Genomic DNA, 56,943 nt, shown 5'->3' with positions numbered 1-56,943 from the left:
GCCACGCGTTTCGAAGGCTCTTCGCAGTACGTCGCCACCGACGATCTCAAGCTCGCGGTCAATGCCGCGATCACCCTCAAGCGCCCGCTGCTCATCAAGGGCGAGCCCGGCACCGGCAAGACCATGCTGGCCGAGGAAGTGGCCGCCGCGCTGGACATGCCGCTGATGCAATGGCACATCAAGTCCACCACGAAGGCGCAGCAAGGTCTCTACGAATACGACGCGGTGTCGCGCCTGCGCGACTCGCAGCTCGGCGACGAACGCGTGAAGGATATCCGCAACTACATCGTCAAGGGCGTGCTGTGGCAGGCGTTCGAGTCGGAGCAGCAAAGCGTGCTGCTGATCGACGAAATAGATAAAGCCGACATCGAATTCCCCAACGACCTGCTGCGCGAACTCGACCGCATGGAGTTCTACGTCTACGAGACGCGCGAACTCATCAAGGCGAAGCAGCGCCCGCTCGTCATCATCACGTCGAACAACGAGAAGGAACTGCCGGACGCCTTCCTGCGCCGCTGCTTCTTCCACTACATCAGCTTCCCCGATCCGGCCACGATGCAGCGCATCGTCGAGGTGCACTATCCGGGCATCCGCCGCGAACTGCTGAGCGCCGCGATGGAAAGTTTCTTCGAACTGCGTAACGTCGCGGGCCTGAAGAAGAAACCTTCGACATCCGAACTGCTCGACTGGCTCAAGCTGCTGCTCGCCGAAGACATCCCGCCCGAAGCGCTGCGCGCCGTGGACGGTTCGAAGTCGATGCCGCCGCTCGCCGGCGCGCTGCTCAAGAACGAACAGGACATGACGCTGTTCGAGCGGCTCATCTACATGAACCGCCACAACCGCTAAGCCGCGCCGGGCACGTGAAAAAGCACGGAGAACCCGCATGCTGATCGACTTCTTCTATACGCTGCGCGACGCGAAGCTGCCGGTCTCCGTGAAGGAGTACCTCACGCTCGTCGAAGCGCTCAAGGAGCGCGTGATCGCGCCGTCGCTCGACGACTTCTACTATCTCGCGCGCATGACGCTCGTGAAGGACGAGCAGTATTTCGACCGTTTCGATCAGGCCTTCGGCGCGTATTTTCGCGGCATCGAAAAGAAGTCCGAACAGGCCTTCGAGATTCCCGAAGACTGGCTCAAGAAAAAACTCGAACGCGATTTCACGCCCGAACAGCGCGCGCAGATCGAAGCGATGGGCGGGCTCGACAAGCTCATGGAGCGCCTGAAGGAACTGTTCGAGGAACAGAAGGAGCGCCACGAAGGCGGCAGCAAGTGGATCGGCACGGGCGGCACGTCGCCGTTCGGCAACGGCGGCTATAACCCGGAAGGTATCCGCATCGGCGGCGAAGGTGGGCAGCGCAGCGCCGTGAAAGTGTGGGACGCGCGCGCCTACCGCGATTACGACGATCAGGTCGAGATCGGCACGCGCAATATCAAGGTGGCCTTGCGCCGCCTGCGCCGTTTCGCGCGCGAAGGCGCGGTCGAGGAACTCGATCTCGACGGCACGATCCGCAGCACGGCCGCCAACGCGGGCTGGCTCGATCTCAAGATGGTGCCGGAGCGCCACAACAATGTGAAAGTGCTGATGCTGCTCGACGTGGGCGGCTCGATGGACGATCACATCAAGCGCACCGAAGAACTCTTTTCCGCCGCCAAGGCCGAGTTCAAGCATCTGGAGTTCTACTACTTCCACAACTGCGTCTACGACTATCTGTGGAAGAACAACCGCCGCCGCCACGCGGAGCGCACGCCCACGTGGGATCTGCTGCACAAGTTCACGCCCGACTACAAGCTGATCTTCGTCGGCGACGCCACCATGAGTCCGTATGAAGTGCTGCAGCCGGGCGGCTCGGTCGAATACAACAACCCGGAAGCGGGCGCCGTGTGGCTGCGGCGGCTGGCCGACCAGTTCCCGCACTTCGCCTGGCTCAACCCGGAACCCGAGCGGCTATGGGAATACCGCCAGTCGGTTTCGGTGATCCGCGAAATTCTGGGGCATCGCATGTATCCGCTCACCGTCGCCGGGCTGGAAACGGCCATGCGCGCGCTGAGCAAATAGCGCCAGCCAACCTGACACTTTCACGCCACACGCAGCGCAACCGCCGGACCAGACGGTTGCGCGCGCAACTTCACACTAAAAAAACGAGGAGTACTCCAGCATGACCGCGCCTTCATCCCCCGACCTGCCGGCGAACTTCCGGCCGGGACCGCTGCGGCCGCTGGCCGACACGTCGGTCGCCACGATCGTGGCCGGTTTCGTCGCGATGATGACGGGCTACACCAGTTCGCTGGTCCTGATGTTCCAGGCGGGCCAGGCCGCGCATCTCACCGACGCGCAGATTTCGTCGTGGATCTGGGCGCTGTCCATCGGCATGGCGGTGACCACCATCGGCCTGTCGCTGTGGTATCGCGCGCCTACCGTGGTGGCGTGGTCCACACCGGGCGCCGCCTTGCTGATCAGTTCGCTGCCGCATGTGCCGTATGCCGAGGCCATCGGCGCCTTTATCGTCTGCGCCGTGCTGCTCACCGCCGTGGGTCTGACCGGCTGGTTCGACACGCTGATGAAGCGCATCCCCGCCGGTATCGCCGCGGCGCTGCTGGCCGGCATCCTGTTCGAGATCGGCATCGAGATTTTTCACGCCGCGCAGGTGCAGACGCCGCTCGTGCTCACCATGTTCTTCGCCTATCTGCTGATGAAGCGTTTCGTGCCGCGCTATGCGATCGTCGGCACGCTGGTGGTGGGGATCGCGGCGGCCGCGGCGCTGGGATTGCTCGATTTCAGCCACTTCCGCGTGGCCGTGGCGAAACCCGTGTTCACGATGCCCGCGTTTTCGGTGCAGGCGATCGTGAGCATCGGCATTCCGCTGTTCGTGGTGGCGATGGCCTCGCAGAACGTGCCGGGCATCGCCGTGATTCGCGCCGATGGCTATGACACGCCCTCCTCGCCGCTGATCGCCACGACCGGCCTCGCCTCGCTGCTGCTCGCGCCGTTCGGCTCGCACGGCATCAACCTCGCGGCCATCACGGCGGCGATCTGCACCGGCCCGCACGCGCACGAGGACCGCACCAAACGCTATATGGCGGCGGTCTGGTGCGGCATCTTCTATCTGATCGCGGGCACCTTCGGCGCGACTATCGCGGCGCTGTTCGCGGCGTTTCCGCAGGCGCTGGTGGTGTCGATTGCCGCGCTGGCGCTGTTCGGCTCGATCATGAGCGGCCTCACCAACGCGATGCAGAACCCGCGCGAGCGCGAAGCGGCCCTCGTGACCTTTATGGTGACGGCTTCGGGCCTCACGCTGCTGTCGATCGGCGCGGCGTTCTGGGGGCTGGTGGCGGGCGTGCTCACGCAGTTCGTGCTGAACGCGCGCAAGGCCTGAAGGCGCGGCGGATAACGAATCGAAAGCCCCGGCACCGAATTTGCGCCGATTTTTAAACGATTTTTGTTCGCCGCGCGCGCGTCATCGCACCGCCTCCCGATCCGCCATAAAATGACGCAGTGAGTCGCGCCAATCCCGATCGGCGCGACATCGCCCTTTCGCGTACAGGCGTAAAGCGTTCAGCGTTTCGCCCTGCGCGCCCGGCGCTCCCGGCTAACCACCGTTAGCACGATGCCCAGGCTCACAGGCCGTTCAACTTTCACCGACGCCGGCGCGCATGCGCCCACAAGGCCAGACATGACTACCGCACTCGATCAGCTCAAGCAGTACACCACCGTCGTCGCCGATACGGGCGACTTCCAGCAGTTCGTCCAGTACAAGCCGCAGGACGCGACCACCAACCCGTCGCTGATCCTCAAGGCCGTGCAGAAGGCGGAATACCGTCCGCTGCTCGAAAAAACCGTGCGCGATCACGCGAGCGAGTCGGTCGAAGCGATCATCGACCATCTGCTGATCGCTTTCGGCACCGAAATCCTCAAGATCATTCCGGGCCGCGTCTCGACCGAAGTCGACGCGCGTCTGTCGTTCGACACGCAAAAGTCGATCGACAAGGCTCATCACCTCATCGACCTCTACAAGAAGGCCGGCATCGAGAAAGAGCGCGTGCTGATCAAGCTCGCCTCGACGTGGGAAGGCATCCGCGCCGCCGAAGTGCTGCAGAAGGAAGGCATCCGCTGCAACATGACGCTGCTGTTCTCGCTCGCACAGGCCGCAGCGTGCGCCGAAGCCGGCGCGCAACTGATTTCGCCGTTCGTCGGCCGCATCTACGACTGGTTCAAGAAGGCCAAGGGCGCGGACTGGGACGACGCGAAGGACGGCGGCGCCAACGATCCGGGCGTGCAGTCGGTGCGCAAGATCTACGCGTACTACAAGAAGTTCGGCTACAAGACCGAAGTGATGGGCGCCAGCTTCCGCAACACCAGCCAGATCGTCGAACTCGCCGGTTGCGACCTGCTGACGATCAGCCCGGATCTGCTGCAGAAGCTGCATGACAGCAACGAGAAGATCGACCGCAAGCTTTCGCCCGAAGCGTTCGCGAACGAGAACATCGCGCGCGTGGCCGTGGACGAAGCCTCGTTCCGCTTCCTGCTCAACGAAGACGCGATGGCCACCGAAAAGCTCGCCGAAGGCATTCGCGCGTTCGCCGCCGATGCGGTCAAGCTCGACAAGATGGTCGAAGAACTGCGCGCGAAGTAAGCAGGCGCGTATTCGGCATGCAAGCGCGGTTTTAAGCAGCCGCTCACCGCGCGCCGAAGTCTCCGCAAGGGCCGCACATCACGCATGTGCGGCCTTTTTTTGCGTTTTTGCGCCCGCGAAAACCCTGCAACCTCCATTCCACTCTGCGCTCTCGCAAACCCTGGCGAGATGGCTGCCCGAAGCGGGCACGCGCGCGCCTAGAATCAGGGCAGCGGCCAGCTTGATAGCGCCGCGCGAGGCAACACAATCCCCGTTCCCCCTGTCATGCGCCGCCCCCCACAGCGCCGCACGACGCGCACTGCAACCAGGACGCTGCGCAAGGGACCGGCCAACCGTCCAGTCCGCAAGGAAGATGACGATGCAAATCCAGCCCTACCTCTTTTACAACGGCACCTGCGAGGAAGCGATCGCGTTCTATCGCGAGGCGCTCGGCGCCACGGAGCTGTTCAAGATGCGTTTCAAGGACGGCCCGCCCGATCCGCAGCGCCCGCTGCCGCCCGAACTGGCCGACAAGATCATGCACGCGACGATCCAGGTCGGCGACGCGCAGTTGATGATGTCCGATGGCGGTTGCATGACGAATCACGACACCTTCACCGGCTTCAGCGTCTCGCTCACCGCGCCCGACGCCGCCACGGCGCAGCGCTATTTCGACGCGCTGTCGAAAGGCGCGCAGATCGGCATGCCGTTCCAGAAAACGTTCTGGTCGCCCGGCTTCGGCATGCTGACCGATCGATTCGGCGTGCCCTGGATGGTCACTGCGCCGCCGCTGGAAAACCCGGCGCCCTGAGATTCAGGTTAGCGCATTGATCATGACGCGCGCTTCACACCATGCGGTGCAGATGCGCGCGCTCGATGTTCCATCTCGGTTCGATTTCGAGGAGCAAGGCACGCAGTTGCCCCACCTGCTCCTCGAAACGCTGTTCGAGCCAGTAAGGCCCCTGCATTTCCGGTGCGAGCGGCTCGGTGGCCTGGTTCGCGGCTTCGTCCGCTTCCATCGGCCGGTCTAGCGGGCTCGAGCGCAACGCCCGCGCCGCCGCCTCAGGATGCCGCGCGCCGCCAAAGCGAAGCGCGCGCGCCGTCGTCAGCAAGGCCTCGCGCACACACGCGCTGCGCTGTGCGAAAGCCACGCGCACGAGACGCTGCTCGTAGTGGCCAAGCCCCGTCGACATCATCTCCAGCGAACTCAGCAACGAGCGATGCAGGCGCTGCACCTGTTCGAGCCGCGCCACCGGCACGTCGATTTCCTTCGCCACCGAAGGCATCAGCGCGCGCAACTGCACGAGCCGCGTGTTGAGGCGGCGGAATTGCGCGACCTGTTCGTCGGTATCGACATGCACGCCGCTCACCACCTGCGCGTAGACGCGCGCGCATTCGCGCAGATTGTCGGCGAGCCGGTAGCGCCACGAGTAAGTGGCGTGCAGCGGCAGCGCGAACGAAAACGCCAGCGCGATCACGATGCCGATCATCACGTTGAGCGTGCGCCACAGGCCGGTATCGATATGGTTGTCGCCGTGGCCCGCGACGATGCACATCGTAATCGCGGTCAGCAGCGCCACATAACCGGGCTTGCCGATCGCGTAATAGCTGCACACGGCCGCGACGATCGACATCAGCGAATACGTGAGCCACGTCGATCCCGTGACCGCCTGCACGACGATCAGCGTCAGGCCGATCAATGCGCCGAGCAGCGTGCCGAGCGCCCGCTCGGTGGCCTTCTTGCGGATATTGCCGTGATGCTGCAGCCCGCCGATCACCACCAGCAGCGTCACCGACGACCAGATGCCGTGCGGAATGTCGATGCCGGTGGTCGCGAGGATCGACACGAGCATCGCGAAACCCACGCGTACCGCGTGAATCACGCCTGCGTTGCGGTAGCGATAGAACGGCGAGCTGATCGCGCGCCACACCCGCGCCGCGCGCGAGCGGCGGCGCACGGGATGGCGTGCGGGTGGTGTTTTGGTATCGATTTCGGGTTCGCTATCAGGTTCGATCAGGGCCATGGCGCGACTAGCGTTGCGGTGACGCCGACCATCGTGCACCAGAAGAACAAAAGCCCGCAACCATGACGTTGCGGGCTTTCGTGTTGCGCCATGTGGCGAGCAGGATCAGCTTTCGACCACGTCCAGATAGTCTTCGGGACGCGTCCGGTCGACGCCCTTTTGCATGCCGGACAGATGCACCAGCGCCGAGACCACCACCGACACCACCAGGTTGACGATCAGCGACCACACCGCCGCATAACCCGGCACATCCATGCCGAACAGATGCACGACGAAGATCGAGCCCTTCAGGTGCAGCGAAATCGCCATCCACGTGCCCGTGGCGATGCCCACCGCCCAGCCGATCAGCAGACCGCGCCAGTCGAGCATGCGCGTATAGAGACCGAGCACGATCGCAGGCAGCGTCTGGATGATCCAGATCCCGCCCAGCAGTTGCAGCTGGATCGCGTACGTCAGCGGCAGACCAAGAATGAACGCCACCGCGCCCACTTTCACGATCAGCGAAACCAGCTTGGCGATATTGGTTTCCTGCTCGTGATTCATGTTGCGGTTGATGAACTCCTTGTGGATGTTGCGCGTGTAGAGGTTGGCGGCCGCGATCGACATGATCGCCGCCGGCACCAGCGCGCCGATGCCGATGGCCGCAAACGCCACGCCCACGAACCACGACGGGAAGAAGTGCAGGAACAGCGCCGGCACCGCGAAGTTCGGACCGAAGGCCTTGAAGTACGGCGCGAATTCCGGCATGTCCTTCACGCCCGACGCCAGCGCCATATAGCCGAGCAGCGCGAGCAAACCGAGCACCAGCGAGTACGCAGGCAGCATCGCCATATTGCGGCGAATCGTATTGCCCGACGACGACGACAGCACCGCCGTGATCGAGTGCGGATAGAGGAACAGCGCGAGCGCCGAACCCACCGCCAGCGTGGCGTAGGCGCTATAGCCGTTCAGGCTCGACGCATCCGGCGCCTTGAGCAGCAGCTTGGCCGGCGGCACGGAAGCGAAGATATGGCCGAAACCGCCCATCTGCGCCGGAATCACGATGATCGCCACCGCAATCGTGATGTAGATCAGCACGTCCTTCACCACCGCGATCATGGCCGGAGCGCGCAGACCCGAGGTGTACGTATAGGCCGCGAGAATCGCAAACGCGATGATGAGCGGCAGATCGCCGACAAAACCGGTCGTATCGAAGCCCAGCGCGCCGATCACCACTTCGATCCCCACCAGTTGCAACGCGATATACGGCATGGTCGCGACGATGCCGGTCACGGCAATCGCCAGCGCCAGCATGCGGCTGCCGTAGCGCGCGCTCACGAAGTCGGCGGACGTGACGTACTGGTGACGCTTGGCGATGGCCCAGAGCTTGGGGAACACCACGAAGGCGAACGGATAGATCAGGATCGTGTAGGGCAGCGCGAAGAAACCCGTTGCGCCCGCGCCGAACACCAGCGCCGGCACCGCCACGAAGGTGTACGCGGTGTACAGGTCGCCGCCCAGCAGGAACCAGGTGACGATGGTGCCGAAGCGACGCCCGCCGAGGCCCCACTCTTCCAGATGCGCGAGATCGCCCTTGCGCCAGTGCGCGGCCAGAAAGCCGACAATCGTCACGCCGACGAAGAACAGGATAAAGACGAAGGTTGCGGTCACATTCATTGCGCGCCTCCCGCCCGGCCGCTCTTCGAGCGATCCTTGGTCCTGAAATAGACGACGGCGGTGATGACGGCACTGATCAGCACCCAGAGGAGCTGGTACCAGTAGAAAAACGGAAAGTCCCACAGAGTGGGTTCGACCTTGTTGTACGACGGCACCCAGATCATGGCGATCCAGGGCAAGAGCAACAGCCAGAGCCAGTGCTTGCTGGCCTTTGCGGCGTCGGCGTCGTGAGCCATGACGTCTCCTCCTCGCGACTTATGTTGTTATGCGGCCTCATTCTGGCCGTTGCAGGCCCGCGAGCTCGTGCCTCGCAAGGTCCCCGAAAGCGCTGAAAAGCGTACCGATGCCATCGCGACGGGTCAACCCGGGGCGGACCCCAACCTTTAACAACATTTCGGATTCGAAACTGTCAGCTATCCGAAAGCACCGCTTTTCGATCGACGAAAAAAAACGGCCCCGCGTGATGCGGGGCCGTTCGTGTCGCTTCGGCAAAAAGCGTCAGATCGCGAATCCAGATCTCAAACTTAGATCGCGAACGTCGTGCCTTCCTTGCCGATTTCCTTGCATGCAGCGCGCAGTGCCTTGACCCACTGGTTCGCGGGCAGACCGAGCTTGCTTTCGAGCAGACGCGCGCGCTTGTCGAGCGCCGTCCAGCTCACGTCGAGCGCCGGACCCGAGAAGGCCAGCGCGACGCGGTTGCCGTCGTGCACTTCCGGCAGCGCGATCACGCGGCCGTCGAAGGCTTCCTTCAGGCGCTTCATGTTGCGCACGTAGCTCGGGTGATCGCCGAACAGGTTGATCGTCGCGACGCCCGCGTCCGTGAGACACGCGCGCACGGCGCGGTAGAACGCAACGCTGTCGAGCACCGGACCGCGAGCGGTCGCATCATAGATGTCGATCTGCAGAGCGCCGATCGTGCCGTGGTTCGAACGGTCCTGCACGAAATCCCATGCGTCCAGTTCGCGCACGGTCAGACGTGCGTCGTCGTGCGGCAGTGCGAACATCGTGCGTGCCGCGACCACGACCGCCGGGTTCAGTTCGACGGCCTCGACCTTCGCCGGACGCAGGTAGCGATGCGCGAACTTGGTCAGCGCAGCCGCGCCCAGACCCAGTTGCACGATGCGCGCGGGCGTGGCGAGGAACAGCAGCCAGGACATCATCTGCTGTGCGTATTCGAGTTCGATGTGTTGCGGCTTCGACAGACGCATCGCGCCTTGCACCCACTCGGTACCGAAGTGCAGGTAACGCACGCCGCTCTCTTCCGAGAACGTGACCGGCGCGAAACGCGGCTTGCGCGGCGCTTCGATGACCGGTGCGTTGTCGAGATCGTCTTCGGCGGCACGGCGCGGACGCTTCGTCATTTTCTGGACCTTCGGTGCGGCTTCGGCCTGCGCAGCCTTGGCTGCCTTGGCGTTCACACGCTTCGCGCGTGCGGGCGTGACGGCTGCGGCCTGTTCGACGGCTGCGGGCTTTTCGGCCTGGCTGGCGGCTGCCTTCGGTGCGGGCTTTGCTGCCTTCGCTGCCGGCTTTGCTGCGGCCTTCGTTGCCGGCTTTGCTGCGGGCTTTGCTGCTGCCTTCGGCGCGGGCTTGGCTGCGGGCTTTGCCGCTGCCTTCGTAGCAGCCTTTGCTGCCGGCTTTGCTTCAACCTTCGCTTCGATCTTTGCTTCGACCTTTTCTTCCGGCTTCGCTTCGGCCTTCACTGCCGGCTTTGCGGCTGCCTTGACTGCGCGCTTTGCGGCCGGCTTGGCTGCAGGCTTCGTTGCGGCCTTCGCTGCGCGCTTTGCCGCCGGCTTTGCTGCGGCCTTCGTTTCCGGCGTTGCCGCTGCGATCGCTTGCGGTGCTGCGGTCACGTCTGCAACCGGCGCCGGCGTTTCAGCTTGCGTCACGATCTGTTCGGGCGCGGCGGCCTCGTCGGTGGTCGTGGCGGGCGTCTTGCTGAATGCGCGCGCCTCGGCCGAAGCGCGCTTGATGAGAGTCGTCATGTAAAGATGTCTTGCTTGTGAGGAGCAGGTGCAGATGCGCGTATTGCGCTGCGATTTACCGTGTTTCGCGGTGTGGTTTCAGCCGCGAGATCACATGCGTTTTCGAACACATCTCGAACGCATCTGCGCGGGCGAACGAGAGCATAGCATTCGTCGCGCATCAGGCCAGTTTTATACGGCAAAAACGCGCTTTTCAAGGCGTGTTGTGCGCGCTTGCATGCCTTCTTCACATCACACCAGTTGCGCGGCGAGTTTGCAGGGCGCTTCCGCACTTACGCGTTTACACGTTACCGTGCTTCGATGCGCCCACGACATCGGCGAGCGCGCGCCACGCCACGAGCTTCGTTGCGAAATTCATCGACGCATAGGCAGGACTACTGGACGGCAGATTCAGCACGCGAAAACGTTTGGCATGCGCGCCCAGAATGCGTTCGCCAATGCGCGCGGCCGTGCCGCCATTGAACGCGATCGCTTCGAGCGACGGCAAGCGCCCGATCAAGGTGATGAGATCGTTGCCCGCGTGATCGCGAATATCGGCATCGAGACTGCCTTCGCGACGCGCCTGCGCCACCACGTCCCACAGACCGACGCGATGTTCGAGCAGCGTTTGCAGGCGTGTTTGATAGTCGAGCGCAGGCAGATCGACGCCGATCACCTCGCCCACCAGATGCCAGAATTTATTCTGCTTGTGCGCGTAATACTGTTGATGCGCGAGCGACGCCTCGCCCGGCAAACTGCCGAGTATCAGCACGCGCGTCCGTGCATCGACAACCGGCGGAAAACAACGCTTGAAACTCATGCTCGCCCTCGCCGCTCAACGTGCGCCAGTATGCGACGACGGATGCGCCCGCGAAGCCGTATGCCCAAGTGGGCCACGTTCGCGCACCGAATGTGCAGGCGTGGACGGCTGTGCGCCGAGTCGCGCGAGATGCGCCCACAACGCGGGCAACATGCACTCGGTCACGAGCAGCGGCTCGCCGTGGCGCTCGAACACGGAACGGCGCGCGACAAATACATGCGGTACAAAAGCGGCCTCGGTCTCGCGCGCCGCCAGCGCATGCAGCGGATGCCGCGCGCTCACGCGCCGGCTCACCAGCGCCGAGCGCGCCACGCCGCTATCGGTGTAAAGCAGTTCAGCCAGGGGACGCGTACGCAAACGGCGCATCGCCTGCCAGACGCCGTGACTCGCCACGAGCGGCGTCGCGCTGTGTGCCGCGACGTAAGGCACGCCATCGACGGCCAGCACGATCTCGCGCACCCACGCCCGCTCGCGCGGCGCGAGGCCGAGCGCGGCGCATTCGTCGGACCAGGGCATGGCGACGGCTTCGCGCGTCACGCGTACTTCGACAGCACCCAGCGCACGCAGATGAGCGGTCAGCGAACCGCCGCGCGTGAGCCAGTCTTTCTGATCGGCGCTAAAGGCCGCGAGGGGCGCGGCGCGCCAGTGCGCGTCGGCGGCATCGAATCGGATGGGCATGGCGGGGATTATAGGCGGTGCGCATTGCGATTCGCTTCGATCCGGGTGGCGCTGCGAAGCCGGTCCGCATCACCCCGGCGATAAAATGACGCGTCGCGGGTTCAAGCCCTCGTACACCACCGGATCTTTAGCGAACGCCCATGCGCGCACTCTTCATCTGTAGCAGGAATCGCCTGAGAAGTCCCACCGCAGAACAGGTGTTTGCCAGTTGGCCAGGCATCGAAACCGCCTCCGCCGGCACGGCCCCGGATGCCGAGGAACAGGTTTCCAGCGAGCACATCCGTTGGGCCGAAGTCATTCTTGTGATGGAGCGCTCGCACAAGTCGAGGCTTTCCAGGCAATTCGGCGATGCGCTGAAAGGGAAAAAGATCGTGTGCCTCGATATTCCTGACAAGTACACCTTCATGCAGCCCGAACTCATTACCTTGCTTGAGCAGCGCGCCGGGAGCGTTCTCAGGCCTTGATTGCGGGCCTGGCCAGGGCACGCCGCGCAATCGACCATGTTTAATGCAGGGAAGCCGTGGTAGACGCTTCGATCGCTTGCTGGACAGACGTCAAGGCGAGACGCGCGGGATTGATATCGCCATCGAACGCGTCAATCAACAGCTTCGAGAATTCGTGAGGATCTCTGGCCGGAACGCGAAGCGGTACACCCGCATGCCCGGAAACGATCAGCAGCAGACAGTCGTCGTTGCCGCCGAAGTGAATCTGAAACAGCCAGCGACGGTGTCCCTCCTGCAGATGAAGGTCGAGCCACGCGGGGTTGGTTTGCTCCCAACGGCTGATCATGTTCGAGCGATGGAAAAAAGCCACGAGACGCCCCCAGAGCGTCTCATGTGCCTTGAGGACATGATCCACCTCGAAGGCAAATTTAGTCCATTGAAGCAAGGCTTCTGGAGCGGGGGGAACATCTGGCACGCCCGAGCGCGAGAACACCGCGCTCTCGCCCTCTTCGATCGTGGTACCGGACAAAGGCGCATGCACCACGCCGCCGCCCCGAACCCCGTACCCCAGGAGCCCAGCGTCGCTCGCCTCGTGAATCCGGGTCCGGCGCGCCCCGGTGTCCACCACAGCGTCCAATACCTTGCCCACCGAAGCGGGATCGTCGAGCAGTTCCCGGTCCGTTGAACGAACGGGATGCCGCTTTTGCAATGGCTCGAACGCTTCACGTCGCTGGATGTCCGCGCCCGTTTGCTGCCCGACCGCCTGCAACTCCGCCATGAGCGCGTCTGTCTGCGCTTCGTCGCGCAGCACCTCTGCAAGACGCGCCACAGCGAGCCGACGCTTGTCCTCGTCAGCAGTAGCGAAATCGACGCCCAGCCACGCGAATAGCGCGCGCATCTCATCCGCAGAAAACTGCGATGTAGAAAAGTCCTGCGGGCCGCCTTCGTTCTCGCTTGCGTTGCCAGCCATTTAGCTCTCCCAGGCCGCCCGCCTTGCATCGTGAGCAGCGCAGAATCGACGCCCTGCCTCGTCGTCCAGATAAAAATACTCGCCCGGAACAACGCGCCTGAAGGGCGATACGTATCGCTTCGGGGTGTCGACACGACTCATACCGCATCGCCTGCTGTAAAACTCGATCAGCTTGCGTCCCCCTTTGGGGTCTGCGTGCAGGAAAACCGAAGCGTCAGCGGCAAGATCGAGTCGCATCTGGATTGCGGTGTCGATGAGCGCCCGCGCTACGCCCGCAACCGGTTCAAGGCGCATCGTGACATAGAACTCGGTCGGCGCATCGGCCAGGTACCAGACAAACCCCCATTTCGAACGATCGCCCAAAACTGGCGAAGCATACGCAGGAACCGCAGTCAGCAGACCGACAGGGACGCCGCCGTCAGCACCAGCCAGTTCGAGGCACCACGCGTGAGCCCGTTCACGCACGTCTGCCAGCGGCCGTAAAAAGTTGTGACACTTGGCGAGCAGGAAAATGCGTTCCCAGTCCCAGTGTACATCCGCGCGAATGGCGCCGACATCGACGTCAGCAGGACGCAGGCAATCGAGGGGAACAGAAGCCGGCCATTCGTCGTACTGCGCCCTGATCAAGGGCTGGACGTGACGATTCCAGTATTGGACATCGGCCGTGATCATCGGACGGATACCGATCTGGTATGACCCGGTGCCACCGTCGAGCAAGGCTCGGAACGGCAAGCTTTTGATAGGGTGTTTGAGTTCGCTGAGGCGCATTGCGCGGTCCATGGATTCAGCACGCGGCTCATGCGCGACACAACCGTCGCAACACCCCGCGTGTACTTCCATCCTCAGCTTTCAGATCCCTCGTGAAGAACCAGAGAGATCCGAAAAATGCTGCGCGCGCGAGCGCGTCGCGCAGCATTCCTGCGTCACATCAACCCGCTTTCGCCAGCAACAACGCATTCGTACGCTTCACAAAGCTCGCCGGATCTTCCAGCGCGCCGCCTTCCGCGAGCAGCGCCTGATCGAACAGCAGATGGCACCAGTCGCCGAAGTTCGCGTTATCTGCGCTCAGCGCCTTCACCAGCGGATGCTCCGGGTTCACTTCGAGAATCGGCTGCATGTCGGGCGCCTGCTGCCCCGCCGCCTTCAACATGCGCTGCAGATAACCACTCATGTCGTTCTCGTCGGCCACGAGGCACGACGGCGAATCGGTCAGGCGGAACGTCAGACGCACATCCTTGGCCTTGCCCTGCAGCGCTTCCTTCATCTGCTCGACGAGCGGCTTGAGCGCTTCGCTCACCTGCTCCTGCTGCTGCTTTTCTTCGTCGTTGAGCGCGCCCAGATCGAGATCGCCACGCGCCACGCTCGCGAGCGGCTTGCCGTCGAATTCGTTGAGGAACGACAGCATCCATTCGTCGACGCGATCGGTCAGCAGCAGCACTTCCACGCCCTTCTTGCGGAACACTTCGAGGTGCGGGCTGTGGGTGGCGGCCTGCCACGTATCGGCGGTCACGTAGTAGATCTTCGACTGCTCGGGCTTCATGCGCGCGACGTAGTCGGCCAGCGACACGTTCTGCTCCGCCGTATCGTTCTGCGTCGAGGCAAAGCGCAGCAGCTTCGCGATGCGATCCTTGTTGGCGTGATCTTCGCCCATGCCTTCCTTGAGCACCTGGCCGAACTCGCCCCAGAAGGTCGCGAACTTCGCCTTGTCTTCGGCCGAAGCTTCAGCATCGGTTTGCGCCGACGCCATCTCTTCCAGCATCGACAGCGAGCGCTTGGTCACGCCATCGCGGATCGCCTTCACGTCGCGGCTTTCCTGCAGGATTTCGCGCGAGACGTTGAGCGGCAGATCGGCCGAATCGACCACGCCCTTCACGAAGCGCAGGTAGTTCGGCAGCAGTTGCTCGGCTTCGTCCATGATGAAGACGCGCTTCACGTAGAGCTTCAGGCCGCTCTTGTGATCGCGGTTCCACATGTCGAACGGCGCGTGCGCCGGCACGTAGAGCAGTTGCGTGTATTCGCTGCGGCCTTCGACGCGGTTATGCGTCCACGCCAGCGGGTTCTGGTGATCGTGCGCGAGATGCTGATAGAACTGCTGATACTGCTCGTCGCTGATCTCGCTCTTCGAACGCGTCCACAGTGCGCTCGCCTGGTTGATGGTCTCGAATTCGTCCTTCGTGACCATCTCGCTCTTTTCGGCGTCCCACTCTTCGGCCTTCATTTCGATCGGCAGACCGACGTGATCCGAATACTTCTGGATGATCGACTTGAGCTTGAACGACGAGAGCAGTTCGTCTTCGCCTTCGCGCAGATGCAGCGTGATCGTGGTGCCGCGTTGCGCGCGCTCGATCGCCTCGACCGCGAATTCGCCCTCGCCCGCGCTTTCCCAGCGCACGCCTTCATTGGCCGGCACACCGGCGCGGCGCGTTTCGACGGTGATCTTGTCCGCGACGATAAAGCCCGAGTAGAAGCCCACGCCGAACTGGCCGATCAGCGCCGCATCCTTCTGCTGGTCGCCCGAGAGCTTGCCGAAGAATTCCTTGGTGCCCGAGCGCGCGATCGTGCCGAGGTTCGCCACGGCTTCGTCGTGGCTCATGCCGATGCCGTTGTCCTCGATCGTGACGGTACGCGCCGCCTTGTCGAAGCCCACGCGAATGCGCAGGTTCGGATCGTTTTCGTAAAGCGCGCTGTTTTCGAGCGCTTCGAAGCGCAGCTTGTCGGCCGCGTCGGAGGCGTTCGAAACGAGTTCGCGCAGGAAAATTTCCTTGTTGCTGTACAGCGAATGGATCATCAGGTGCAGAAGCTGTTTCACTTCCGCCTGGAAGCTCATGGTTTCTTGTGCCATGGTCGGTTGTCCTCTTTCGTTGTCGTTGCAGTGCTGATTAGTCAGATCGGGCGAATGGTGTGCCGCGCGCGGGCTGCTTGTCACTGCTTGTGACTGCGGCCCATGCACGACGCGTTGCCCGCCCATATGGAGGCGGGCTCGGTCGTTTCAAGGGGATCGGGCGCTATCTGGCGTAGCGCAGGCAAACCGGCGTGGATTCAGCCGCGCCGGGCCACGCCATCCAGATAGCCGGCGAGAAAGCCCGGCAGCGCCGGATCGCCGCAGTTCGCGATGTTAAAGCGCATCCATGTCGTGGGCGACTGGTGCGGCGAAAACAGGCTGCCCGGCGTGAGCAGAAAGCCCGCTTCGTGGCCGGCGGCCGTGAGCGCATCGGCGTCCACGCCCGTATCGGCCCACAGGAACATGCCCGCGCCCGGCGCGATAAAGAGCTTGCAGCCGGCCCGCTCCAGCATGCGCGCGGCCTTGTCGCGCACGCCGTCCAGCCGCGCGCGCAGGCGCTCGACGTGACGCCGGTAGTGGCCTTCGGTGAGCACGCGAAACAGCACGCGCTCGTTGATTTCGGGACTCGTCATGCCGACCAGCATTTTCTGGTCGGCGACCGCCTGCGCCACGTCGGGCGCGCTGGCGATATAGCCCACGCGCAGATTGGGCGCGAGCGTCTTCGAAAAACTGCCGAGGTAGATCACGCGGCGCAACTGGTCGAGGCTCGCCAGGCGCGTGGCCGGATAGCCCGAGGGACACAGATCGCCGTAAATATCGTCCTCGACGACGATGAAATCGTATTGCTCAGCCAGACGCAGGATGCGAAACGCCTGCGCAGCCGTCAGCGACGTACCGGTGGGATTCTGCAGCACCGAATTGATGACGAGCATCTTCGGCCGCCAGGTCTCGACCAGCGCTTCGAGCGCGTCGAGGTCCGGGCCATCGGGCGTGTACGGCATGCCCACCAGCCGCGCGCCCTGCGAGGCGAAGCGCCCGAACATCTGGAACCACGCCGGATCGCCGACGATCACCGTGTCGCCGGGCTGCACGTAGATGCGCGCAAGCAGGTCGATCGCCTGGGTGATGCCCGAGACCAGCACGATCTGGTCCGGCGTCGCGCCAATTTCCATTTCGGCCATGCGCGTTTGCAACTGCTGGCGCAGCGGCAAAAAGCCTTGCGGCGAACCGAAGCCCAGCAGTTGCGTGCCGCTTTGCCGTCCCAGCGAGCGCATCGCGCCCGCCAGCAGTTCGCCGTCGAGCCAGCGCGCGGGCAGATAGCCCAGACCCGGCCCTTTTTCTGGATGCGTCGATTGATGGAGCATGTTGCGCAGCAGCCAGACCACGTCGATGGTGGGCGGCGCGGGCGGCTGTTGCACTTCGGGCGCGGCCTCGCCATTTGCGGCGGGCGCGAGACGCCGCTCCATCGGCATGACGGCGGCCGCGGCCAGCCGTTCGCGCACGTAAAAACCCGAACCGCGCCGCGAATCCAGATAACCCTGGGCAACGAGGCGCTCGTAGGCTTCGACCACGGTAAAACGCGACACGCCCTTGTCGAGCGCGAGCTTGCGGATGGACGGCATACGCATGCCGGGGCGAAACACCCGTTCCTCGATGCGGCGGCGGCCCCACTGCACGAGCTGGTCGACGAGCGTGAGGGTGGCCGCGTCATGCGGGGCGGGAATCTGGTCGAGCGGGACGGACGACATGGCGGCTCCAACTGTACCGAACACTATCGGGCCGATTGTACCGTTACTGTCCGCCACCATACCGGTACATTTGATTGCATGCGTACCGGTATGCTTTCCGGTCCGAACCACCCATCCCGCCCCACATGACTGCTACGCCGCTGCGCCTCGATCACCTTGTCGTCTCCGCCCGAACGCTGGAAGAAGGCGTGCAATATGTCGCCGATACGCTCGGCGCATCGCCCGCAGGCGGCGGCGCGCATCCGCTGATGCGCACGCACAACCGGCTGCTCGGCCTGTGGGGCGGCACGTATCTGGAAGTCATTGCGATCGATCCCGGCGCGCGCGGCGCGGGTACAACGGCATCGCCCAGCCGCGCCCGCCTGTTCGCCCTCGACGATGCCGAAGTCCAGGCGCGCCTCGAAAAAGGTCCTTATCTGTCGCACTGGGTCGTGCGCGTCGAGCCGCCCAGGAATCTCGAACGCTGGCGCGCCCAGTTTCCGCAGCGCATCCCCGACCTCGTGCCGATGACGCGCGGCAATCTCAGCTGGCAGCTCAGCGTGCCGCTCGACGGCGCGTTCCCGAACTGGCGAGGCGCCGGCGACGGCATCCTGCCCTCGCTGATCCAGTGGGACACGCCGCGCCATCCGTCGCAAACGCTCGCCGATACCGGCATCGCGCTGCACAAGCTCATCGCCTTTCATCCGCAAGCGCCGCTCGTGCGCGAGCAACTGGCCTGGCTCGGCGCGAACCATCTGATTACGGTTGAAGATGCTTTAAGTCCTGCGCTTGCCGCGCAGTTCGAAACCCCGTCGGGAACGCGATCGCTCGGCGCGCCCCGCACCTTGGTCTGACGAGCGCGACTCACCCACCATGAAAGCACGTGAAACCCAGGGCATGATGCTCGGCCTCGTCGGCGTCATGATCTTCAGTCTGACTCTGCCGATGACGCGTATCGTCGTCCTCGAATTCCATCCGCTGCTCAACGGTCTCGGACGCGCGCTCGCCGCCGCCGTGCCCGCCGCCCTGCTGCTGTTCATCCGCCGCGAAAAGCGGCCGACCTGGCCGCAGGTCAAAAGTCTTGCCGTCGTGTCGCTGGGCGTGATCGTCGCCTATCCGGTGTTTTCCGCGTGGGCGATGAAGAGCGTGCCCGCTTCGCACGGCGCCATCGTCAACGGTCTGCAACCGCTGGCCGTGGCGATCTACGCCGCGTGGCTCTCGCACGAGCGGCCGTCGAAGGCGTTCTGGGTCAGCGCGCTGATCGGCAGTGCGCTGGTCGTGGCCTTCGCGCTGCAGGCGGGCGGCGGCGCGCTGCACGCCGGCGACGCGTGGATGCTGGTGGCCGTGGGCATCGGCGCACTCGGTTATGCCGAAGGCGCGCGGCTCGCGCGGCAACTGGGCGGCTGGCAGGTGATCTGCTGGGCGCTGGTGCTGTCGGCGCCGTTCCTCGTGCTGCCAGTCGGCTGGCTGGCGTGGGCGCATCACGCGGCGCATCCCGAACCGGTCGCGCTCAAGACCTGGCTGGCGTTTGGCTACGTCACGCTGTTTTCGCAGTTCATCGGCTTCTTCGCCTGGTACGCGGGGCTCGCCATGGGCGGCACGGCGCGTGTCGGCCAGGTTCAGCTGCTGCAGATTTTCTTCACGATGGCGTTCTCGGCGCTGGCGTTTGGCGAGCACGTTGCGCCTTCGGCCTGGCTCTACGCCGCCGCCGTGATCGCCACCGTGATGGTGGGCCGACGCGCCGCCATTCGCACCGCGCCCGTGCCCGCGCGCGCTTGAGCGATTTTCGCGTCATAATCGAAGGTTTTCGGCGGTCGCTGGATTGTTCCCGCGACCGCCAGACAGATCCATTCAGATTCACCCCGGATTCACTCGCCCGACCCTAAAAAGGAGACCCCATGGACCAGAGCGATCTCAAAGCCGCGCCCGCGTGGCAACTGTCCGAGCGCGCAATCAAGCTGACCAGCTCGGCGATTCGCGAAATCCTGAAGGTCACCGAACGGCCCGAAGTCATCTCCTTCGCCGGCGGCCTGCCCGCTCCGGCCACCTTCCCGGCCGAGGAAATGCGCGCCGCCGCCGACCGCATCCTGCGCGACGATCCGTCCGGCGCGCTCCAGTACAGCGCGACCGAAGGCTATATGCCGCTGCGCGAATGGGTCGCCGAACGCCATTCCGTGGGCGGCGTGAAGGTGCGTGCGTCGCAGGTGCTGATCACCACGGGTTCGCAGCAGGCGCTCGACCTGATCGGCAAGGTGCTGGTCTCGCCCGATAGCCCGGTGCTGGTGGAAACGCCCACGTACCTGGGCGCGCTGCAGTCGTTCTCGCTCTACGAGCCGAAGTACGTGCAGGTGCCGACCGACGAACGCGGCCTCGTGATCGAAGGCCTCACGCCGGAAATGACCGCCGGCGCGCGTCTGCTCTACGCCATCCCGAACTTCCAGAACCCGACCGGCCGCCGTCTGCCGCTCGAACGCCGCCAGGCGCTCGCGGAATTCGCGAAGACCTCGCCGTTCCCGGTGATCGAGGACGATCCCTACGGCGCCCTGCTCTACGCAGGCGAGCCGCTGCCGACCGTGCATTCGATGGCGCCCGAACATATCGTGCATCTGGGTTCGTTCTCGAAGGTGCTGGCGCCGGGCCTGCGCGTGGGCTACATCATTGCGCCCGAAGACCTGCACTTCAAACTCGTGCAGGCCAAGCAGGCCACCGATCTGCACACGCCGAGCTTCACCCAGCGCATCGTCCACGAAGTCATCAAGAACGGCTTCCTCGACACGCATATCCCGAAGGTGCGCGCGCTCTATCGCGACCAGTGCGAAGCGATGCTCGATTCGCTCAAGCGCAACATGCCCGAAGGCGTGAGCTGGAATCGCCCGGAAGGCGGCATGTTCATCTGGGTCACGCTGCCGCAACAGATCGACAGTATGAAGTTGCTGGAAGAAGCGGTCGCGCAGAACGTGGCATTCGTGCCCGGCGCGCCGTTCTTCGCGAGCGAGCCGCAGCACAACAAGCTGCGTCTGTCGTTCGTCACCGTGCCGCCGGCGAAGATCGAAGAAGGCGTGGCGAAGATCGCCGCCCTGATCCGCGCGCGCCTGTAAGGCCGCACGCAGACTGCACACGAAGATCGCATCAACCGACCAACCCGTACAAGGACTCCTGATCATGGCTGACATCAACATCTACGACCGTCTCGAACAGCTCGGCATCGAACTGCCGCAGGCAGGCGCGCCCGCCGCCGCTTACGTGATGAGCGCGCAGAGCGGCAACACGGTGTACCTGTCGGGCCACATCGCGAAGAAAGACGGCAAGGTGTGGGCCGGCAAGCTCGGCGACACGCTCTCGACCGAAGAAGGCAAGGCCGCTGCACGCTCGATCGCGATCGACCTGATCGCCACGCTGCACGCTCACACGGGCGACCTCAACAAGGTCAAGCGCATCGTCAAGCTGATGAGCCTCGTGAACTCGACGTTCGACTTCACCGAACAGCACATCGTCACGAACGGCGCGTCGGAACTGGTCGCCGATGTGTTCGGCGAAAAGGGCAAGCATGCGCGCTCGGCGTTCGGCGTCGCGCAGATTCCGCTTGGCGCGTGCGTCGAGATCGAACTGATCGCCGAAGTCGAGTAAGCGCTCTGTTTTGCGAGCCGGTGCGCCGGCTCGCCGCGACGACCTCGAACCGCCCCGCAAGGTGCGGTTTTTTTTCGCCGTGCGTTTTTATCCTGATCTTGCCGACCATGACGACATCGACACTTCGCAGCGTCCGCTTCAAACAGGTCGACGTATTCACGTCGCGGCCCTTCAAGGGCAACCCGCTCGCCGTCGTTTTCGACGCCGATGCACTCGACACCGCGCAGATGCAGGCCATCGCGCGCTGGACCAATCTGTCCGAAACGGCCTTCCTGCTCGCGCCCACCGATGCGCGCGCCGACTATCGCGTGCGCATCTTCACGACCGAAGGCGAGTTGCCGTTCGCGGGTCATCCGACGATCGGCTCGGCGCACGCGTTCCTCGACAGCGGCCGCACGCCGAAGACGCCTGGCCGTCTCGTGCAGGAATGCGGCGCGGGCCTGGTCGAACTGGCGCAGCAGCGTGAAGCCAGCGAAAACGCGCCCGCGCAATGGGCGTTCGCCGCGCCGCCCGCCACGGTCACGCCCCTGCCCGCCACGCAGTACGACGCGTTGCGCGCGGCGCTGCGCTCGGATGCGATCGACTTCGATGCGCCGCCGTGCGGCGTCGATAACGGCGCGCCCTGGCTCGTGGTGCGTTTTCCGTCGGCGCAGGACGTGCTCGCGCTCGACATCGACTATGACGCGCTCGCCGTCGTGGCAGCGGGCGTGGGCGCGCAAGGTCTGGCCGCCTACGGCCCGCACGCCGCCAACGGTCCTGCCACGTTCGAAGTGCGCTGCCTGATGACGGGTCTCGGCAAAGGCGAAGACCCGGTGACCGGCAGTGCGAACGCCGCCATCGCCCTGTTGCTCGCGCAGCAGAATCGACGCCCCGGCGAGCGCTACACCGTGCGCCAGGGCACCGTCATGGGCCGCGAAGGCGACGTCGCCGTGACTTATGACAATCCAAGCGACGATGCAGACGACGATGCAAGCGGCAAGATCTGGGTCGGCGGCGCAACAGTCACGGTGGTCGACGGTTCGATCCAGCTCGCATGAAAATACGCACAGTGAACGCTTCATCCAGACTTCACTGACGCCAGAAACACAACATTTAACGCGCGGCGCCGACGCGTCCGGGCACGCGGGCACGCCCGCTGCGCCGGCCTGCGCGTCCCCGCGCAGGCCTTATTCCAGCTAGCTGCGCGTAGCGCGGAGCCACTTCGCGGATCGTCGCTCGTATGCGCCGCACATCGCACGCTGTTGCGCTTGCACTCTCAACTCGCGTATACCCGAGGGGGGACCGCTTCCTTAATCATTCCCCAACCATTAAGATCGAAACATCGGACGCAAAAAAGCGCGTCCTCCTGACTTTTGTCCGCGCGTACCGCGCTCTTTCCTTAGCCGTTCCGCATCCGATGCCGCCGATCCAACCGAGCGCCTTGTTGTCGTCCCGGCCGCCGCATCAGCGGCGCGGCAATCCGCGTGCGCGGCGGACGAGATGAGCACCAACTGGCGCCCCTTCACCCGTGAAGGCGGCCTGCGTGCCACGCAGGGGCCGGCGTACACGCGTCCGCGCACGCTGCTGGCGATTCCGCTGCTGGGCGTGCTGGTGCTGATCCTGCTCTGGGCGGTGATCTTCACGCGGCTGTCGGTCGAAAAGGAAGCGACGCTGCGCGAAGCGACCGCCTCCGCCGCGATCCTCTCCGCGGCGCTCGAACAGCACACCGTCAAGGCGATCCATCAGGTCGACCAGATCACCCGCTTCGTCAAATACGAATTCGAGAAGACGCCCGATCGCTTCAATCTGGCCAACACGGTCGAGAAAGGCGTGGTGCAGAGCGATTCGCTCGTGCAGGTGTCGATCATCGACGAGCACGGCCGCCTGGTCGCCAATACCGCCGACCCGAATCCCAAACCCATCGACCTCTCGGACCGCGAGCACTTCAAGGTGCACGAGCACGAGAACGACGATCAGCTCTTTATCAGCAAGCCGGTGCTCGGCCGCATCTCGGGCCACTGGACCTTGCAGATGACGCGCCGCCTCAATCATCCGGATGGCTCGTTCGCGGGCGTCGTGGTGGTCTCGGAAGACCCCGGCTATTTCACCAGCGACTTCTACAACAACGCGGCCATCGGCCGTGACGGCGTGATCGCCGTGATCTCGGACACCGGCGCCGTGCTCGCGCGCCGCACCGGCAACGCCGACCGCGCGAGCGGCGCCTTCTCCGCGAGCGGCGTCTATCCGATTTCGGAACATGTGTCGGGCACCTATGCCGATCCGATCGATCACGTGACGCGCATCGTTTCGTACCGCCATATCGACGGTTACCCGCTCGCGGTGCTGGTCGGTCTTTCGCAGGCCGAAGAGTTCGCCGACTACAACCACACGCGCGACGTCTATCTGATGATGGCGACGTTCATCTCGCTCGCCATGCTGTCGTTCTTCGCCGTGGCGACGGGCTTGATCGGCAAGCTGCTCGGACGCGAGCGCGAGATGTCGCAACTCGTGCAGTACGACCTGCTGACCGGCCTGCCCAACCGCTACGCCACGCTGCAGCGGCTGCGCCACGAAGTCTCGCAGCCGGGCAATCTCGGACGCCTCGCGATTCTCTTTATCGACCTCGACAACTTCAAGACCGTCAACGACACGCTCGGCCACAACGCCGGCGATATCGTGCTGCAGATGAGCGCCGCGCGCCTGGCCGATGCGGTCGGCGGCGCGGGCACGCTTGCGCGCATCGGCGGCGACGAGTTCGTGGTCATCATCAAGGGCGACGAAATCGAGAAGCGCGCCAGCACGCTCGCGGAAACCACCAACGCGGCCTTCACGCATCCGTTCGACGTGCGCGGCAGCGCCTTCGTGCTGCATGCGAGTACCGGCATCGCCCTCTTCGCGGTGGCGCACGAAAGCGAAATCGACCTGCTCAAGAAGGCCGATCTGGCGATGTATGCCGCCAAGGAAGCGGGCCGCAACTGCTTCCGCTTCTACTCGCCGCAGCTCGCGCATCGCGCCGATCATCTGATGAAGTGGGAGCAGCAGCTGCGCGTGGCGCTCGCCGAAGGGCAACTGTTCCTCGCCTATCAGCCCAAGATCGATCTGCGCCGCCGCTGCATTACCGGCTTCGAGGCGCTGGTGCGCTGGAACCATCCGCAATACGGGCTGATTCCGGCGAGCGAATTCATTCCGGTGGCCGAATCGACCGGTCTGATCGTGCCGGTGGGCGACTTCGTGATCCGCACGGCCTGCGCGCAACTCGCGCAATGGCAGCAGCAGGGTTATGAAACGCTGTCGCTTGCGGTCAATATTTCGGCGGTGCAATTCTGGCGCGGCGATCTCTACGAGACCATTTCGCACGCGATCGAAGAGACCGGCATCGCGGCGCACAAGCTCGAACTGGAAATCACCGAAACCGCGATGATGGAGTACCCCGAACTGGTCTCCGAGAAAATCTTCGCGCTCAAGCGCCTGGGCGTGCGCGTCGCGCTCGACGACTTCGGCACGGGTTATTCGTCGCTGTCCTATCTGAATCGCTTCGCGGTGGACACGCTCAAGGTGGACCGCTCGTTCGTGCAGGCCATTCCCGCCGATCGCAGCGTGTGCGTGATGGTGTCGGCGATCGTCAATCTGGCGCGTTCGCTGGGTCTGACCGTGGTGGTCGAAGGCACCGAAACCGAGGAGCAGATTGCGTGGCTCGCAGCGCTCGGGCCGATCGAGGCGCAGGGTTTCCTGTTCTCGCGTCCGGTGCCGGTGGAAGGCGTGGCGGCGCTGATCGAGCGGTTTGGCGTGTGCGGCGCATCATCGGACGATGTGCGCGAGCAGCGTATCGAGCGGTTGAGCGACGCGCAGCAGTCGCGCTGATCGCCAGGTGTTCCCGGCTCAATAAAAAAGGCAGCGCGGTACACACCGCACTGCCTTTTTAGCGTCTGACGGCCGCTTAGCCCGCCCTATCCCCCATAAATCCACCAAAGAACGCGCGCGCGTTATCTTCGAGACTTTCGAGGTGGTAACCGCCTTCCTGCACGATCACCGAAGGCAGATTCAGCGCACCGATCGCGCGGCCAAGCTGACCAAACCCTTCCGTGCTCACCGCCACCTTCGACTGCGGATCGTCCTTGTAGATATCGAAGCCCAGCGCCAGTACCAGCGCATCCGGCTCGAAGCGCCTGAGCACGCGCAGCGCCGCTTCCACGCGCTCGAAGAACTGCGCCTCGCTCGCACCATGCGGCATCGGCAAGTTGACGTTGTAGCCTTCGCCCTCGCCCACGCCGCGCTCTTCCTCGTAACCCGCGACAACCGGATAGAAGTTGGTCGGATCGCCGTGGATCGAGATGTAGAGCACGTCGTCGCGACCGTAGAAGATTTCCTGCACGCCCTGCCCGTGGTGCATATCGGTGTCGAGGATCGCCACACGCTTGAAGCGCGAGCGCAGCGCCTGCGCCGCGACAGCCGCGTTGTTCAGATAGCAGAAACCGCCCGCCGCATCGGCGCGCGCATGGTGGCCGGGCGGCCGGCTGATCGCATAGCTTTCGCGCGCGCCATCGTTCACGCTCGCGGCGGCGGCCAGCGCGCTCTGCGCCGACCAGTACGCCGCACGCCACGTATGCGCGCCCACCGGGCAACTGCCATCGGCGAGATAACGCGCGGCCTGGGCCAGCACGCCGCGCAGCGGGTTAGGCTCGCGCACGAAGATATTCGACATCACTTCGTCGCCCCAATCGTCGGGCATGCGCTTCCAGTCGGCGTGCGCCTCTTCCAGGAAGCGCAGATAGTTCATGTCGTGCACGGCCGCGAGCGGCGCAGTGCCGAAATCAGCCGGTTCGCGCACGTCGAAGCCCAGCGAGTGCGCCGCCGCCACGAGTCGCGTGGCGCGCTCGGGCACTTCCTGCGGCTCGCGCATCTGGCCGCGCGACAGGTAGCTGCGCGGATGATGCAGCAGTTGCTCAGGATGAAACCACGTCTTCATATTCCGTACTCCTTGCTTGTTTCAGGCAGCCACGGCCTGCTGCACATGTACACCCGCGCGCGCGGCCACGGCGTTGAGCAGCACGTTGGTGCCGGCCGTCACGTCTTCGGGCAGCGCGTCTTCCGCTTCGTTGTGCGAGAGGCCGTCCACACACGGGATGAACACCATCGCCGTCGGGCAGTAGCGCGCGAGGTGGATCGCGTCGTGCCCCGCGCCGCTGACGATGCGCTCGTTCGAATACCCCAGGCGCTCGACCGCATCGGCCACCAGCGCCACGCAGGCGGGATCGAACGGCGTGGCCGGGCTGGTCCAGCAATGCGCGATGTTCACGCCCAGCCCGCGCGAGCCGCTCACGGCCGCGCAGACCGCACGCAGATCGCGCTCCATCGCGTCGATCTGGGCATCGTCGGGATGGCGCAGATCGACCGTGAAGGTCAGATTCGCGGCGATGGTGTTGCGCGACGAATTCGCAATCTGCATCTGACCGATCGTCACGAGGCCGAGCGGCGCATAACGCGCCATCACGCGCTCGATTTCCAGCGCCATCTGCGCGGCGCCAAAGTACGCGTCCTTGCGGTATCGCATCGGCGTCGTGCCCGCATGCGCGGCCACGCCCGTCACGTTGACATCGAACCAGCGGATCGCCTGGCCGCCCGTCACCACGCCGATGGTCGTGCCGTTCGCTTCCAGGATCGGCCCTTGTTCGATATGGGCTTCGAAGTAACTGTCGACCGCCACGCCCTGCACGGGCTGCGTGCCGCGCGCGCCGCACGTATCGAGCGCCGCGCCGAGCGTCACGCCATCGGCATCTTCGCGGGCGAGCGCGTCGGCCAGCGTCATCGCGCCCGCGAATACCGCCGAGCCGAGCATCGCCGGCGTAAAGCGCGCGCCCTCTTCGTTGGTCCACGAGCAGATTTCGATGGGCTTTTGCGTGGTCGCGTTCGCGTCGTTGAGCGCGCGCACCACTTCGAGCGCCGCCAGCACGCCGTAGACGCCGTCGAAGCGCCCGCCTTCAGGCTGCGTGTCGAGGTGGCTGCCCATCAGCACGGGCGCGGCGTTCGCATCGGTGCCCGCGCGGCGCGCGAACAGATTGCCGACTTCGTCGGTCCACACCGTCATGCCCGCTTCCACGCACCAGCGTGCGAACAGTTCGCGGCCCTGGCGATCCTGTTCGGTGAGCGCGAGGCGGCGCACGCCGCCGCCCGCCGTCGCGCCGATGCGCGCCATGTCGGTCAGGCTCGCCCACAAGCGCGGGCCGTCGATTTGCAAGAGGTCTTTCATCGGTCCTTCCGTTGAGATCGATTGGTCGAAGCAGCGTCGGTTCAGTGCGAGCTGAGCGCCTGGGTGGCGGCTTCGTCATGTGCGTGCTGGCTGCGGCGCGCGTCGAGCGCGACGATGCACAGCAGCGAGATGGCGGCGAGGCACGTGTAGAACACCGCCAGCGGCCACCACTGCCCGGCATAGCGATGCGCGAGCCACGTGCCGACGAGCGGCGTCAGACCGCCCGCAATCGCGCCGCACACCTGGTAGGAAAGCGAGATCGCCGAATAGCGCACGCGCGTGGGGAACACGCCCGACACGAAGCCCGCGATCACCGAGTAATAGCTGGCCATGCAGACCACGGCGATGGCGATGCCGATCACCATCGGCACGACATGGCCGCTCTGCACGAGCACGAACATCGGATACGGCGAGAGCATCGCGCCGATGGCCGCGATCTTGAGGAAGCGCGCGCCGCCCAGGCGTTCGGCAAGCCACGCGGCGAGCGGCTGCGAGAGGAACTGGATGAAGGCGACGATAAACAGGCAGTCGAGAATCATCGAACGCGTGATGCCGACGTACTGCGTCGTGTACGCGATCATGAACGTGTTGGTGAAGTACACGCCCGCAATGCCGATGGTGTTCGCGCCGATGCACAGCAGCACGAGGCCCGACGCCGAGCTGAAGACTTCGGCGATCGGCAGTTTGGCGGTGCGGCGCTGATCCTTGAGCTTCTCGAACTCGGGCGATTCGTTCACGCCCAGCCGGATCATGATGCCGACGATCAGCAACACCGCCGAGATCAGGAACGGCAGGCGCCAGCCCCAGGAGAGGAAATCGGCCTTGTCGAGCGACGTCACCGAGCGGAACGCGAGCAGCGAGAGAATCAGCCCGGCGGGCGAGCCCAGTTGCGCGAACGACGCGAAAAACGTGCGGCGGCCTTCGGGCGCGTGTTCGCCCGCCATCAGCACCGCACCGCCCCATTCGCCGCCCACGGCGATGCCCTGCACCACGCGCAGCAGCACCAGCAGCACGGGCGCGAGCGCCCCAACCTTCGCATACGACGGCAGCAGCCCGACGCACACGGTCGCCACGCCCATCATCATCAGCGTGGTCATGAGCGCCTTCTTGCGGCCGATGCGGTCGCCCAGATGGCCGAAGATCACGCCGCCCAGCGGACGCGCGAAAAAGCCCACGGCGAAGGTAGCGAACGAGGCCATCGTGCTGACAAAGCGGTCTTCGGACGGGAAATACAGCTCGCCGAACACCAGCGCGGCGGCCGTGGCGTAGATGTAGAAGTCGTACCACTCGATCATGGTGCCGATGAACGCCGCGGCGGCGGCGCGCACGGGCTGCCGGACGGCGGCAGTGGACGCGGTGGATTGCGGGGTGGCCATGGGTCAGTCTCCTTCGGGCGCGTGCGGTATTTAGTCTGGCTTTGATGGCTGGCGAGCGGGCTTTTCAGCGCATTCGCCATACGTGCTTTATCGCCAGCCATAAAACATTAGTCAAATTTCGAGTTATTATTCAGCGCATAAATTTAGCTAATACCTCGGGCGCACGTGCGCCTGGCAACCGCCCGGAGCCCGCGCATGCGCGCCGACACCACCCGCTTTCTGAACGACCGGCTCGACTGGAATCTGCTGCGCACCTATCTGGCGATCATGCAGGAGCGCAGCCTCAGCCGCGCCGCCGCGCGCCTTTACGTGACGCAACCGGCCGTCAGCCAGGCGCTCAAGCGCCTCGAAGAATCGCTCGGCCGCAAGCTGATCGAGCGGCGCGGCGCGCATTTCGTGCCGACCCAGGCCGGCGAAGAGGTGTATCGGATCGCGAGCGACATCTACGGCAATATCTCGCGGCTCGAAACCGAAGTGGACGAACGCACCGCCGACATCACCGGTTCGATCCGCCTGCTGACGGTGAGCCGGATCGAGTCGCGCGTCTATGACGAATTCCTCGCGGAATTCCATGTCGCCTACCCGCGCATCGATCTGCAGATCGAAGTGATGCGCTCGACCGACATCATTTCATCGCTGCAGCAAAAGACCGCGACGGCAGGTTTGAGCCTGTGCCGCACGCCCGTCGACAAGCTGGAAATGCGCTGCTTTCTGCGTCAGCGCTACGCGATTTTCTGCGGCCGGCATCACCGGCTGTTCGGCCTGTCGCAACTGACGATGGACGATCTGCTCGCGGAAAATTTCGTGTCGTTCACGAGCGACCAGATTGGCGACAGCCTGTCGCCGCTCACGGTGTTTCGCGATCAGCGCGGCTTTACGGGGCGTATCGTGGCGTCGTCGCCGAGTCTGGACGAAGTGCGGCGGCTGATCTATGCGGGCTACGGCATCGGCTGCCTGCCCGAACATACGGTGAAGGACGATCTGGCGCGGCAACGCCTGTGGCGGCTACCGCCGGAGGAAGGTCTCGCGGATGTCGACATCCACTTGCTGTGGCATCGCGAACGCAAGATGAATGCGGCCGAAGAAGCGTTCTTCGACGCGATGGAGCGCTGCATGCAGCGCTATGCGCTCGCGGAACGTCTATGAAAGACGCGCCGCGAACGTTGCATCAACAACGATAAAACAGCAATCGAGCCGCTTCAGTACCCGCGCGCCAGCACCGCGACGCCAATCGTCACGATACCCAGCACGAGATTGATGACCACGAGGCGGCGCATCGTGCCCACGGCGCGCGCGCCGTCGGGCCATTTCTGCGCCTGCACCGCGCGGCGAATGCGCGGAAACAGCGCAAAGCGGATGTGGCCGAAGATCAGCATCATGATGACGCCGAGCCCTGCCATGGCGTGCAGCTGCCACGTGGCGTGACCGCCGCCGAACTGCATCAGCAGAAAACCGCCGCTCAGCAGGATCGCGATGATGGCGACGCCCACCCAGTTGAAGAAGCGGCCGAACACCGATTCGATCAGCGGCAGACGCAGTTGCGGCGAAAGATCTTCGAGCGCGGGGCGCAGGCAGTAGTGCGCGAAAACCATCCCGCCCACCCAGACCGCAACGCTCAAAAGATGCACAAACAGCGCGATTTCGATCGCGTGACCCATGCTGGTAAGTCCTCGTACTTAAAAGATTTCCGGTGCGAACGCCGAATGCAATGTGGGCGGCATTATTCCATGCCGCCCACCGTTGCGCACTGGATGTGTACGCCCGTTCAGGAGCGTACCCTGGCTGGCTCGTGCTCTGGCTGGCTAGATGCCGATGCGGGTCGCGAGATGCGACCTAGCGCGGCAACACCGGACGCATGCCCGTGATGACCTTGAGCTTCGAGTCCGGCGCGCGGCCCTTGCGGGCACGCTTGCCGACCTGCGGCGCCAGCACCGGACCCGACATCAGGTCTTCGCCCGGCTTCTGGCCACGGCCCGTGCCTTCGAGCACCACGCCCGCCGCGCTGATCGCCAGCGCCTGCAGCAGCGTTTCCTTGTCTTCGAGCTGCATCAGCGTGACGCCGCGACCGCCGCCCGAAAGCGTCTTCATCTCGTCGAGGCCGAACACCAGCACGCGGCCGCCCGAGGACAGACACGCCACCTGGAGCGCGTCCGGCACCATCGGCATCGGCGTGAGCGGCACGCTGCCTTCGTCGATCGTCATGAAGGCCTTGCCGGCCTTCACGCGGCTGATCATGTCGCCGATCTTCGCGATAAAGCCAAAGCCGTTGCTCGATGCCAGCAGGAGCGGTTGATCCGCGCTCGCCGCGAAGTAATGCAGCAGATGCGAACCCGCTTCGAGTTCGATCAGCGAGGTGACCGGCACGCCGTCGCCGCGACCGCCCGGCAGTTGCGCCACCGAGACCGAATAGACGCGGCCGTTGCTGCCCCACGCGATCAGCGTGTCGGGCGTGCGGCACAGGAACGCCGCGTACAGACCGTCGCCGGCCTTGAACGTGAAGCTTTGCGGATCCAGACCGTGGCCCTTGAGCGCACGCACCCAGCCCTTCTGCGACACCACCACCGTGACCGGATCATCCGCCACGCGCACTTCGAAGGTCGCGCGCTTTTCCTGCTGGATCAGCGTGCGGCGATCGTCGCCGTACTGCTTCGCGTCGGCTTCGATTTCCTTGACGATCAGGCGCTTCATCGACGACTCGTTGGCCAGCAGCTCTTCGAGCTTCGCCTTCTCGTCGCGCAGTTCCGCGAGTTCCTTCTCGATCTTGATCTTTTCCAGCCGCGCCAACTGACGCAGACGGATTTCAAGGATGTCCTCGGCCTGACGCTCGGACAGACCGAACGCGCTCATCAACGCCGACTTCGGCTCGTCCGATTCGCGGATTATGCGGATGACTTCGTCGATATTGAGGAAGACGATCATCCGCCCTTCGAGGATGTGGATGCGGTCGTCGACCTTGGTGAGACGATGCTGCGTGCGGCGCGTGACCGTGGCGAAACGGAAGCCGATCCACTCGCCGATGATCTCGCTGATGCCCTTCTGACGCGGACGGCCATCGGCGCCGATCATCACGAGGTTCAGCGACGCGTTCGATTCGAGGCTCGTGTTGGCGAGCAGCGAATTGATGAACTCGCCCTGATCGATCTTGCTGGTCTTCGGCTCGAACACCAGACGCACCGGCGCGGCCTTGCCCGATTCGTCGCGCACCGCGTCGAGCAGGCCGAGCATGGTCTGCTTGCTCTGCAACTGCTCGGGCGTGAGCGTCTTCTTGCCGAGCTTCAGCTTGGGGTTGGTCAGCTCCTCGATTTCTTCGAGCACCTTCTGGCCCGAGGTATTCGGCGGCAGTTCGGTGACAACGAGTTGCCACTGGCCGCGCGCGAGTTCTTCGATCTTCCAGCGCGCACGCACCTTCAGGCTGCCGCGGCCCGTTTCATACGCCGCCGCGATTTCCGCTTCGCTCGAAATGATCTGGCCGCCGCCCGGGAAATCGGGCCCCGGCAGACGCTCCATGATCTCCGCGTGCGTCAGCTTCGGATTCTTGATCATCGCCACGGCCGCCGTCGCCACTTCGCGCAGATTGTGCGAAGGGATTTCGGTGGCCAGACCCACGGCAATCCCGGATGCGCCGTTGAGCAGCAGCATCGGCAGACGCGCGGGCAGCGTCTTCGGTTCCTGGAAGGAACCGTCGTAGTTCGGCATGAAATCGACCGTACCCATGTCGATTTCGTCGAGCAGCAGCTTGGCGATGGGCGTGAGGCGCGCTTCCGTGTAACGCATCGCCGCCGCGCCGTCACCGTCGCGCGAACCGAAGTTGCCCTGACCGTCGATGAGCGGATAGCGCATCGAGAAGTCCTGAGCCAGACGCACGAGCGCGTCGTAGGCCGACTGGTCGCCGTGCGGGTGGTATTTACCGAGCACGTCGCCGACCACGCGCGCCGACTTCACGGGCTTGGCGTTGTCGCCCAGGCCCATTTCGTTCATCGCGAACAGGATGCGGCGCTGCACCGGCTTCTGGCCGTCGCAGACGTCGGGCAGCGCGCGGCCCTTGACCACGCTCACGGCGTAGTCGAGGTAGGCGCGTTCCGCGTAGTGGCCGAGCGTGAGCGAGTCGCCGCCTTCGGCGCCATTCGCTTCAACAAAAAGATCGTCCATGTTTTTCAGTCAGTCCGTAATCTGTGTGGGCAGTTATGCAGAAGGTGCGGATCAGATATCCGCTTCGACTTCGTTGCCCTTCTCTTCGAGCCACGAACGGCGCGAAGCCGCTTCACCCTTGCCCATCAGCATCGTCATGCGCGCGACGGTGGCCTCGTAGTCGAGGTCGCCGAGCAGGATGGGCGACAGGCGGCGCGTGTCGGGGTTCATCGTCGTGTCCCAGAGCTGTTCGGCGCTCATTTCGCCGAGACCCTTGAAGCGGCTGATGGACCATTGCGTGTCGCGCACGCCGTCCTTGCGCAGCTTGTCGAGGATCGCTTCGAGTTCGCCTTCGTCGAGCGCGTAGAGCTTCTGCGCGGGCTTCTTGCCGCGCGCGGGCGCATCGACGCGGAACAGCGGCGGGCGCGCCACATACACATGACCGCGCTCGATCAGTTGCGGGAAGTGCTTGAAGAACAGCGTGAGCAGCAGCACCTGGATGTGCGAACCGTCGACGTCCGCGTCCGAGAGAATGCAGATCTTGCCGTAGCGCAGATTCGAGAGATCGACGGTCTCGTCCGGGCTATGCGGATCGACGCCGATCGCCACCGAAATGTCATGCACTTCGTTGTTGGCAAAGAGACGGTCGCGCTCGGTTTCCCAGGTGTTCAGCACCTTGCCGCGCAACGGCAGGATCGCCTGATATTCCTTGTCGCGGCCCATCTTCGCCGATCCGCCCGCCGAGTCGCCCTCGACCAGGAACAGTTCGTTGCGCGCGATATCGGTTGCTTCGCAGTCGGTCAGCTTGCCGGGCAGCACAGCGACGCCCGAACTCTTGCGCTTCTCGACCTTCTGGCCCGCGCGGGTGCGCGCCTGCGCCTGCTTGATGACGAGATCGGCGAGCTTCTTGCCGTGCTCGACATGCTGGTTGAGCCACAGTTCGAGCGCCGGGCGCGTGAACGACGACACCAGCTTGACGGCGTCGCGGCTGTTCAGGCGTTCCTTGATCTGCCCCTGAAATTGCGGATCGAGCACCTTGGCCGACAGCACGAACGACACGCGCGCGAACACGTCTTCGGGCAGCAGCTTCACGCCCTTGGGCTGAAGATTGTGCAGCTCGACAAAGCTCTTCACGGCCTGGAACAGACCGTCGCGCAGGCCGCTTTCGTGCGTGCCGCCCGCGGGCGTGGGGATCAGGTTCACGTAGGACTCGCGCGTGAGCGGGCCTTCCTCGCACCACGCCACGACCCACGCGGCGCCTTCGCCTTCGGCGAACGTGTCGTCGTTGGTGCGGCCGTCGGCGTAGCGCTCGCCTTCGAACAGCGGGATCAGCAGATCGGCGCCGCCCATGCCTTCGAGCAGATAGCCGCGCAGGCCGTCTTCATACTTCCAGCTCAGGCGCTCGCCGGTCTTTTCGTTGATCAGTTCGACTTCGACGCCCGGCAGCAGCACGGCCTTCGAGCGCAGCAGGCGTTGCAGCTCGCCAAGCGGCAGATTCGGCGAATCGAAATATTTCGGGTCGGCCCACGCGGTCACGCGCGTGCCGGTCTTCTTTTCTTCGCGCGTGGCGTTGCGCACGCTCAGCGGCTTGACGACATCGCCGTTCGAGAAACCGAGTTCGGCGACCTTGCCGTCGCGCCAGACGGTCACGTCGAGGCGTTTGGAGAGCGCATTGGTGACCGAGACGCCCACGCCGTGCAGGCCGCCCGAGAACGTGTAGGCGCCGCCGGCGGCCTTGTCGAACTTGCCGCCCGCGTGCAGGCGCGTGTAAACGATTTCGACGACCGGCACCTTCTCTTCCGGGTGCAGGCCGAACGGAATGCCGCGGCCGTCGTCTTCGACGGAAACCGACTGGTCCGCGTGCAGCGTGACCGTGATGCGACGGCCGAAGCCGCCGAGCGCTTCGTCCGAGGCGTTGTCGATGACTTCCTGGATGATGTGCAGCGGATTCTCGGTGCGCGTGTACATGCCCGGCCGTTGCCGGACGGGCTCGAGGCCCTTGAGCACCTTGATCGACGCTTCGCTATATCCAGCGTTCGCAGCGTTTGACTTCTTCGTTGACATGGTGATCCGCAGGGGGTTGTCCGCGCGCTTGTCCACAGAGGCTGTGGACATCTGCGGGGAAAACGCGTTGAGTGTTCAAAAAAACCGTGACGAAACAATGGCATGGACGGGCTGCTCGCCTGGCGCGCAGGCGCGGCGCGCAAACCCGGTCCGCCGTATTCGCGAGGTATTGTACTGATTTGGGACCGCGCGGCAATTTGCTTGGGGGTCGGCCGTTCGGCCAGGGGGTTTCCTGGAACGCGAGTCGCGTAGAATGAAGCGCTTGCCGCAAGGGGTTTGGCGCGGGTGGTTGGGGGATTTTCGTTAGCTGCGTTGGTGGACTGTTCGTTGCAAGGTTGGGACGAACGCGTGTATTCCCGCTCCATCGTTCCACGCCATAAAAAAAACGGCCTTCATCAGACCGTTTTCCCGTATTACTCCAGCATCACTTCCGCTTCGCCTCAAGCTCTTCCCAGCGCTCCAGCGCAACGAGCAATTCCTCGTCGATGGCTGCATAGCGCTCGGTCATGCGCGTGCCTTCCTTCGCATCCTTCGCGAAAATCGAGCCATCCTCGATCTGCGCGCCGATAGTCTTCTGCTCCGTCTCCAGCGCCTCGATCTTCTTCGGCAGCTCTTCCAGTTCGCGCTGCTCCTTGAACGACAGCTTCACGCTGCGCTGCGCGTTGCGGGCCGCCGCGCCGTCCTTCTGCGCAACCGCGGCCGGTGCGGCTTCCTTCGGCGCACGCGCTTCGGCAATTTCCTGCGCGCGCGCGCTCTGCGTCTGCCAGTCGCTGAAACCGCCGACGTATTCGCGCCAGCGCCCTGCGCCCTCGGCCGCGATCACCGACGTCACCACGTTGTCGAGGAACGCGCGATCGTGCGAGACCAGCAGCACGGTGCCGTCGTAATCGGCGAGCAGTTCTTCGAGCAGTTCGAGCGTCGGAATATCGAGGTCGTTGGTCGGCTCGTCGAGCACCAGCACGTTCGCCGGGCGCGCGAACAGACGCGCGAGCAGCAGACGGTTACGCTCGCCGCCCGACAGCGACTTCACGGGCGAACGCGCACGCTCGGGCGCGAACAGGAAGTCGCCCAGATAGCTCATGACGTGCTTCTTCGTGCCGTTGATCTCGACCCAGTCGCTGCCCGGGCTGATGGTATCGGCCAGCGTTTTTTCGAGGTCGAGCTGCGCGCGCATCTGGTCGAAATACGCCACCTGCAGATTCGTGCCCACGCGCACGGTGCCTTCGTCGGCCTTCAATTCGCCGAGAATCAGCTTGAGCAGCGTGGTCTTGCCCGCGCCGTTCGGGCCGACAAAGCCGATCTTGTCGCCGCGCATCACCGTGCCCGAGAACTTATCGACGATCGTGCGATCGCCGTAACGCTTCACCACATCCGTGAGTTCCGCGACGATCTTGCCCGACTTCTCGCCCTGCGAAACGTCCAGCTTCACGTTGCCCTGCACGTTGCGGCGCTCGGCGCGATCGTTACGCATCTGCACGAGACGCGCGATACGTCCGACGCTGCGCGTGCGGCGCGCTTCCACGCCCTTGCGAATCCACACTTCTTCCTGCGCGAGCAGCTTGTCGAACTTCGCGTTTTCCACGCGCTCGACTTCGAGCTGCTGCGCCTTGCGCTCCTGATACTGCGTGAAGTTGCCCGGATACGAGAGCAGCTTGCCGCGATCGAGTTCGACGATGCGCGTGGCCACGCGATCGAGGAAGGCACGATCGTGGGTGATGAACAGCAGGCTCGAACGCTGCGAAACCAGCAGTTCCTCGAGCCAGCGGATGCCGTCAAAGTCGAGGTGGTTGGTCGGTTCGTCGAGCAGCAGCACGTCCGGCTGCAGCACCAGCGCGCGCGCCAGCGCCACGCGCTTTTGCATCCCGCCCGAGAGCGCGCCCACGCGCGCTTCGCCTTCGAGGCCGATCTGCGCGAGCGTGGTGGCCACGCGCGTGCGCCAGTTCCAGCCGTCGTGCGCGTCCAGCGACGATTGCAGCGTGTTCATGCGCGCGAGCAGCGCGTCGTGATCCGCGCCTTCGGGCGTTTCCGCGAGCTCATGCGCGACCACATCGTATTGGTCGAGCAGCGCGCGCACCTGCGCGAGGCCCGAGGCGACCGTATCGAACACCGAGGCATCGGTATCGAAATCCGGTTCCTGCGGCACGTAGACGGTCGTGAGATTCTGCTGGCGCGTGACGAGGCCGTCGTCGGGACGGGCGAGATCGGCGACGATCGTGAGCAGCGACGACTTGCCCGCGCCGTTACGGCCGATCAGGCCGACGCGCTCGCCGGCTTCGAGCGAAAAGTCCGCGTGATCGAGCAGCGCGACGTGACCAAACGCGAGTTGCGCGTCGGAGATGGAGTAAAGCGACATGGATGGAAACCGAGGCCTGCGTTGGAGAGCAAGCCCGTATTGTACCGGGCGGCACGGCTGGCTCCGCGCCGCCCGCTTGCGCTTACTTCACGTGGACCGTAATCGTCTTGCTCCACTCGGGGCCATAGGACTGATGCGCGCCGTTGGCGAACTGCGCCGTGAGCGTGTGATCGCCCGGCGGCAGCGTGATATCGGCTTCGGTCTGACCTTTGCCGTAGTGAATCGATTTATCGTTGACCGGCACGACCGTGCCTTGCGCAAGCGGCTGGCCGTCGATCAGCAGATGATGATGGCCGGTATTGGGCGTGACGGTGCCGGCGGGCGCGACCGTCATGCCGTCGATGCCGAATTTCACGTGCACGGGATTGCTCACGGTGGCGCCGTCCTTCGGCTCGACGAAGTAGACGCCCTCGGCGTGCGCGACGCCGCTTGCCACGAGACACGCCGCGAAGGTCATGCCGGCCAGCCAGTTCCTCTTCATCATGGTTCGCTCCTCTGTTCTCTCGATTGATGGTTGCCCGATTGCATCGGCTCGCGGCCAAGCATACACCGCGATCATGACCCGACATCGCGACGCCGCGCAGCCGCAAACCATCGTCAATACATCGCTTGATGCGATGCGAATACGCTATGCGACGTGACGCCAATCGCCCCGCAAAAGTCCCGCGAACGGTGTGCCCGCCGTTTTCCGGTAACATCGCGGGTCGCCCTCGCCCCGGATAAACGGGGCCATATGGCTGGTTTATCCGCAGCTTCGGGCTGCGAACTGCAATGAACAAAGGTGTGTTGTGAGCGAAGTCATCGAGTACAAGAGCTGGATCTGCCTGATCTGCGGCTGGATCTATAACGAAGAAGAAGGCCTGCCCGACGAAGGTATCGCCGCGGGCACGCGTTTCGCGGATATCCCGGAAGACTGGCGCTGCCCGCTGTGCGATGTGGGCAAGGCCGAATTCTCGGTCGTCGAGTTTTAAGGTCTAAGCGGATCGTCGCGTGTCGATTGACACGCGAGCGCCATTTTCCCGCCGCATCGCGTTTGTTATACTCTTGCGCCTGCGCGGGCTACGTCCCTGCGCGCACTCCGCGCCATGACGGGTGACTTGGGAAACATGGCAGCTGGGCGGAGTCGGGGCTCGCATGCCCCGCAGCAGTACTGGATGCTCCCTGTAGTTCAATGGATAGAACAAGTGCCTCCTAAGCGCTAGATGCAGGTTCGATTCCTGCCAGGGGGACCAGCCACGCAAGCCCAATCCCATCTTCCCTTGCCTTTTCAGCCGTCGCCGGTCGCGTAGTTCACAGACCGGGGCACGGACATTCCTGTTCCCGCTTTCCGATTTTTCAGCGCCGCGCGGCACGTGTTTCGCTACTGAACCCTCGTTCCAGCCGAATTTCACGCGCGCCGCAGTGCGCTTTTTTCAGGCAGATCCCCTATGGACATCCAGAAGCAAGTCGCCGCTCTCACCCATTCCGAACTGCAGACCGCAGGCGCGAGCCAGGCGACCGCCATCGCCGTGAGCGTGCTGCTGCGCCACCTGAGCTCGCCGGAGCTGATCAATCTGCTGTCGTCGGCGTTCGAAAACCATCAGGCCGTCATGCTGCAAACGCCGTGGCCCGAGCAGATGCTGCAATCGTTCGCCGCCACGCGCCGCTTCCTCGAAGGCGCCGCGCAAGGCCCGGCGCCGGCAGATGCGCCGGAAACGCCGGACGCTCCCGATGCGCCGGAAGCCGCCGCGGAATAAACCCTCCGCCCGCGCGCCGGGGTCATCTCGCGCCGGGCTGGCGACTGTGTTCGCCAGCCCACTTTGGTTTGTCAATTGTTAACTTTCACGCGGGCCAGCTTAGCCTACGATGGTTTCCAGCACGACGCCGCTCAGAGACCGGCTCCTTCGCGCAGACCATCGGAGACCCCCGCCATGACCTCGCCCTACGTTTTCGCCCTGATCGCCGCGCTCACCGCTGTCGTGTATTCGTCGCTGACGATGTTGCTGCTGGGCTGAATTCGCGAGGTCGTCGAAGTTGCAATAGCCAGCCGAACCATCGGCTGGGTCGCACCAGGGTAAACAAGGAGCGCAAAGAATTAAAGTTAGGGTCGGAGCTGTCGTAATCTTCCTACATGGACACGCTCCGTCCCCTCCCCGCCGGCTACCTGATGACGAATCTGATCGATCAGGACATTGCCCACATCCGTCGCGTCATGCCGCTCTCCCTCACGGGCGATCTCGGCGGGCCGATCCTCTCCGCGAATTACTGGCGCGCACGCCTGCACCGGCTGCTCGACACTGGCCATATCAACAAAGGCCAGCTTGCCGATATCGACAGTCTGCTGGTGCTGATCGACCTGCACGAACTGAACGCCGCTTCGCTGGCCGCAAGTCTCGCCGCTCAGGCGGCCGGCCAGATCGCGAATCAAGCCGCGAATCACTGATACACCCCGTCGTCTTTCTGGTTGACTGACCGGTCTGCGCGTCTTTCGTACGCGCGAGGCACATTTGCGTCCTGAATTCCTGGTAACGGGGGTCAGGTATCGGTCATAATGTCCGCCAAAATACCCAGAGAGGACTTCGTGCATCCGGCCCATACGCGAAACCTGCTTGCGCAGGCACGTCAGCGCTTCACGCAGCAGCAGATCGCCGCTCATGTCGGCAAGGACGTCAAGACCGTGCGTCGGTGGGAAAAAGGCGAAACGCCGTGCCCCGCCATGCTCGACGCCGCGCTGCGCGAGTTGCTGCGCAGCGCCGATCCCGCGCCCGCAGCGACAGCCGCGCGCGCGACGGTTGCGCCCGCACGCTTTCGCTTCGTCGATCTGTTCGCCGGTATCGGCGGCATCCGCATGGGCTTCGAAGCCCAGGGCGGCGCCTGCGTGATGACGAGCGAGTGGAACAAGTTCTCGAAGAAGACCTATCTGGAAAACTATGGTCCCGCCGATGGCGAGGGTCACGCCTACGTGGGCGATATCGTCGAATTTCCGGCCGCCGATGTGCCCGATCACGACGTCCTGCTCGCGGGCTTTCCGTGCCAGCCGTTCTCGATCGCGGGTGTGTCGAAGAAGAACGCGCTGGGCCGCCCGCACGGTTTCGAGTGCAGCACGCAAGGCACGCTGTTTTTCGATGTCGCGCGCATCATCGCTGAAAAGCGCCCTGCCGCCTTCCTGCTCGAAAACGTCAAGAACCTGCTGTCGCACGATCATGGCCGCACCTTCGACGTGATCCTGCAGGTGCTGCGCGACGAACTCGGCTACGACGTGCACTACCGCGTGATCGACGGGCGGCATTTCACGCCGCAGCATCGCGAGCGCATCATCATCGTCGGTTTTCGCGAGCCGACGCCGTTCACGTGGGACGCGCTCGAACTGCCCGAAGACGGCCCGCGCCTCGCCTCGATCCTGCATCGCACCGACGGCAGCGAGCCGCTGCTGCCGTGGGACGGCGAGCGTTTCTTCGATCATTCGGCGCGCCGCGTGCAGCCGAAGTACACGCTCACGCCCGGTCTGTGGGCCTATCTGCAGCAATACGCCGAAAAACATCGCGCGGCCGGCAACGGCTTCGGCTACGGCATGGCGTTTCCGCAGAGCGTCACGCGCACGCTGTCCGCGCGCTATCACAAGGACGGCAGCGAAATTCTCGTCTATCAGGGCGAAGGCGTGCGTCCGCGCCGCCTCACGCCGCGCGAGTGCGCGCGCCTGATGGGCTTTCCCGACACCTTCCGCATTCCTGTGAGCGACACCCAGGCGTATCGGCAGTTCGGCAATAGCGTGGTGATGCCGGTGATGCGCGAAGTCGCGCGCACGATGATGCCGCATCTCGACGCGGCGCTCGCCGGCGGCAAGACCAAAGCGAAAGCGGCAACGAAGCGGCGCGCGGGCGGCGCCAAAGCCGCGAAGGCCGGCCGGGACGAGGCGGCGCTCGCCGCCTGAATGCCGTGGTCGACGTCGTCGACAGCGCGACCCGCAGCCGGATGATGTCCGGCATCCGCGGGCGCAACACGAAACCCGAGAAGCTGATCCGCAGCCTGCTGCATCGGCGCGGTTTTCGCTTCCGGCTGGACGTGCGCGAGTTGCCCGGCCGCCCCGACATCGTCTTGCCGCGCTATCGCGCCGTCGTGCTCGTGCACGGCTGTTTCTGGCACGGCCACGATTGCCCGCTGTTCAAATGGCCCTCGACGCGCCCCGAGTTCTGGCGCGCCAAGATCGGCCGCAACCGCACCCACGACGCCAAAGCCCTCGCCGCACTCGCCGCGCAAGGCTGGCGCGTCGCCGTGATCTGGGAATGCGCGCTGCGCGGAGCTTCGCAGGACCCGGAAGCGGTCGTCGAGCGCCTCGCGGCCTGGCTCAAGGACGAGACGCTGGGCTGGTTCGAAGCGCGCGCGTGAGGCGCACGGCCCTGCTGGCCGCGCTGAGCGCGCCGCCTCGCGGTGCTAAACTCGATCGATCGGTTCCGCGCCGCGCGCCTTGCTGCGCGCATGACGCATTGATGTCAGAACACATGAGAAAGGAGGCAAGCGATGGCTGATTTCCGACTCTGGTCCGACGATTTTCCGAGTAACGGCTTCATGCCGAAGGCGCAGGAGTTCGACGACCGGTCCTTCGGCGTCGAGGGCGACAATCTCTCGCCCGCGCTCCAGTGGGACGCGCCGCCCGCCGATACGCAAAGCCTCGCCCTGACCGTCTACGACCCGGACGCGCCCACGGGCAGCGGTTTCTGGCACTGGGTCGTCGTCAATATCGCGCCTGACGTGCGCGCGCTCGCCCGCAATGCGGGCAAGGCCGATGGCAGCCTGCTGCCGCCCGGCGCGCTGCAGGTGCGCAACGACTACGGCACGGTGGGCTTCGGCGGCGCCGCGCCGCCGCGCGGAGACAAACCGCATCGCTACATCTTCCGCATTCATGCGCTGAAGGTGCCGCAACTGCCCGTCACGCCCGAGACCACCAATGCGGTCGCGCGCTTCATGACGCATCTGAACGAAATCGACTCGACGACTTACGTCGGGCTTTACGAACTCAAATAAGCACTGAAGATTCCAGCGCGGCGCGTGTAGCGCCGCGCCGCTTTCGCACCACACAACCCGATTCAACCGATACATCCGACGACGCGCACGGAGACGCGCGCCGTCCCGCTCATCAATGTCCACACGCCCGCAATCTGACGTAACCACCGCCGCTTCAAAGGCCGCTTCAAAGGCCGCTGCCCTGGCGTCCGCCACCGCCGATCCCAACGATCCCGAAAGCGGCCTGCCCTTCCCGCAACGCTATTACGCGATCCTCGTGGTCGCGCTCGGCATCACGCTCGCGGTGCTCGACGGCGCGATCGCCAACGTCGCGCTGCCGACCATCGCGCATCATCTGCACGCCAGCGCCGCGAACTCGATCTGGATCGTCAACGCCTACCAACTCTCGGTGACGATCTCGCTGCTGCCGCTTTCCTCGCTGGGCGACCGCATCGGCTATCGACGCGTGTATCTGGGCGGGCTCGCGCTGTTCACGGTGGCCTCGTTCGGCTGTGCGCTGGCGACGTCGCTGCCCGCGCTCGCGATTGCGCGCATGGTGCAGGGCTTCGGCGGCGCGGGCGTCATGAGCGTGAACACCGCGCTCGTGCGCATGATCTATCCGCGCGCGCAACTCGGACGCGGCGTGGCCATCAACGCGATGGTGGTGGCAGTCGCCTCGGCGGTCGGGCCGACGCTCGCGTCCGGCGTGCTGTCGATCGCGTCCTGGCCGTGGCTCTTCGCGATCAATGTGCCGATCGGCATCGCCGCGCTCACGCTGGGCCTGCGCGCGCTGCCGCTCAACGCGCGGCATGCGGCGCCTTACGACTATCTGAGCGCGCTGTTCAACGCGCTGGTGTTCGGTCTACTGATCTTCGCCGTCGATGGCCTCGGGCACGGCGAAAACCATCTGTTGAGCGGCATCGAATTCGCGGCCGCCGTCGTGATCGGCTATTTCTTCGTGCGCCGCCAGCTATCGCAAACCGCGCCGCTGCTGCCCGTCGATCTGCTGGCGAATCCGCTCTTTGCGCTGTCGATCAGCACCTCGGTGTGTTCGTTCTGCGCGCAGATGCTGGCCTTCGTCGCGCTGCCGTTCCTGCTGCAGGACACCTACGGTTTTTCGCAGGTGCAAACCGGCCTTCTGATGACGCCGTGGCCGCTCGTGATCATCGTCGCCGCGCCGGTGGCGGGCGTGCTTTCCGACCGCTATCCGGCGGGGATTCTTGGCGGCGTGGGGCTGGCGCTTTTTGCGCTCGGCTTGCTGTCGCTCGCGACCTTGAGCGCGCATCCCGCCGATCTGGCGATTGCCTGGCGCATGGCGCTGTGCGGCGTGGGCTTCGGCATTTTCCAGTCGCCGAACAACCGGCAGATTCTGTCGTCCGCGCCGCGCGAACGCAGCGGCGGCGCGAGCGGCATGCTCGGCACGGCGCGCCTCACGGGGCAGACGCTCGGCGCTGCGCTGGTCGCGCTGATTTTCGGCGTTGCGCCGCAGCACGGGCCGACCGTGGCACTTTACGCGGGCACCGCGTTCGCAGCGGTCGCGGCCATCGTCAGCATGATGCGGCTCGTGCCTCGCCGCACCGCAGCAGCAGGCGGTTAGCGCCGCACGCCGATGTAGCATCGGGCCACCTCGTTTTTGCGGCCCGCACGCACTACCATGAAGACACGGCGCGCCGCCTTCCTCCGCTCGCTGTTCTCACGCTTGCGTCGATCGCCGCTGCGCCGCGGTCCTGTTCTTCTGGCGAGTCAACCTGCATCGAGGGGGATTTCCATGTCTCTGATCGTCGCTGGCCGGTTCACGACGTTTCCCGCCGCCGAAGCCGTCGCCGAGAAGCTGTTCTCGCGCGGTTTCGTCGAAGAGGACGTCAACCTCTTTTTCGTCAATCCGCGCGGACAGCACGCGCGTCATACGCCGCATCCGGTGCCGGTTGCCGTGGCGCCACCGCATCGCATGCGCAATCTCACGGCCGGCGCCGTCGCGGGCGCGGTCGTGGGCGTGTCGCTGTTCGGCGCGCTGCTGGCGGCTTCGCTGCCTTCGGTCGTGATCGCGGCTGGCGTGGGCGCGTGGATTGGCGCGCGCATCGGCATGGGCTGGCATCGCGCCACCGAGCACGAAGCGCGCATTCATCGCGAAACGCGTCAGTCGGGCGTGTTGCTCACCGTCCATGTGAGCGCCGAAAACCAGACGCTCGCCGCCGATGTGCTGCGCGAAGCCGGCGCCGATGACGTCGAGCGCGCCACGGGCCAATGGCACGCGGGGCACTGGGCCGATTTCGATCCGACCGAAGCGCCCCATCCGTACGCCGAAGCGGGCGTGCAGCGCGCCTGATCGCGGCGTTTGCAGGCGGCGCGCGGCGCGCGGCGGTCGATGAGCAAGAAAAACGGCGACTCGAAGGTCGCCGTTTGGGGTGATGCGTGCGCGCGAAAAATGCGCCAGAAGCGGGTTTAGTCTGCCTTGCTGGCCGCGCTGGCCGCTTTGGCGATTTGCGCCACGCTCGACGCGTTCGGAACGCTCGCTGCGCCCGACACCGGCGCCTTCGCACCCGGCGCGGCGCTACGCGCCTTCGCCGTCACCGAAGCCGCCGTCGCCACACTGCGCAGATCGGCGAGGAAGGAATCGCGCCACACCGAGAGATTGTTCTCGCGCAGCGACGCCATCATGTCCTCGTAGCGCGATTGCCGCTCCGCATGCGGCATCGACAGCGCACGCTCCAGCGCCTCGGCGGTCTGGTTGAGATCGTAAGGATTCACAACCAGTGCGCCAGGCATCTGCTCGGCGGCACCCGCGAATTGCGAGAGCACCAGCACACCCGGATCTTCCGGATTCTGCGACGCCACATACTCCTTCGCGACCAGATTCATGCCGTCGCGCAGCGGCGCGACATAGCCCACCTGCGCCTGACGGAATAGCGCCATCAGCAGATTGCGCTCGTACTTGCGGTTCAGGTATTGAATCGGCGTCCAGTCGAGCTGCGCGAAGCGGCCGTTGATGCGCCCGGCCTCGCCTTCGAGGTTGCGGCGGATGGTCTGATAGGTCTGCACATCGGAGCGCGTCGGCGGCGCGATCTGCAGCAGCGAGACGCGGCCATGCCAGCCCGGCCCGTTCTGCAGCATGCGTTCGAAAGCCTGAAAGCGCTCGGCGAGCCCCTTCGAATAATCGAGACGATCCACGCTCATGATCAGCTTGCGCCCGCGCATGGCGTCGCGCAGGCTGCGCACCGGCTTGCGGTCGGTGAACTGGCTGGCCGCTTTGGCGATCGCATCGGGATAGATGCCGATCGGGTACGCGCCCACTTTCAGGAAGCGATCCCACGCGTGAACCATGCCGTCTTCGCTCGACGTGCCGTGGCCGCCGCGCTCGACGTAATCGAGAAACGCCTGTCGATCGGCATCGGTCTGGAAGCCCACGACGTCGTAGTGACAGAGGAACTTCATCAGTTCTTCGTGCGGCGGCACCGAGCGCATGACTTCCGGCACCGGCAACGGAATGTGCAGGAAGAAGCCGATCGGGTTTTTCACGCCCAGATCGCGCAGGCAGCGCGCGAACGGAATCAGGTGATAGTCGTGAATCCAGATGATGTCGTCGGGTTCGATCATCGGCTGGAGCTGGCGCGCCAGCGTGACGTTCACCCGCAGATAACCGCCGTATTCCTGACGCTCGTAACGCGCGAGGTCGTTGCGGTAGTGGAACGTCGGCCACAACGTCGTATTCGAAAATCCTTTGTAGTACTGGTCATAGTCACGACGGGTGAGACCTACCGTGGCATATGTGACGCTGCCCTGTTGCTCGATGGTCGGTGGGGCCGGTTCGGCGACGGTTTCGCCGCTCCAGCCAAACCACACGCCACCGGTTTCCTTGAGCGCGTCCAGCACGCCAACCGCGAGACCGCCAGCAGCGGGACGCCCTTCCTGGGTCGGTGCAACGCGATTCGATACCACGATCAGTCTGCCCATTGCGGCTAAACCTCCTGTTTCGTTGTTCGGGGACGGTGCACCGCAATGTCACGCAAGATGCATGCCTCTTCGACACGATCCGGAGCGAAATTCTATTTTCCGCGCGGCGCAAGCGAGCTAAATCGGCGCGAAAAATAGCCGGATCGTGCGGCAAAATTTTCAGGGGACGATGCGCTGCACAGCGACAAAAATCGCTGCAGCGCAGTGATGAAATCAGGCGTCCTGTTCCGAGCCGAGATCGCGCTGATAGTCGAGGCCTTCGGCGCGCGCGCCGCCCTGGTTGTGCTCGCCATCGGGCGGCACGCCTGGCGCCGGGCGATTCTGGCTGGCGGGGTCCGGGCCGTGTCCGTTCGATGGCTCGACCGGATTTGGCTCGAAATTCGCGGCGTTGCTGGACTTCTGTTCGCCGTCGCGCGGGCCACGCTTGCCCGAGTGACGCGCGGACCGGCGCAATGCGGGATGTCTCATGTCGATGCCTCCAGCAAACAAGCTGCTAACGGGCTGCAAATGCGCTGTCACACGGCGGTAGCGTTTTTATAGTCTAGGAACCGCCGCGTGAAATTGCCGGTAAATATGGGCAGGCGTTTGTAACTCGTACATAAGAATGCAACCGTCAGGCACGGGACCAACGGTGGACCTGCGCAACGCTTGTTGCATCGCGGCGAGATTGATCGGGCCCTGACGCGTCCAGGGTCGACGGGTCGGCCTGTCCAACCCAGCCGACCCAGCGCGCCCACCTCGCCCACGCGGCGCGACCCGCGCGTTCGGCGGTTCGAGCGATCTGCGCGCGTTCTTCGCGGGCCTGCGCAGCGTGCGCCACAGCGGATGGCGAAACGCGCATCGCCGGATAAAAACGCGGATCGACCGAGCGCGGCACCTCGCCCGGTTGCGCAGGCGGGTCCCCGACCGGCGGCACGTCGGGCGTGCCGGGCTGATCGGGCGGCGGATCGTCGGGTTGCGGGGTGTGCGCCAGCCAGGGCTTCGCGCGGAACGGATCGGATTGTCTGCAGCTTGGCATCGCTCGCTCCTCGAAAGGGTTTATCGAGCGGATTGCAAGCGACATACCAGCGGCGGAGAAAGCGGCGAACGCCCGAGCCGCCGGGGCGCTCAGGGCGCCCGGCGTGCCACGGACAATCGGGGAGAGGACAACGAGGAAGCGGAAAAACAGGTGCGATTTACATCGCGTGCAGGCAAACGCGTCTTGGGGAACAGCCCATCGGGGATCAGCCCGTCGCGCGCGCTGACGCCTCGCCCTTGCCGCCCGCGCTACCGGCACCGCCGGTTTCGTTACCGTACTCGACGAGCCGGTTGTAGAGCGTCTTGAGGCTGATGCCGAGGATTTCGGCCGCCCGCGTCTTCACGCCGCCGCACTGCTCCAGCGTGGCGAGAATCAACTGACGATCGGCATCGGCCAGCGAGGTGCCGAACGGAATCGTCACCGCCGTGCCCGCCACCGGCTTCGACAGCGAAATCTGCAGCGGCACAGCCGCCGTGAGATCGCCGTCGTTGCCCGCCATGATGTGCGCGCGCTGCACGTAGTTCTTCAGCTCGCGCACGTTGCCGGGCCAGGGGTAGGTTGCGAGCATCTCGCGCACGGCCGCCGGGAACTGCTTTTTCGTGCCGTGGCGCTCGTTGAGTTCGTCGAGGAAGGCCTGGGCCAGCAGTTCCACATCCTTGCCGCGCTCGCGCAGCGGCGGCAGGTTGATCGGGAACACGTTCAGGCGGTGATACAGGTCCAGACGCAGCTTGCCTTCGGCCACAGCCTGCTCGGGATCACGGTTGGTCGCCGCGATCAGCCGCACATCGGTTTCGATTTCCTTGGTCGTGCCCACGCGCATGAACATGCCGGTTTCCAGCACGCGCAGCAGCTTGACCTGCAGTTCGATCGGCATTTCGGTGATTTCGTCGAGGAACAGCGTGCCGCCGTTCGCGCGCTCGAAATAGCCCTTGTGCTGGCGATCCGCGCCCGTAAACGAGCCGCGTTCGTGGCCGAACATTTCCGATTCGATCAGGTTCGGCGAGATCGCGCCGCAGTTCACCGCGAGGAATTCGTGCTTGCGGCGCAGGCTCAGCTGGTGAATGGTCTGGGCGGCCACTTCCTTGCCGGTGCCCGATTCGCCCACCAGCATCACCGACGCCGGCGTGACCGCCACGCGGCTGATCTGGTCGTAGACGTCCTGCATGGCCGGCGAATTGCCGAGCATCAGCCCGAAGCGGCCCATGCGGCGCAACTCGCCGCGCAGCGTGCCGATTTCCGCCTTGAGATCGCCCGCGCGCGGCAGACGGTTCAGGATCGCCTTGACGCGCTGCAGGTTGATCGGCTTCACGAGATAGTCGATCGCGCCGTTCTTGAGCGCATCGACGGCCGTCTCGACAGTCGCATGACCCGTAATGACGACGAGTTCCACGCCCGAGCGCGGATCGAGATCCTGGAACAGATCGGTGCCGCTGCCGTCGGGCAGCTTCAAATCGGTGAAGACGACGTCGGGCATCTGGCGAATCAGCTGGATGCGCGCTTCGCGCAGATCGCCCGCCTGCGCGGTGGTGAGCCCGTCTTCGCCCACCACGGCGGCGAGTGCTTCGCGCGTTTCTGCGTCGTCATCGACAATCAATACATGTGGCATCGCGTCTCGTCAGCCCTGAAAGGTGAATGGCTCCATGCACGAAACATCCGCGCCGCGCGCATCGCGCATGCGCCGGACAATTTCGCCCGACGCCGCAATGCTGGCGGCGCACACGTTGCGCTGCAGTGGAGTACGAAACGGTCGGGCGCGTTCAGACGGCAAGCGCGCAGTTTTCGTCGCACTATGGCGACAATGCGCAACAATACCGCGATCAGCACGCAACCCGAACCTCGATTGTTGTGGATTTAACTATTATAGACTTATTCGAGATAGCCAGGCGCGCGATTCCGGGCGCAAGCGTTCTGCATTGAGCCCGCGTTGACTCTGCTTTGACTCCGCTTTGACCCTTTCGTTGTCCTTGCCGAGCCCTACTTCGCCCTTGCCATCTCCGTCAGTGCCGCGTCGCCGAATCCGAATCGCTGGTCGGAAACGGCCAGGCATTGCCGTTCGCTTCGTCGGCCGCACCGCTGGCGCGCGTAGCCGTCTCATCCGCCGGTTTCGCCGCTGCGGCGTTCAGCGCGCCCGCGGTTTCCGAGAGCGCACCGCCCTCGTCTTCCCAGCGGCTCAGATCGCGATGCAAATGCTGACGCTGCATGCGATGGCGCTGCGACCAGCGCAAGGCCAGCATGCCGGCCGTCGCGCCGAGCGCGCCCACCGCCATCAGGGTTCCGAACAGTCCAGGCTTGTTCTTCGACATATCGATTCTCCCAGTTCTTTGCGCAAGTTCAGCGCATGGAGCGGCGTCGCAATCGCCACCCTCTAGCGTAGACGCTCGTGCGCCATCGGAGTTGCGGAGCACGAGGCGTGCCAGCTCCGCCAGCCGCACGTCGATGCGGGACAGATGCAGGACAGATGCGGGACCGGATCGGGCACGTCCATTGCCCTTTGACGCGTCGCAGTGGTTAAATGTTTACGAGATGGAAATCCTGCGACCGGCGGCGCGGCATCGCCCGCGTCAGTCCTGGCCGGTCGCCGCCCGTCCGAAGCCTGCGTTGAAGTCGCGCCTGACCGTTCATGCGCGCCGCGCCTCGATGCGCGTGCGCCCGGACGGAAAGACGCGCGAGCCACTATCCCGGCCTCGGGCCACTTACTCACTTTGCAGGACGAATACCCTATGGCGTCAATCGAGCCGGGCTCGCCCGCCGCCGAACGAGATGAACCGCGCGCCACGCGAGATGAACGCGACGCGCGCCGTAACGAGAAAGGCAACGCCAGGCAACGCGCGGCCGCCAGCGAAGCCGCCAATCCAAGCGGCAAGGATGCGCGCGGCGCCGAAGCGCGCGTCCCCGGTCTGCAGTCCTATGGGCTGCTGTACGGGTCGTCGGCGATCATGCTGGACCTGTACGAACAGATCGAGCGCGTCTCGGTCACCGACGCCACCGCGTTGATCGTCGGCGAATCGGGCACCGGTAAGGAGCTGGTCGCACGCACGATCCACGATCGCAGCGAGCGCCGCGACGGTCCGTTTATCGCCGTGAATTGCGGTGCGATCCCCGACGAGCTGATCGAAGCCGAACTCTTCGGTCACGAGAAAGGCAGTTTTACCGGCGCCGTGCAGGCACGCGACGGCCACTTCGAGCACGCGCGCGGCGGCACGCTGTTTCTCGACGAAGTCACCGAAATGTCGCTGCTGCATCAGGTCAAGCTGCTGCGCGCGCTGGAGAGCGGCGAGTACCGTCCGGTCGGCAGCAACGAGACGATACGCGGCGACGTGCGCATCATTGCGGCGACCAATCGCGATCCGGTCGTGGCCGTGAAGGACAACGCGCTGCGCGAGGATCTGATGTATCGCCTCGCCGTGTTTCCGCTGCGCGCGCCGCCGTTGCGCGAGCGCGAGCGCGACCGCGAACTGCTGGCCCAGCTTTTTCTCACCGAACTCAACGAGGAAAGCGGCACGCAGAAAGTGTTCAGCAAGCGCGCGCTCGAAACCGTGCGCAACTGGTCCTGGCCGGGCAATGTGCGCGAACTGAAGAACGCCGTGTATCGCGCGTTCATCCTCGCGGAAAAGCAGGTCGAGATCGCCCATCCGCAACTCGTGCCGAAGGTGAAGAAGCCGGTCACGCAAGGCGATGCGATGAGCGTGTGGATCGGCACGCCGCTCGCCGATGCGCAGAAGCAGATCATTCTCGGCACGCTCAAATACTGCGGCGGCGACAAGCGTCTCGCGGCGCGCACGCTCGGCGTGAGCCTGAAGACGCTGTATAACCGGCTCGGCAGTTATGGCGCGGAAGACGGCGATGCACCGCCGCTCGACGATGGCGATAACGACAGCGATCCGGCCGAGCTCGATTAGAAAAATCGCGCGCGAATTCGAAGTGAAATTCGAAGCTGAATTCGCGCTAATTCGCACAAAAAGGTCGTGCCCGCAACCATGCAATGACAAGCGGCGCACGACCTTTTTCAATTTCTTGCATTTTCCCTATCCCCTTTGTAATTCTCATCCTGCACAATCCGCAGCACGAAATAGCACCTTGTTTTCATTCAAAAGGTGCATCAATACGTGCTGGCGCGTCGCCTGAGGCGAGCGCCAGCCGCCAGCGGCAGGGAATGAACATGCAAGAACGACGTGCCATGGCGTGCAATGCGCCATCGACGGCACCGCGCAGCGCAGCATCGGCAGGCGCAGTGCGGAATGACAACCTCGCGGCCGGTTCGGCTATTGCGGCCACTGCAGCCACTTCGGCTGGCTGGCGACGCAGCGCTTCCCTCACGCTGCTCGCCGCCGTCGCCAGCCTCGCCTGCTCCGCGTGCAGTTCGCTCTACTCCGAAGGCGCGCAAACGGGCGCGGGTGTCGCGGGCGCGGCAGTCGCCGCGAAGGTTACGAATAACGCGGCCGTAGCGACCGGCATCGGTCTGGGCGCGCTTGCGGCCGCCAAGGCCGGCGTGCAGTATTCCGAACGCGTCGTGCACAACAATACCCAGGACAGCATCGCCAAGGCGGCCGGTCCGCTCGACGTGGGCGGCGTGGCGCCGTGGTCCATCGTCCACTCGTTTCCCATCGAAGAAGACGCGCATGGCCGCGTGACGGTGAGCCGCGCGATCAGCACGGGCGAACTCGACTGCAAGGAAATCGTCTTCTCCGTCGATCGCGACGCGACCAAGGACAAGGCCGCCAGCAGCGCGTTCTACGTGGCTTCGGTGTGCCGCGACGGTCAGACGTGGAAGTGGGCGTCGGCCGAACCCGCCACCGATCGCTGGGGCGCGCTGCAATGAGCGGCACGACCAGCATGGCCGTGCCGGGCGCACGCCTGATCGCGCTCGTGGCGCTGTGCGCGGGCGCGGCGCTCGGCGTGAGCGCCTGCGGCTCGATCGGCGCGGCCAGCGGTGCCGCAGCGGCGGCCGCCACCGGCATCGTCACGGCCAATCCCGCTATCGGCGTGGGCGTGGGTATCGCCGTGCAAGCCGCCACCGACGAAGCCGTCAACCGCTTTATGAAGAGCATGCACGCCGATCAGCAGGAAATGATCGCCGAAACCGCCGGGCGCTTGCCCGTGGGCGGCAGCGACAGCTGGCGCATCAAGCACAAGCTGCCGGTCGAAAACGGCCACGGCGAAGTACGCGTGACGCGCGCCTTCGCTTCGGCGCTGGCGCTGTGCAAGGACTTCGCGTTCTCGGTGCAGGACAGCGACAAGCCCGACTCGCCCCAGCAGTGGTACACGGCGAGCGCCTGTCAGGACGACAGCGGCTGGAAATGGGCCACCGCCGAACCGGCCGTCGAGCGTTGGGGCTCGCTGCAGTAACGCTTTCTGCAGTGCTTTTGCAGTTTTACAGCACGAAAAAAACGGTCGCCTCGGCGACCGTTTTGCATTGATCGACTGCGAATATCCAGAAAATCAGGACTCCACGTCTTCCAGGCTGAAGATTTCCGACTGGTCGTTATACGAGAAGATTTCGCCATAACGGCCCCAGTCGATCACCGTGTCGAGCGTTTCTTCCGCTGCGCCATCCGAGAGGAAATCTTCCAGTTCCTGCTCGAAACGCACGCGCGGCGCGCGATGGCCGGGACGCTCGTTGAGCACCTTCTTGATCCGCGCCGCCAGCGGCACATGGCGCAGCAGATGTTCCGCGAACATCATCTTGCGCTCCTGCGTGCCGAATTCCGCAAACACGCGCGCGGGCGGCGTGAGCAGCACATCGCCTTCGCGCACATCGGCGAAACCGAGGTATTGCAGCACTTCCGCGATCGGGAACAGATCGTCCACTTCCAGATGCAGCGAGCGGGCGATTTCCGGCATGTCGGCGCGGCCGTGGTACGGCGCGGCCGCCAGCGTTTCGATCAGACCCGCCATCAGGTTGGTGGACACGCGCGGCAGCCAGCTACCCAGCTCCAGCCCCTTCTTCGTGGTTTCGCCGGTCTGACGCGCCGTCATCTTCGCGTAGATGTCGTCGACCAGCTTGCGGAACGCCGGATCGAGACGGTTGCGCGGATGCTTGAACGGCACCTTGATTTCGGCGACCACGCGGCCAGGATTGGACGACAGCACCAGAATGCGGTCGCACATGAACACCGCTTCTTCGATGTTGTGCGTGACGATCAGAATCGACTTGATCGGCAGGCGGCCTTGCGTCCACAGATCGAGCAGATCGGTACGCAGCGTTTCGGCCGTCAGCACGTCGAGCGCCGAGAACGGTTCGTCCATCAGCATCAGATTCGGGTCGACGACCAGCGCGCGCGCGAAACCCACGCGCTGGCGCATACCGCCGGAAAGCTCGCGCGGATAGGCGTTTTCAAAACCGTCCAGACCGATCAGGTCGATGGCGGCCAGTGCGCGTTCGCGGCGCTCGCGCGCGCCCACGCCCTGCGCTTCCAGACCCGCTTCCACGTTCTGTAGCACGGTCAGCCACGGGAACAGCGCGAAGGTCTGGAACACCATCGCCACGCCTTCGGCCGGACCGTCGAGCGGTTTGCCGCGCCACGTCACATCGCCCGCCGTCGGCTCGATCAGCCCGGCGATGATGCGCAGCAGCGTCGATTTGCCGGAGCCCGAGCGGCCCAGTAGGCCGACGATCTCGCCTTCGCGCAGCGACAGGTTGGCGTCGTCCAGCACGAGCAGTTCGCCCTGGTTCTTGTTGAAACCGCGGCACACGTTCTGCACGCGCAGAAGTTCTTCGCCGAGACGCGGCGGATTCGCAGCGGTCTGCACGTCGCCGTGCGCGGCGCTGAGGGTCTTGGGGTTTTGCATCGCTTTACCTTCGAGCCTTCGATTTATTCGGTCAGTTGCGATCAGTCCAGCCGCAGCCGCGACTCGGCGTGCGTATAGAGCGGACGCCAGAGCACGCGGTTGAACAGCGTGACGAACAACGACATCACGGCGATGCCGAGGATGATCTTCGGATAGTCGCCGGCGGCGGTCATCTGCGCGATATACGCGCCCAGACCGTGCGCCGCGACTTTGGTGTCGCCCCACTGCACGAACTCGGCGACGATGCTGGCGTTCCACGCGCCGCCCGACGCCGTGATCGCGCCCGTGATGTAGTACGGGAACACGCCCGGCAGCATCGCCTGCCGCCACCACTGCCAGCCGCGGATGTGGAAATTCTTCGCTGCCTCGCGGTAGTCGTTCGGATAGGCGCTCGCGCCTGCGATCACGTTGAACAGGATATACCACTGCGTCCCGAGCACGATCAGCGGTGACAGCCAGATGTCAGGATTGAGGTGGAAGCGCACGATCACGATCACGAACACCGGGAACAGCAGGTTGGCCGGAAAAGCCGCCAGGAACTGCGCGAGCGGCTGGAATTTTTCCGCGAGCGCCGGACGCAGGCCGATCAGCACGCCCAGCGGCACCCAGATCACCGAAGCAATCGCAATCAGTACGATCACGCGCAGCAGCGTAATGAAGCCGAGTCCCAGCACATGGCCGACTTCGTCGAGCGAGACGCCGGTGCGCACATAGGCGACCACGCGCCACACGACGTAGATCGTCAGCGCGATCACGAACACGGCCCAGATCGCATCGCCGAGTTTCGCGCGCAGACCGCCGCGCGGCGCCTTCGAAGGCGCGGCGCGCTGCACGACGGCAAGCGCAGGCAGCGCGGGTAGTGCGAACGGCAGACGGAACGGCACCCGCGCGGCCTTCGAGAAGAACCAGCCGAGCGGCACCAGCAGTTGGTGAATCAGATGGGTGCGACGGATCAGATCGAGCAGCCAGGACTCGGGCGCATCGCCGGAACTGGTGTTCTCCATGCGGAACTTGTCGGCCCACGCGACCAGCGGGCGGAACAGCAATTGATCGTAGGCGAGGATCACGACGACCATCGCCAGAATCACCCAGCCGATGGCGTGCATGTTCTTTTCAGTGATCGCCTGCGCCAGATATGCGCCGATGCCCGGCAGCGTGATCGTGTTGTTGCCCACCGTGATCGCTTCGGAAGCCACCACGAAGAACCAGCCGCCCGACATCGACATCATCATGTTCCAGATGAGGCCGGGCATCGAGAACGGCACTTCGAGTTTCCAGAAGCGTTGCCAGCCGGTCAGATGAAAACCCTTCGAGACTTCGTCCAGATCGCGCGGCACGGTGCGCAGCGACTGGTAGAAGCTGAACGTCATGTTCCACGCCTGGCTGGTGAAGATCGCGAAGATCGCCGCGAGTTCGGCGCCCAGCACGCGCGACGGAAACAGCGCGAGGAAGAACGTGACCGTAAAAGAGATATAGCCCAGCACCGGCACCGACTGAAGAATGTCGAGGATCGGCACCAGCACCTGGCCCGCGCGGCGGCTCTTGGCCGCCAGCGTGCCGTACACCAGCGTGAAGATCAGCGCGGCGACCATCGCCGCCAGCATGCGCAGCGTCGTGCGCATGGCGTATTCGGGCAGATTGGCCGGATCGAGCGAAATCGGCTGCGTCTTGAGCACGGCGATCGGCGCCATGGTTTCGTGGAAACCCACTGCCGCCATCGCAATCAGGCAGATGATCAGCGGAAACGCGACGAAGTCCCAGCGATTGGGCAGCACGCGCCACGCCGAAACGTTGGCGGTGCGATTGAGATTGAAGCTGAAGTCCATTCAGGCGCCCTCCCCGCGTTGCGGTTGATGGATACGAAACGTCGCGCGGCGCACCGCAGCACGGCGGGCAAAGTGCAACGAGGAACAGCAATCGGGACGGACAGAACGCATGGACTCGATATTTCGTTAGCGTGGGTTTGCGCAAGCGGCGCGGGCGAGCCCGGCTCACGAACGGCACGACACTACTACAACATTCGTGACACATTCAACCTTGCCCGCGGCCCGCGCGATTCGCCGCAAAGTCACGCCCGGCGGGGCTTTCGGGCTGCTTTCGAGGGCATTCCGGCAAGCTTCCAGGCATGGGCGCAGCGAGCGCGCCGCCGCGCTCGCATCGGGCATACAAACTGCATCAAAGCGGCGCTTCTGCACCGTTTGCGCCTTCTCCACGGTCGTTCGGGAGTTAAAATCCCGACACAGCAAGGCTCGCCGACTGTCGTACCGACTGTCTCACCGGCCGCCGCGCCACGACGCCGGGCTACCCGCCCGCCTACGCTCACCCGCGATCGCACTTACGAACCAGAAGGCCGATGAACAGGAGACTCTTGCGTCAGGCTGCCGGACCCGTCGGGGTCGTGGTGGTCGCGCTCGTCTGCTGGCTGGGCGCCGGCTGGCTCGCCGACCGCATGGTGCGCCAGGAACTCGACGCCTCGCTGGGCGCGCAGCGCCAGATGACGCGCTCGATCGTCGACAACATGGCCGAGGTGATCGCCAGCGATCTGTCAATGTCGCGCGCCATTCCCGCGACCATGGCGGAAACCCACATTGTTCAGCAGGCGCTGACTACGGCCGCGCATTATGCCGCCTCGCACGCTTCGACGGAACTGGCGCGGCGCGAAGAACTCCAGCACGTGCCCGACCTCACCGGCATCAACCGCTTTCTGCACGACGCCCAGGGCTTCTCGGGCCTCGACGCCATCTGGCTCGTCAACGCCAA

The 56,943-nt window shown here is 64.6% G+C and carries 49 protein-coding genes, 1 tRNA gene and 1 pseudogene (2 of these 51 only partly in view); 26 read left to right on the top strand and 25 right to left on the bottom strand.

The genetic code is table 11. The annotated features are described in order from the left end of the window. From U5A67_RS02585 to U5A67_RS02565, 5 genes are all read left to right on the top strand, one after another. On the top strand, positions 1-846 hold the 3' portion of the coding sequence (locus U5A67_RS02585; protein ID WP_205981089.1) for an AAA family ATPase. The gene continues 6 nt to the left of window position 1, outside the view; 846 of the gene's 852 nt are visible here — the last part of the coding sequence; its start codon lies off the left edge, out of view; its stop codon occupies positions 844-846. Between the two features lie 37 nt (positions 847-883). After that, positions 884-2,056, top strand: coding sequence for a VWA domain-containing protein (locus U5A67_RS02580; protein WP_321814386.1), 1,173 nt, complete (start codon positions 884-886; stop codon positions 2,054-2,056). Between the two features lie 100 nt (positions 2,057-2,156). Next, positions 2,157-3,374 carry a benzoate/H(+) symporter BenE family transporter gene (locus tag U5A67_RS02575; RefSeq protein ID WP_205981091.1) on the top strand — a complete coding sequence of 406 codons (1,218 nt, stop codon included), beginning with the start codon at positions 2,157-2,159 and terminating at the stop codon, positions 3,372-3,374. A 297-nt stretch (positions 3,375-3,671) separates the two neighbouring features. After that, positions 3,672-4,631, top strand: a complete 960-nt coding sequence (tal, locus tag U5A67_RS02570; RefSeq protein WP_205981092.1) for a transaldolase — start codon at positions 3,672-3,674, stop codon at positions 4,629-4,631. Positions 4,632-4,989: 358 nt separating this feature from the next. Then, entirely contained in the window at positions 4,990-5,421 is a 432-nt protein-coding gene (locus U5A67_RS02565; protein WP_205981093.1) for a VOC family protein, read from the top strand. Between the two features lie 34 nt (positions 5,422-5,455). On the opposite strand, the gene U5A67_RS02560 is transcribed toward U5A67_RS02565, so the two are convergent. The 6 genes from U5A67_RS02560 to U5A67_RS02535 all read right to left on the bottom strand — a co-directional run bounded on the left by U5A67_RS02560 (position 5,456) and on the right by U5A67_RS02535 (position 11,749). Continuing rightward, positions 5,456-6,634 (bottom strand): FUSC family protein, encoded by a 1,179-nt coding sequence (locus U5A67_RS02560; protein ID WP_321814385.1) that lies wholly within the window; start codon positions 6,632-6,634, stop codon positions 5,456-5,458. A 105-nt stretch (positions 6,635-6,739) separates the two neighbouring features. After that, positions 6,740-8,290 carry a monocarboxylate uptake permease MctP gene (mctP, locus tag U5A67_RS02555; protein WP_205981095.1) on the bottom strand — a complete coding sequence of 517 codons (1,551 nt, stop codon included), beginning with the start codon at positions 8,288-8,290 and terminating at the stop codon, positions 6,740-6,742. After that, positions 8,287-8,526 (bottom strand): DUF3311 domain-containing protein, encoded by a 240-nt coding sequence (locus U5A67_RS02550; RefSeq protein ID WP_205981096.1) that lies wholly within the window; start codon positions 8,524-8,526, stop codon positions 8,287-8,289. The genes mctP and U5A67_RS02550 overlap by 4 nt, the downstream gene beginning before the upstream one ends. A gap of 288 nt (positions 8,527-8,814) precedes the next feature. Further along, a complete protein-coding gene (locus U5A67_RS02545) occupies positions 8,815-9,708 on the bottom strand; it encodes a spermidine synthase (RefSeq protein WP_205981472.1) in 894 nt (297 codons plus the stop codon). 844 nt (positions 9,709-10,552) lie between these two features. Next, positions 10,553-11,071, bottom strand: a complete 519-nt coding sequence (locus U5A67_RS02540) for a DNA-deoxyinosine glycosylase (RefSeq protein WP_321814384.1) — start codon at positions 11,069-11,071, stop codon at positions 10,553-10,555. A gap of 15 nt (positions 11,072-11,086) precedes the next feature. Beyond that, positions 11,087-11,749, bottom strand: a complete 663-nt coding sequence (locus tag U5A67_RS02535) for a chorismate--pyruvate lyase family protein (RefSeq protein WP_321814383.1) — start codon at positions 11,747-11,749, stop codon at positions 11,087-11,089. A 140-nt stretch (positions 11,750-11,889) separates the two neighbouring features. Here U5A67_RS02535 and U5A67_RS02530 point away from each other — a divergent pair, with 140 nt between their 5' ends. After that, a complete protein-coding gene (locus U5A67_RS02530; RefSeq protein ID WP_321814382.1) occupies positions 11,890-12,213 on the top strand; it encodes a low molecular weight protein tyrosine phosphatase family protein in 324 nt (107 codons plus the stop codon). A 40-nt stretch (positions 12,214-12,253) separates the two neighbouring features. Here the strand turns inward: U5A67_RS02530 and U5A67_RS02525 are convergent, their stop codons facing one another. From U5A67_RS02525 to U5A67_RS02510, 4 genes are all read right to left on the bottom strand, one after another. Further along, positions 12,254-13,162, bottom strand: a complete 909-nt coding sequence (locus U5A67_RS02525) for a hypothetical protein (protein ID WP_321814381.1) — start codon at positions 13,160-13,162, stop codon at positions 12,254-12,256. Further along, positions 13,163-13,930, bottom strand: coding sequence for a hypothetical protein (locus U5A67_RS02520; protein ID WP_321814380.1), 768 nt, complete (start codon positions 13,928-13,930; stop codon positions 13,163-13,165). It abuts the gene before it with no gap. 160 nt (positions 13,931-14,090) lie between these two features. Beyond that, positions 14,091-16,004 (bottom strand): molecular chaperone HtpG, encoded by a 1,914-nt coding sequence (htpG, locus tag U5A67_RS02515; protein WP_321814379.1) that lies wholly within the window; start codon positions 16,002-16,004, stop codon positions 14,091-14,093. A gap of 197 nt (positions 16,005-16,201) precedes the next feature. Continuing rightward, positions 16,202-17,692 carry a PLP-dependent aminotransferase family protein gene (locus U5A67_RS02510; protein ID WP_321814378.1) on the bottom strand — a complete coding sequence of 497 codons (1,491 nt, stop codon included), beginning with the start codon at positions 17,690-17,692 and terminating at the stop codon, positions 16,202-16,204. A gap of 125 nt (positions 17,693-17,817) precedes the next feature. On the opposite strand from U5A67_RS02510, the gene U5A67_RS02505 reads away from it, so the two are divergent. The 6 genes from U5A67_RS02505 (at position 17,818) to U5A67_RS02480 (ending at position 25,138) form a co-directional block, all read left to right on the top strand. Beyond that, positions 17,818-18,525 carry a VOC family protein gene (locus U5A67_RS02505; protein ID WP_321814377.1) on the top strand — a complete coding sequence of 236 codons (708 nt, stop codon included), beginning with the start codon at positions 17,818-17,820 and terminating at the stop codon, positions 18,523-18,525. A gap of 19 nt (positions 18,526-18,544) precedes the next feature. Continuing rightward, entirely contained in the window at positions 18,545-19,450 is a 906-nt protein-coding gene (locus U5A67_RS02500) for a DMT family transporter (RefSeq protein ID WP_321814376.1), read from the top strand. A gap of 119 nt (positions 19,451-19,569) precedes the next feature. Next, the gene (locus U5A67_RS02495; protein ID WP_205981104.1) at positions 19,570-20,769 is read left to right on the top strand and encodes a PLP-dependent aminotransferase family protein; all 1,200 of its coding nucleotides are present in this window, start codon (positions 19,570-19,572) and stop codon (positions 20,767-20,769) included. Between the two features lie 64 nt (positions 20,770-20,833). Beyond that, complete coding sequence (locus U5A67_RS02490; protein ID WP_167062755.1) at positions 20,834-21,298, top strand: RidA family protein; 465 nt, start codon at positions 20,834-20,836, stop codon at positions 21,296-21,298. 107 nt (positions 21,299-21,405) lie between these two features. Continuing rightward, positions 21,406-22,335: a PhzF family phenazine biosynthesis protein gene (locus U5A67_RS02485; protein WP_321814375.1), complete on the top strand. Its 930-nt coding sequence runs from the start codon at positions 21,406-21,408 to the stop codon at positions 22,333-22,335. Between the two features lie 442 nt (positions 22,336-22,777). Beyond that, positions 22,778-25,138 carry an EAL domain-containing protein gene (locus tag U5A67_RS02480; protein ID WP_205981107.1) on the top strand — a complete coding sequence of 787 codons (2,361 nt, stop codon included), beginning with the start codon at positions 22,778-22,780 and terminating at the stop codon, positions 25,136-25,138. Positions 25,139-25,214: 76 nt separating this feature from the next. On the opposite strand, the gene U5A67_RS02475 is transcribed toward U5A67_RS02480, so the two are convergent. Genes U5A67_RS02475 through U5A67_RS02465 form a run of 3 tightly spaced genes read right to left on the bottom strand, consistent with a single transcriptional unit; the run spans position 25,215 to position 28,900 of the window. Continuing rightward, positions 25,215-26,243, bottom strand: coding sequence for a histone deacetylase family protein (locus U5A67_RS02475; protein ID WP_321814374.1), 1,029 nt, complete (start codon positions 26,241-26,243; stop codon positions 25,215-25,217). A 21-nt stretch (positions 26,244-26,264) separates the two neighbouring features. Next, positions 26,265-27,524: a Zn-dependent hydrolase gene (locus U5A67_RS02470; protein WP_321814373.1), complete on the bottom strand. Its 1,260-nt coding sequence runs from the start codon at positions 27,522-27,524 to the stop codon at positions 26,265-26,267. A gap of 41 nt (positions 27,525-27,565) precedes the next feature. Further along, positions 27,566-28,900, bottom strand: coding sequence for an MFS transporter (locus U5A67_RS02465; protein WP_321814372.1), 1,335 nt, complete (start codon positions 28,898-28,900; stop codon positions 27,566-27,568). Positions 28,901-29,095: 195 nt separating this feature from the next. Here U5A67_RS02465 and U5A67_RS02460 point away from each other — a divergent pair, with 195 nt between their 5' ends. After that, on the top strand, positions 29,096-30,046 hold the full coding sequence (locus tag U5A67_RS02460) for a LysR family transcriptional regulator (RefSeq protein ID WP_321814371.1): 951 nt from the start codon (positions 29,096-29,098) through the stop codon (positions 30,044-30,046). 53 nt (positions 30,047-30,099) lie between these two features. Here U5A67_RS02460 and U5A67_RS02455 read toward each other — a convergent pair whose 3' ends face one another. From U5A67_RS02455 to U5A67_RS02435, 5 genes are all read right to left on the bottom strand, one after another. Further along, on the bottom strand, positions 30,100-30,558 hold the full coding sequence (locus tag U5A67_RS02455) for a CopD family protein (protein WP_205981112.1): 459 nt from the start codon (positions 30,556-30,558) through the stop codon (positions 30,100-30,102). 175 nt (positions 30,559-30,733) lie between these two features. Then, a complete protein-coding gene (parC, locus tag U5A67_RS02450) occupies positions 30,734-33,049 on the bottom strand; it encodes a DNA topoisomerase IV subunit A (protein ID WP_205981113.1) in 2,316 nt (771 codons plus the stop codon). 51 nt (positions 33,050-33,100) lie between these two features. After that, positions 33,101-35,092, bottom strand: a complete 1,992-nt coding sequence (locus tag U5A67_RS02445; RefSeq protein ID WP_205981114.1) for a DNA topoisomerase IV subunit B — start codon at positions 35,090-35,092, stop codon at positions 33,101-33,103. Positions 35,093-35,516: 424 nt separating this feature from the next. Next, positions 35,517-37,445 carry an ATP-binding cassette domain-containing protein gene (locus U5A67_RS02440; protein WP_321814370.1) on the bottom strand — a complete coding sequence of 643 codons (1,929 nt, stop codon included), beginning with the start codon at positions 37,443-37,445 and terminating at the stop codon, positions 35,517-35,519. Positions 37,446-37,527: 82 nt separating this feature from the next. Then, the gene (locus U5A67_RS02435; protein WP_205981116.1) at positions 37,528-37,929 is read right to left on the bottom strand and encodes a DUF4399 domain-containing protein; all 402 of its coding nucleotides are present in this window, start codon (positions 37,927-37,929) and stop codon (positions 37,528-37,530) included. 304 nt (positions 37,930-38,233) lie between these two features. On the opposite strand from U5A67_RS02435, the gene U5A67_RS02430 reads away from it, so the two are divergent. The 9 genes from U5A67_RS02430 (at position 38,234) to U5A67_RS02390 (ending at position 44,751) form a co-directional block, all read left to right on the top strand. Then, the gene (locus U5A67_RS02430) at positions 38,234-38,416 is read left to right on the top strand and encodes a rubredoxin (protein ID WP_205981117.1); all 183 of its coding nucleotides are present in this window, start codon (positions 38,234-38,236) and stop codon (positions 38,414-38,416) included. Between the two features lie 186 nt (positions 38,417-38,602). Beyond that, positions 38,603-38,677, top strand: a tRNA-Arg gene (locus U5A67_RS02425). A gap of 195 nt (positions 38,678-38,872) precedes the next feature. After that, on the top strand, positions 38,873-39,181 hold the full coding sequence (locus tag U5A67_RS02420; RefSeq protein ID WP_321814369.1) for a hypothetical protein: 309 nt from the start codon (positions 38,873-38,875) through the stop codon (positions 39,179-39,181). Positions 39,182-39,591: 410 nt separating this feature from the next. Continuing rightward, a complete protein-coding gene (locus U5A67_RS02415; protein WP_321814368.1) occupies positions 39,592-39,867 on the top strand; it encodes a hypothetical protein in 276 nt (91 codons plus the stop codon). Between the two features lie 108 nt (positions 39,868-39,975). Next, entirely contained in the window at positions 39,976-41,355 is a 1,380-nt protein-coding gene (dcm, locus tag U5A67_RS02410; protein ID WP_321814367.1) for a DNA (cytosine-5-)-methyltransferase, read from the top strand. A gap of 5 nt (positions 41,356-41,360) precedes the next feature. Beyond that, on the top strand, positions 41,361-41,810 hold the full coding sequence (locus U5A67_RS02405) for a very short patch repair endonuclease (RefSeq protein ID WP_321814366.1): 450 nt from the start codon (positions 41,361-41,363) through the stop codon (positions 41,808-41,810). A 132-nt stretch (positions 41,811-41,942) separates the two neighbouring features. Continuing rightward, positions 41,943-42,446 carry a YbhB/YbcL family Raf kinase inhibitor-like protein gene (locus U5A67_RS02400; protein WP_205981122.1) on the top strand — a complete coding sequence of 168 codons (504 nt, stop codon included), beginning with the start codon at positions 41,943-41,945 and terminating at the stop codon, positions 42,444-42,446. A 115-nt stretch (positions 42,447-42,561) separates the two neighbouring features. Then, positions 42,562-44,022 (top strand): MFS transporter, encoded by a 1,461-nt coding sequence (locus U5A67_RS02395; protein ID WP_321814365.1) that lies wholly within the window; start codon positions 42,562-42,564, stop codon positions 44,020-44,022. Between the two features lie 171 nt (positions 44,023-44,193). Continuing rightward, positions 44,194-44,751, top strand: coding sequence for a hypothetical protein (locus tag U5A67_RS02390; protein ID WP_205981124.1), 558 nt, complete (start codon positions 44,194-44,196; stop codon positions 44,749-44,751). Positions 44,752-44,981: 230 nt separating this feature from the next. Here the strand turns inward: U5A67_RS02390 and otsA are convergent. From otsA to U5A67_RS02365, 5 genes and pseudogenes are all read right to left on the bottom strand, one after another. Beyond that, positions 44,982-46,376: pseudogene (gene otsA / locus U5A67_RS02385) on the bottom strand (alpha,alpha-trehalose-phosphate synthase (UDP-forming)); the annotation flags it as partial. 213 nt (positions 46,377-46,589) lie between these two features. After that, positions 46,590-46,844, bottom strand: a complete 255-nt coding sequence (locus tag U5A67_RS02380) for a hypothetical protein (protein ID WP_321814364.1) — start codon at positions 46,842-46,844, stop codon at positions 46,590-46,592. Between the two features lie 145 nt (positions 46,845-46,989). Then, on the bottom strand, positions 46,990-47,394 hold the full coding sequence (locus tag U5A67_RS02375; protein WP_321814363.1) for a hypothetical protein: 405 nt from the start codon (positions 47,392-47,394) through the stop codon (positions 46,990-46,992). A 205-nt stretch (positions 47,395-47,599) separates the two neighbouring features. Continuing rightward, positions 47,600-49,000 carry a sigma-54-dependent transcriptional regulator gene (locus U5A67_RS02370; protein ID WP_205981128.1) on the bottom strand — a complete coding sequence of 467 codons (1,401 nt, stop codon included), beginning with the start codon at positions 48,998-49,000 and terminating at the stop codon, positions 47,600-47,602. A 391-nt stretch (positions 49,001-49,391) separates the two neighbouring features. After that, positions 49,392-49,697 carry a hypothetical protein gene (locus tag U5A67_RS02365; RefSeq protein WP_205981129.1) on the bottom strand — a complete coding sequence of 102 codons (306 nt, stop codon included), beginning with the start codon at positions 49,695-49,697 and terminating at the stop codon, positions 49,392-49,394. A 417-nt stretch (positions 49,698-50,114) separates the two neighbouring features. On the opposite strand from U5A67_RS02365, the gene U5A67_RS02360 reads away from it, so the two are divergent. From U5A67_RS02360 to U5A67_RS02350, 3 genes are all read left to right on the top strand, one after another. Continuing rightward, entirely contained in the window at positions 50,115-51,293 is a 1,179-nt protein-coding gene (locus U5A67_RS02360) for a sigma-54 dependent transcriptional regulator (protein ID WP_321814362.1), read from the top strand. Between the two features lie 332 nt (positions 51,294-51,625). Continuing rightward, the gene (locus U5A67_RS02355; RefSeq protein WP_415767688.1) at positions 51,626-52,213 is read left to right on the top strand and encodes a hypothetical protein; all 588 of its coding nucleotides are present in this window, start codon (positions 51,626-51,628) and stop codon (positions 52,211-52,213) included. Then, on the top strand, positions 52,210-52,740 hold the full coding sequence (locus U5A67_RS02350; protein WP_321814361.1) for a hypothetical protein: 531 nt from the start codon (positions 52,210-52,212) through the stop codon (positions 52,738-52,740). The genes U5A67_RS02355 and U5A67_RS02350 overlap by 4 nt, the downstream gene beginning before the upstream one ends. 93 nt (positions 52,741-52,833) lie before the next feature. Here U5A67_RS02350 and U5A67_RS02345 read toward each other — a convergent pair whose 3' ends face one another. Together U5A67_RS02345 and U5A67_RS02340 are read right to left on the bottom strand one after the other, a co-directional pair. Continuing rightward, a complete protein-coding gene (locus U5A67_RS02345) occupies positions 52,834-54,183 on the bottom strand; it encodes an AAA-associated domain-containing protein (protein ID WP_205981132.1) in 1,350 nt (449 codons plus the stop codon). Positions 54,184-54,224: 41 nt separating this feature from the next. Further along, on the bottom strand, positions 54,225-56,009 hold the full coding sequence (locus U5A67_RS02340) for an ABC transporter permease subunit (RefSeq protein ID WP_321814360.1): 1,785 nt from the start codon (positions 56,007-56,009) through the stop codon (positions 54,225-54,227). 527 nt (positions 56,010-56,536) lie between these two features. On the opposite strand from U5A67_RS02340, the gene U5A67_RS02335 reads away from it, so the two are divergent. Beyond that, positions 56,537-56,943, top strand: the 5' end (the start) of a protein-coding gene (locus tag U5A67_RS02335) for a sensor domain-containing diguanylate cyclase (RefSeq protein WP_205981134.1). It continues 1,273 nt past the right edge of the window; the window shows 407 of its 1,680 coding nt (coding positions 1-407); the start codon lies at positions 56,537-56,539; the stop codon falls past the right edge of the window.

Origin of the sequence: Paraburkholderia sp. J69-1 (genome assembly GCF_905220255.1) — a bacterium.
Taxonomy (GTDB): domain Bacteria; phylum Pseudomonadota; class Gammaproteobacteria; order Burkholderiales; family Burkholderiaceae; genus Paraburkholderia.
The sequence above is the reverse complement of the archived record's forward strand: the minus strand, read 5'-3'. Positions and strand labels throughout refer to the sequence as shown.

What these genes read in the sequence shown, in the direction of transcription:
- U5A67_RS02580 (WP_321814386.1), top strand. Translation starts at nt 884, where the DNA reads ATGCTGATCGACTTCTTCTATACGCTGCGCGACGCGAAGCTGCCGGTC.
- U5A67_RS02575 (WP_205981091.1), top strand. Translation starts at nt 2,157, where the DNA reads ATGACCGCGCCTTCATCCCCCGACCTGCCGGCGAACTTCCGGCCGGGA.
- tal (WP_205981092.1), top strand. Translation starts at nt 3,672, where the DNA reads ATGACTACCGCACTCGATCAGCTCAAGCAGTACACCACCGTCGTCGCC.
- U5A67_RS02565 (WP_205981093.1), top strand. Translation starts at nt 4,990, where the DNA reads ATGCAAATCCAGCCCTACCTCTTTTACAACGGCACCTGCGAGGAAGCG.
- U5A67_RS02560 (WP_321814385.1), bottom strand. Translation starts at nt 6,634, where the DNA reads ATGGCCCTGATCGAACCTGATAGCGAACCCGAAATCGATACCAAAACA.
- mctP (WP_205981095.1), bottom strand. Translation starts at nt 8,290, where the DNA reads ATGAATGTGACCGCAACCTTCGTCTTTATCCTGTTCTTCGTCGGCGTG.
- U5A67_RS02550 (WP_205981096.1), bottom strand. Translation starts at nt 8,526, where the DNA reads ATGGCTCACGACGCCGACGCCGCAAAGGCCAGCAAGCACTGGCTCTGG.
- U5A67_RS02540 (WP_321814384.1), bottom strand. Translation starts at nt 11,071, where the DNA reads ATGAGTTTCAAGCGTTGTTTTCCGCCGGTTGTCGATGCACGGACGCGC.
- U5A67_RS02535 (WP_321814383.1), bottom strand. Translation starts at nt 11,749, where the DNA reads ATGCCCATCCGATTCGATGCCGCCGACGCGCACTGGCGCGCCGCGCCC.
- U5A67_RS02530 (WP_321814382.1), top strand. Translation starts at nt 11,890, where the DNA reads ATGCGCGCACTCTTCATCTGTAGCAGGAATCGCCTGAGAAGTCCCACC.
- U5A67_RS02525 (WP_321814381.1), bottom strand. Translation starts at nt 13,162, where the DNA reads ATGGCTGGCAACGCAAGCGAGAACGAAGGCGGCCCGCAGGACTTTTCT.
- U5A67_RS02520 (WP_321814380.1), bottom strand. Translation starts at nt 13,930, where the DNA reads ATGCGCCTCAGCGAACTCAAACACCCTATCAAAAGCTTGCCGTTCCGA.
- htpG (WP_321814379.1), bottom strand. Translation starts at nt 16,004, where the DNA reads ATGGCACAAGAAACCATGAGCTTCCAGGCGGAAGTGAAACAGCTTCTG.
- U5A67_RS02510 (WP_321814378.1), bottom strand. Translation starts at nt 17,692, where the DNA reads ATGTCGTCCGTCCCGCTCGACCAGATTCCCGCCCCGCATGACGCGGCC.
- U5A67_RS02505 (WP_321814377.1), top strand. Translation starts at nt 17,818, where the DNA reads ATGACTGCTACGCCGCTGCGCCTCGATCACCTTGTCGTCTCCGCCCGA.
- U5A67_RS02500 (WP_321814376.1), top strand. Translation starts at nt 18,545, where the DNA reads ATGAAAGCACGTGAAACCCAGGGCATGATGCTCGGCCTCGTCGGCGTC.
- U5A67_RS02495 (WP_205981104.1), top strand. Translation starts at nt 19,570, where the DNA reads ATGGACCAGAGCGATCTCAAAGCCGCGCCCGCGTGGCAACTGTCCGAG.
- U5A67_RS02490 (WP_167062755.1), top strand. Translation starts at nt 20,834, where the DNA reads ATGGCTGACATCAACATCTACGACCGTCTCGAACAGCTCGGCATCGAA.
- U5A67_RS02485 (WP_321814375.1), top strand. Translation starts at nt 21,406, where the DNA reads ATGACGACATCGACACTTCGCAGCGTCCGCTTCAAACAGGTCGACGTA.
- U5A67_RS02480 (WP_205981107.1), top strand. Translation starts at nt 22,778, where the DNA reads ATGAGCACCAACTGGCGCCCCTTCACCCGTGAAGGCGGCCTGCGTGCC.
- U5A67_RS02475 (WP_321814374.1), bottom strand. Translation starts at nt 26,243, where the DNA reads ATGAAGACGTGGTTTCATCCTGAGCAACTGCTGCATCATCCGCGCAGC.
- U5A67_RS02470 (WP_321814373.1), bottom strand. Translation starts at nt 27,524, where the DNA reads ATGAAAGACCTCTTGCAAATCGACGGCCCGCGCTTGTGGGCGAGCCTG.
- U5A67_RS02465 (WP_321814372.1), bottom strand. Translation starts at nt 28,900, where the DNA reads ATGGCCACCCCGCAATCCACCGCGTCCACTGCCGCCGTCCGGCAGCCC.
- U5A67_RS02460 (WP_321814371.1), top strand. Translation starts at nt 29,096, where the DNA reads ATGCGCGCCGACACCACCCGCTTTCTGAACGACCGGCTCGACTGGAAT.
- U5A67_RS02455 (WP_205981112.1), bottom strand. Translation starts at nt 30,558, where the DNA reads ATGGGTCACGCGATCGAAATCGCGCTGTTTGTGCATCTTTTGAGCGTT.
- parC (WP_205981113.1), bottom strand. Translation starts at nt 33,049, where the DNA reads ATGGACGATCTTTTTGTTGAAGCGAATGGCGCCGAAGGCGGCGACTCG.
- U5A67_RS02445 (WP_205981114.1), bottom strand. Translation starts at nt 35,092, where the DNA reads ATGTCAACGAAGAAGTCAAACGCTGCGAACGCTGGATATAGCGAAGCG.
- U5A67_RS02440 (WP_321814370.1), bottom strand. Translation starts at nt 37,445, where the DNA reads ATGTCGCTTTACTCCATCTCCGACGCGCAACTCGCGTTTGGTCACGTC.
- U5A67_RS02435 (WP_205981116.1), bottom strand. Translation starts at nt 37,929, where the DNA reads ATGATGAAGAGGAACTGGCTGGCCGGCATGACCTTCGCGGCGTGTCTC.
- U5A67_RS02420 (WP_321814369.1), top strand. Translation starts at nt 38,873, where the DNA reads ATGGACATCCAGAAGCAAGTCGCCGCTCTCACCCATTCCGAACTGCAG.
- U5A67_RS02415 (WP_321814368.1), top strand. Translation starts at nt 39,592, where the DNA reads ATGACGAATCTGATCGATCAGGACATTGCCCACATCCGTCGCGTCATG.
- dcm (WP_321814367.1), top strand. Translation starts at nt 39,976, where the DNA reads ATGTCCGCCAAAATACCCAGAGAGGACTTCGTGCATCCGGCCCATACG.
- U5A67_RS02400 (WP_205981122.1), top strand. Translation starts at nt 41,943, where the DNA reads ATGGCTGATTTCCGACTCTGGTCCGACGATTTTCCGAGTAACGGCTTC.
- U5A67_RS02395 (WP_321814365.1), top strand. Translation starts at nt 42,562, where the DNA reads ATGTCCACACGCCCGCAATCTGACGTAACCACCGCCGCTTCAAAGGCC.
- U5A67_RS02390 (WP_205981124.1), top strand. Translation starts at nt 44,194, where the DNA reads ATGTCTCTGATCGTCGCTGGCCGGTTCACGACGTTTCCCGCCGCCGAA.
- U5A67_RS02380 (WP_321814364.1), bottom strand. Translation starts at nt 46,844, where the DNA reads ATGAGACATCCCGCATTGCGCCGGTCCGCGCGTCACTCGGGCAAGCGT.
- U5A67_RS02375 (WP_321814363.1), bottom strand. Translation starts at nt 47,394, where the DNA reads ATGCCAAGCTGCAGACAATCCGATCCGTTCCGCGCGAAGCCCTGGCTG.
- U5A67_RS02370 (WP_205981128.1), bottom strand. Translation starts at nt 49,000, where the DNA reads ATGCCACATGTATTGATTGTCGATGACGACGCAGAAACGCGCGAAGCA.
- U5A67_RS02365 (WP_205981129.1), bottom strand. Translation starts at nt 49,697, where the DNA reads ATGTCGAAGAACAAGCCTGGACTGTTCGGAACCCTGATGGCGGTGGGC.
- U5A67_RS02360 (WP_321814362.1), top strand. Translation starts at nt 50,115, where the DNA reads ATGGCGTCAATCGAGCCGGGCTCGCCCGCCGCCGAACGAGATGAACCG.
- U5A67_RS02350 (WP_321814361.1), top strand. Translation starts at nt 52,210, where the DNA reads ATGAGCGGCACGACCAGCATGGCCGTGCCGGGCGCACGCCTGATCGCG.
- U5A67_RS02345 (WP_205981132.1), bottom strand. Translation starts at nt 54,183, where the DNA reads ATGCAAAACCCCAAGACCCTCAGCGCCGCGCACGGCGACGTGCAGACC.
- U5A67_RS02340 (WP_321814360.1), bottom strand. Translation starts at nt 56,009, where the DNA reads ATGGACTTCAGCTTCAATCTCAATCGCACCGCCAACGTTTCGGCGTGG.